Annotated in this window: 54 protein-coding genes, 1 tRNA gene and 1 pseudogene (2 of these 56 running past the window's edge); 31 read left to right on the top strand and 25 right to left on the bottom strand. The window is 62.4% G+C overall.

Features of this window, described 5'->3' with window-relative positions:
- From SZ63_RS09340 to SZ63_RS09330, 3 genes are all read left to right on the top strand, one after another.
- On the top strand, positions 1-677 hold the 3' portion of the coding sequence (locus SZ63_RS09340) for an ATP-grasp domain-containing protein (RefSeq protein WP_048184538.1). 397 nt of this gene lie to the left of the window's left edge; the window shows 677 of its 1074 coding nt (coding positions 398-1074); the start codon falls outside the window, past its left edge; the stop codon is at positions 675-677.
- A gap of 114 nt (positions 678-791) precedes the next feature.
- Positions 792-1313 (top strand): transcription factor, encoded by a 522-nt coding sequence (locus SZ63_RS09335; RefSeq protein WP_048184537.1) that lies wholly within the window; start codon positions 792-794, stop codon positions 1311-1313.
- Positions 1306-1791 carry an HDIG domain-containing metalloprotein gene (locus tag SZ63_RS09330; RefSeq protein ID WP_048184535.1) on the top strand — a complete coding sequence of 162 codons (486 nt, stop codon included), beginning with the start codon at positions 1306-1308 and terminating at the stop codon, positions 1789-1791. The genes SZ63_RS09335 and SZ63_RS09330 overlap by 8 nt, the downstream gene beginning before the upstream one ends.
- Here the strand turns inward: SZ63_RS09330 and SZ63_RS09325 are convergent.
- Positions 1784-2287, bottom strand: coding sequence for a regulator of amino acid metabolism, contains ACT domain protein (locus tag SZ63_RS09325; RefSeq protein ID WP_048184532.1), 504 nt, complete (start codon positions 2285-2287; stop codon positions 1784-1786). The two genes, SZ63_RS09330 and SZ63_RS09325, sit on opposite strands and share 8 nt — an antisense overlap.
- A 180-nt stretch (positions 2288-2467) precedes the next feature.
- On the opposite strand from SZ63_RS09325, the gene SZ63_RS09320 reads away from it, so the two are divergent.
- The 5 genes and pseudogenes from SZ63_RS09320 to SZ63_RS09305 all read left to right on the top strand — a co-directional run bounded on the left by SZ63_RS09320 (position 2468) and on the right by SZ63_RS09305 (position 6842).
- A tRNA-Leu gene (locus SZ63_RS09320) sits at positions 2468-2552 on the top strand.
- A gap of 6 nt (positions 2553-2558) precedes the next feature.
- Positions 2559-2780: pseudogene (locus SZ63_RS12770) on the top strand (IS1595 family transposase); the annotation flags it as partial.
- 73 nt (positions 2781-2853) lie between these two features.
- Positions 2854-3600: an SAM-dependent methyltransferase gene (locus SZ63_RS09315; protein ID WP_048184530.1), complete on the top strand. Its 747-nt coding sequence runs from the start codon at positions 2854-2856 to the stop codon at positions 3598-3600.
- A gap of 545 nt (positions 3601-4145) precedes the next feature.
- A complete protein-coding gene (locus SZ63_RS12470) occupies positions 4146-6158 on the top strand; it encodes a PAS domain S-box protein (RefSeq protein ID WP_082122733.1) in 2013 nt (670 codons plus the stop codon).
- Between the two features lie 153 nt (positions 6159-6311).
- Positions 6312-6842: a hypothetical protein gene (locus SZ63_RS09305; RefSeq protein WP_048184527.1), complete on the top strand. Its 531-nt coding sequence runs from the start codon at positions 6312-6314 to the stop codon at positions 6840-6842.
- A 36-nt stretch (positions 6843-6878) separates the two neighbouring features.
- Here SZ63_RS09305 and SZ63_RS09300 read toward each other — a convergent pair whose 3' ends face one another.
- The 3 genes from SZ63_RS09300 to SZ63_RS09290 form a co-directional block, all read right to left on the bottom strand.
- Positions 6879-8192 (bottom strand): alpha/beta hydrolase family protein, encoded by a 1314-nt coding sequence (locus tag SZ63_RS09300; RefSeq protein ID WP_241481306.1) that lies wholly within the window; start codon positions 8190-8192, stop codon positions 6879-6881.
- A 222-nt stretch (positions 8193-8414) separates the two neighbouring features.
- Entirely contained in the window at positions 8415-12461 is a 4047-nt protein-coding gene (locus SZ63_RS09295) for a HEAT repeat domain-containing protein (RefSeq protein ID WP_241481305.1), read from the bottom strand.
- Positions 12462-13013: 552 nt separating this feature from the next.
- Positions 13014-13619, bottom strand: a complete 606-nt coding sequence (locus tag SZ63_RS09290) for a helix-turn-helix domain-containing protein (protein WP_048184521.1) — start codon at positions 13617-13619, stop codon at positions 13014-13016.
- Between the two features lie 294 nt (positions 13620-13913).
- Between SZ63_RS09290 and SZ63_RS09285 the strand changes: the two genes are divergently transcribed.
- From SZ63_RS09285 to SZ63_RS09275, 3 genes are read left to right on the top strand one after another with little or no spacing between them, the layout of a single operon-like run.
- The gene (locus tag SZ63_RS09285; protein ID WP_241481304.1) at positions 13914-14441 is read left to right on the top strand and encodes a hypothetical protein; all 528 of its coding nucleotides are present in this window, start codon (positions 13914-13916) and stop codon (positions 14439-14441) included.
- Complete coding sequence (locus tag SZ63_RS09280; RefSeq protein WP_048184517.1) at positions 14438-15445, top strand: PIN domain-containing protein; 1008 nt, start codon at positions 14438-14440, stop codon at positions 15443-15445. The genes SZ63_RS09285 and SZ63_RS09280 overlap by 4 nt, the downstream gene beginning before the upstream one ends.
- Positions 15409-16104, top strand: a complete 696-nt coding sequence (locus tag SZ63_RS09275; protein ID WP_048184514.1) for an HAD family hydrolase — start codon at positions 15409-15411, stop codon at positions 16102-16104. The genes SZ63_RS09280 and SZ63_RS09275 overlap by 37 nt, the downstream gene beginning before the upstream one ends.
- Here the strand turns inward: SZ63_RS09275 and SZ63_RS09270 are convergent, their stop codons facing one another.
- Positions 16105-16962, bottom strand: a complete 858-nt coding sequence (locus tag SZ63_RS09270) for a methanogenesis marker 8 protein (protein ID WP_048184513.1) — start codon at positions 16960-16962, stop codon at positions 16105-16107.
- 126 nt (positions 16963-17088) lie between these two features.
- Here SZ63_RS09270 and SZ63_RS13075 point away from each other — a divergent pair, with 126 nt between their 5' ends.
- Positions 17089-17247, top strand: coding sequence for a hypothetical protein (locus SZ63_RS13075; RefSeq protein ID WP_169746320.1), 159 nt, complete (start codon positions 17089-17091; stop codon positions 17245-17247).
- Positions 17248-17256: 9 nt separating this feature from the next.
- On the top strand, positions 17257-18006 hold the full coding sequence (locus SZ63_RS09265) for a heparan-alpha-glucosaminide N-acetyltransferase (protein ID WP_048184510.1): 750 nt from the start codon (positions 17257-17259) through the stop codon (positions 18004-18006).
- Between the two features lie 147 nt (positions 18007-18153).
- On the opposite strand, the gene ade is transcribed toward SZ63_RS09265, so the two are convergent.
- Together ade and SZ63_RS09255 are read right to left on the bottom strand one after the other, a co-directional pair.
- Positions 18154-19812 (bottom strand): adenine deaminase, encoded by a 1659-nt coding sequence (gene ade, locus SZ63_RS09260; protein WP_048184508.1) that lies wholly within the window; start codon positions 19810-19812, stop codon positions 18154-18156.
- Entirely contained in the window at positions 19809-20261 is a 453-nt protein-coding gene (locus SZ63_RS09255; protein ID WP_048184506.1) for a hypothetical protein, read from the bottom strand. The genes ade and SZ63_RS09255 overlap by 4 nt, the downstream gene beginning before the upstream one ends.
- A 310-nt stretch (positions 20262-20571) precedes the next feature.
- On the opposite strand from SZ63_RS09255, the gene SZ63_RS09245 reads away from it, so the two are divergent.
- The 5 genes from SZ63_RS09245 (at position 20572) to SZ63_RS09225 (ending at position 26532) form a co-directional block, all read left to right on the top strand.
- Positions 20572-21252 (top strand): M48 family metalloprotease, encoded by a 681-nt coding sequence (locus SZ63_RS09245; protein WP_241481302.1) that lies wholly within the window; start codon positions 20572-20574, stop codon positions 21250-21252.
- 217 nt (positions 21253-21469) lie between these two features.
- On the top strand, positions 21470-22339 hold the full coding sequence (locus SZ63_RS09240) for a ParA family protein (protein ID WP_082122732.1): 870 nt from the start codon (positions 21470-21472) through the stop codon (positions 22337-22339).
- Between the two features lie 70 nt (positions 22340-22409).
- The gene (locus SZ63_RS09235; protein WP_241481301.1) at positions 22410-25205 is read left to right on the top strand and encodes a methyl-accepting chemotaxis protein; all 2796 of its coding nucleotides are present in this window, start codon (positions 22410-22412) and stop codon (positions 25203-25205) included.
- A 10-nt stretch (positions 25206-25215) separates the two neighbouring features.
- Positions 25216-25695, top strand: a complete 480-nt coding sequence (locus tag SZ63_RS09230; RefSeq protein ID WP_048184704.1) for a chemotaxis protein CheW — start codon at positions 25216-25218, stop codon at positions 25693-25695.
- Positions 25696-25737: 42 nt separating this feature from the next.
- Positions 25738-26532: a CheR family methyltransferase gene (locus SZ63_RS09225; RefSeq protein WP_048184500.1), complete on the top strand. Its 795-nt coding sequence runs from the start codon at positions 25738-25740 to the stop codon at positions 26530-26532.
- Positions 26533-26535: 3 nt separating this feature from the next.
- Here the strand turns inward: SZ63_RS09225 and SZ63_RS09220 are convergent, their stop codons facing one another.
- The gene (locus tag SZ63_RS09220; RefSeq protein WP_048184498.1) at positions 26536-26793 is read right to left on the bottom strand and encodes a hypothetical protein; all 258 of its coding nucleotides are present in this window, start codon (positions 26791-26793) and stop codon (positions 26536-26538) included.
- Positions 26794-26975: 182 nt separating this feature from the next.
- Between SZ63_RS09220 and SZ63_RS09215 the strand changes: the two genes are divergently transcribed.
- The gene (locus SZ63_RS09215) at positions 26976-27575 is read left to right on the top strand and encodes a hypothetical protein (RefSeq protein WP_048184496.1); all 600 of its coding nucleotides are present in this window, start codon (positions 26976-26978) and stop codon (positions 27573-27575) included.
- Positions 27576-27617: 42 nt separating this feature from the next.
- Here SZ63_RS09215 and SZ63_RS09210 read toward each other — a convergent pair whose 3' ends face one another.
- From SZ63_RS09210 to SZ63_RS09165, 10 genes are all read right to left on the bottom strand, one after another.
- The gene (locus tag SZ63_RS09210; protein WP_048184493.1) at positions 27618-27803 is read right to left on the bottom strand and encodes a hypothetical protein; all 186 of its coding nucleotides are present in this window, start codon (positions 27801-27803) and stop codon (positions 27618-27620) included.
- Between the two features lie 29 nt (positions 27804-27832).
- Entirely contained in the window at positions 27833-28084 is a 252-nt protein-coding gene (locus SZ63_RS09205) for a DUF7123 family protein (protein WP_048184491.1), read from the bottom strand.
- A gap of 288 nt (positions 28085-28372) precedes the next feature.
- Entirely contained in the window at positions 28373-28972 is a 600-nt protein-coding gene (locus SZ63_RS09200; protein ID WP_048184489.1) for a hypothetical protein, read from the bottom strand.
- Positions 28973-29236: 264 nt separating this feature from the next.
- The gene (locus SZ63_RS09195; protein WP_048184487.1) at positions 29237-31072 is read right to left on the bottom strand and encodes a DHH family phosphoesterase; all 1836 of its coding nucleotides are present in this window, start codon (positions 31070-31072) and stop codon (positions 29237-29239) included.
- Between the two features lie 14 nt (positions 31073-31086).
- Entirely contained in the window at positions 31087-32289 is a 1203-nt protein-coding gene (locus SZ63_RS09190) for a potassium channel family protein (protein WP_048184484.1), read from the bottom strand.
- 31 nt (positions 32290-32320) lie between these two features.
- Positions 32321-33517 carry a magnesium transporter gene (locus SZ63_RS09185; protein ID WP_048184482.1) on the bottom strand — a complete coding sequence of 399 codons (1197 nt, stop codon included), beginning with the start codon at positions 33515-33517 and terminating at the stop codon, positions 32321-32323.
- A 21-nt stretch (positions 33518-33538) separates the two neighbouring features.
- Positions 33539-34492 (bottom strand): ribonuclease Z, encoded by a 954-nt coding sequence (rnz, locus tag SZ63_RS09180; protein ID WP_082122731.1) that lies wholly within the window; start codon positions 34490-34492, stop codon positions 33539-33541.
- Complete coding sequence (locus SZ63_RS09175; RefSeq protein WP_048184480.1) at positions 34480-35253, bottom strand: sugar phosphate isomerase/epimerase family protein; 774 nt, start codon at positions 35251-35253, stop codon at positions 34480-34482. The genes rnz and SZ63_RS09175 overlap by 13 nt, the downstream gene beginning before the upstream one ends.
- A complete protein-coding gene (locus tag SZ63_RS09170; RefSeq protein WP_048184479.1) occupies positions 35250-35801 on the bottom strand; it encodes a dephospho-CoA kinase in 552 nt (183 codons plus the stop codon). The genes SZ63_RS09175 and SZ63_RS09170 overlap by 4 nt, the downstream gene beginning before the upstream one ends.
- Before the next feature lie 146 nt (positions 35802-35947).
- A complete protein-coding gene (locus SZ63_RS09165) occupies positions 35948-36646 on the bottom strand; it encodes an anaerobic ribonucleoside-triphosphate reductase activating protein (RefSeq protein WP_048184477.1) in 699 nt (232 codons plus the stop codon).
- Between the two features lie 175 nt (positions 36647-36821).
- Between SZ63_RS09165 and thiC the strand changes: the two genes are divergently transcribed.
- The 8 genes from thiC (at position 36822) to SZ63_RS09125 (ending at position 45188) form a co-directional block, all read left to right on the top strand.
- Positions 36822-38096, top strand: coding sequence for a phosphomethylpyrimidine synthase ThiC (gene thiC / locus SZ63_RS09160; protein ID WP_048184474.1), 1275 nt, complete (start codon positions 36822-36824; stop codon positions 38094-38096).
- A gap of 562 nt (positions 38097-38658) precedes the next feature.
- On the top strand, positions 38659-39075 hold the full coding sequence (locus SZ63_RS09155; RefSeq protein ID WP_048184472.1) for a carboxymuconolactone decarboxylase family protein: 417 nt from the start codon (positions 38659-38661) through the stop codon (positions 39073-39075).
- A 59-nt stretch (positions 39076-39134) separates the two neighbouring features.
- A complete protein-coding gene (locus tag SZ63_RS09150) occupies positions 39135-39710 on the top strand; it encodes a 5-formyltetrahydrofolate cyclo-ligase (RefSeq protein ID WP_048184470.1) in 576 nt (191 codons plus the stop codon).
- A 63-nt stretch (positions 39711-39773) separates the two neighbouring features.
- On the top strand, positions 39774-42197 hold the full coding sequence (locus SZ63_RS09145) for a CDC48 family AAA ATPase (RefSeq protein WP_048184468.1): 2424 nt from the start codon (positions 39774-39776) through the stop codon (positions 42195-42197).
- 81 nt (positions 42198-42278) lie between these two features.
- On the top strand, positions 42279-42731 hold the full coding sequence (locus SZ63_RS09140; RefSeq protein ID WP_048184699.1) for an Hsp20/alpha crystallin family protein: 453 nt from the start codon (positions 42279-42281) through the stop codon (positions 42729-42731).
- A gap of 449 nt (positions 42732-43180) precedes the next feature.
- Positions 43181-44278, top strand: a complete 1098-nt coding sequence (gene fbp, locus SZ63_RS09135; RefSeq protein ID WP_048184466.1) for a fructose-1,6-bisphosphate aldolase/phosphatase — start codon at positions 43181-43183, stop codon at positions 44276-44278.
- Between the two features lie 326 nt (positions 44279-44604).
- Positions 44605-44841 carry an LSM domain-containing protein gene (locus SZ63_RS09130; protein WP_048184464.1) on the top strand — a complete coding sequence of 79 codons (237 nt, stop codon included), beginning with the start codon at positions 44605-44607 and terminating at the stop codon, positions 44839-44841.
- A 5-nt stretch (positions 44842-44846) separates the two neighbouring features.
- Positions 44847-45188, top strand: coding sequence for a helix-turn-helix transcriptional regulator (locus tag SZ63_RS09125; protein WP_048111906.1), 342 nt, complete (start codon positions 44847-44849; stop codon positions 45186-45188).
- A gap of 87 nt (positions 45189-45275) precedes the next feature.
- Here the strand turns inward: SZ63_RS09125 and SZ63_RS09120 are convergent, their stop codons facing one another.
- Genes SZ63_RS09120 through SZ63_RS09105 form a run of 4 tightly spaced genes read right to left on the bottom strand, consistent with a single transcriptional unit; the run spans position 45276 to position 48505 of the window.
- A complete protein-coding gene (locus SZ63_RS09120) occupies positions 45276-45695 on the bottom strand; it encodes a hypothetical protein (RefSeq protein ID WP_241481300.1) in 420 nt (139 codons plus the stop codon).
- Entirely contained in the window at positions 45685-46308 is a 624-nt protein-coding gene (locus tag SZ63_RS09115) for an ArsR/SmtB family transcription factor (RefSeq protein ID WP_048184462.1), read from the bottom strand. The genes SZ63_RS09120 and SZ63_RS09115 overlap by 11 nt, the downstream gene beginning before the upstream one ends.
- Before the next feature lie 37 nt (positions 46309-46345).
- Positions 46346-47812 (bottom strand): IMP dehydrogenase, encoded by a 1467-nt coding sequence (guaB, locus tag SZ63_RS09110; protein WP_048184460.1) that lies wholly within the window; start codon positions 47810-47812, stop codon positions 46346-46348.
- 3 nt (positions 47813-47815) lie between these two features.
- Complete coding sequence (locus tag SZ63_RS09105; protein ID WP_048184458.1) at positions 47816-48505, bottom strand: (5-formylfuran-3-yl)methyl phosphate synthase; 690 nt, start codon at positions 48503-48505, stop codon at positions 47816-47818.
- A gap of 44 nt (positions 48506-48549) precedes the next feature.
- Here SZ63_RS09105 and SZ63_RS09100 point away from each other — a divergent pair, with 44 nt between their 5' ends.
- Together SZ63_RS09100 and tmk are read left to right on the top strand one after the other, a co-directional pair.
- Positions 48550-49230: a HisA/HisF-related TIM barrel protein gene (locus SZ63_RS09100; RefSeq protein WP_048184456.1), complete on the top strand. Its 681-nt coding sequence runs from the start codon at positions 48550-48552 to the stop codon at positions 49228-49230.
- Positions 49224-49841: a dTMP kinase gene (gene tmk, locus SZ63_RS09095; RefSeq protein ID WP_048184694.1), complete on the top strand. Its 618-nt coding sequence runs from the start codon at positions 49224-49226 to the stop codon at positions 49839-49841. The genes SZ63_RS09100 and tmk overlap by 7 nt, the downstream gene beginning before the upstream one ends.
- Here the strand turns inward: tmk and SZ63_RS09090 are convergent.
- Positions 49798-52389, bottom strand: a complete 2592-nt coding sequence (locus SZ63_RS09090; protein WP_048184454.1) for a valine--tRNA ligase — start codon at positions 52387-52389, stop codon at positions 49798-49800. The genes tmk and SZ63_RS09090 overlap by 44 nt on opposite strands.
- Positions 52390-52539: 150 nt before the next feature.
- On the opposite strand from SZ63_RS09090, the gene SZ63_RS09085 reads away from it, so the two are divergent.
- Positions 52540-53736, top strand: a complete 1197-nt coding sequence (locus tag SZ63_RS09085) for a DUF92 domain-containing protein (RefSeq protein ID WP_048184452.1) — start codon at positions 52540-52542, stop codon at positions 53734-53736.
- Positions 53737-54633: 897 nt separating this feature from the next.
- Here SZ63_RS09085 and SZ63_RS09080 read toward each other — a convergent pair.
- Together SZ63_RS09080 and SZ63_RS09075 are read right to left on the bottom strand one after the other, a co-directional pair.
- Positions 54634-55461 carry a DUF7847 domain-containing protein gene (locus SZ63_RS09080; RefSeq protein WP_048184450.1) on the bottom strand — a complete coding sequence of 276 codons (828 nt, stop codon included), beginning with the start codon at positions 55459-55461 and terminating at the stop codon, positions 54634-54636.
- 2 nt (positions 55462-55463) lie between these two features.
- Entirely contained in the window at positions 55464-56054 is a 591-nt protein-coding gene (locus tag SZ63_RS09075; protein ID WP_048184448.1) for a pyruvate kinase alpha/beta domain-containing protein, read from the bottom strand.
- Positions 56055-56206: 152 nt separating this feature from the next.
- Here SZ63_RS09075 and SZ63_RS09070 point away from each other — a divergent pair, with 152 nt between their 5' ends.
- Positions 56207-56782, top strand: partial view of a redox-regulated ATPase YchF gene (locus SZ63_RS09070; protein WP_048184446.1) — the 5' portion only. It continues 594 nt past the right edge of the window; 576 of the gene's 1170 nt are visible here — the first part of the coding sequence; the start codon lies at positions 56207-56209; the stop codon falls past the right edge of the window.

The raw sequence follows: 56782 nt of genomic DNA, 5'->3' as shown, positions 1-56782 counted from the left end.
GGAGGAACGCGATCGTGAGAGCGGAGGAGGAACTCCGCCGGTGGGAGGAGGCGTGGCCGGAGATCCCCTACATCGCGCAGGCCCTCGTCGACGGCATCGCATCGAGCGTCTCCTGCGTCGCGGACGGCCGGCGTGCGCGGGCGATCGCGGTCAACCGGCAGATCCTCCGGGGCGGGGGAGAATCCGCGCACGGGTTCGCCGGATCGGTCACCCCGTTCTCCCATCCCCTTGCCGGGGAGATGATCGCGGCGGCGGAGCGGATTGCCGCTGCAAGCGGGTGCGTGGGATCGGTCGGGATCGATTTCATGGCGGGGGAGAAACCCTGGGCGATCGAGATCAATCCCCGGTTCCAGGCCACCCTGGATACCGTCGAGATGGCGACCCGGAAGAGCGTCTTTGCCATGCATATGAACGCCTGCCGCGGGGTGATCCCGGCGGCGGTGCCCGCGCCGCGGCAGGTCGCGGTCAGGCGGATCCTCTTTGCCGATCGGGATATGCGGCTCGATGCCGACCTCTCGAGCCTTGCGCCCCGCGTCGCCGATATCCCGTGGCCCGGAACCGAGTTCGAGGAGGGACACGCCGTCGTGAGCGTCTACGGCTGCGGCGAGACGGAAGAGGAGGCGTATGCCGACCTCGAGAGGAACACCGCGGCCGTCCGAAGGCTGATCGGGAGATGAGCCCGCCCCCTCATGACGGGAAAAGTGAATTAAAGATTAAGAACAGAGTATGGTAGACATCGATGCGGCATATATACTCTTATACGTTTATCCAATTACAGGAGAGATTTGAGCATGGTATCCGTCACTGAACTGTTGGACGATCCGGCAATCAACGCCTATATCCTGCGCATGATCGGGGAGGAGGGAATCGAACTTCTCAGACGGTTCCCCGAAGGAGGAGAACACAGTGACGAGGAACTTGCCGAGATGACCGGGGTCAACCTCAACACCGTCCGCCACACCCTTTACACCCTCTACGAGCGGCGCCTGGCCGAGTACCGGCGACTGAAGAACACCGAGACCGGCTGGCTCACCTACCTCTGGCACCTCCGCCTCGACCGCGTCCACGACGTGCTCGAAGAGCAGGTCCGGGACGTGCTCGAACACCTCGACGCCCGGCTTGCCTACGAGGAGAAGAACGACTTTTACATGTGCAGGAACTGCAGCGTCATCTACACCTTCACGGACGCGGCGAACTGGAACTTCGAGTGTCCGAACTGCGAGGAGATGCTCGAACACTTCGACAACGAACTCATCGCCGCCGCTCTCAGGAAGAGAATCGACAGGATCAAGGAGAGCCTCGGGAGTGCGTGAAGAGGACTGCATCGATCATCTCAGGCGGGCGGGGTGTTCCGACGGGGTCATCGCACACTGCCGGGCGGTGCGCGACCTTGCGCTCGCCTACGCGTCCGATCCCCTTATAAATCGCGACCTGGTCGAGACCGGCGCCCTCCTCCACGATATCGGGCGGGGGGTGACGCACGACCTCTGCCACGCCGAAGCGGGCGGCGAGATATGCCGGTCGTTCGATCTCGACGAGGGCATCGCCGCCATCGTCGAGCGGCACATCGGGGCCGGGCTGACGGCCGACGAGTGTTCGCTCCTCAACCTTGTCCCGCGCGACTGCATGCCCCGCACGCTCGAAGAGAAGATCGTCGCCCACGCGGACAACCTGGTGAAGGGAACCCGCGTCATCACGCTCGAAGAGCGGCTGCACCATGCAATCGCCCTCCCGCGTCGGCAGAGGAAGCGGATCCGCAGGCTCGCGCAGGAGATGGAACTCTTCAGATAACCAGCCGTTTTACCTGCGGGAGAGCCCGCATCTCTTCGTAGACCGACGCCGGGATCCGCGGTTCGTCGACGATCATCACGAGTCTGGGTTCCTCCGCGAGGTAAGGGTCGGTGACGAAGATCTGGCGGATGGAGAGGTTGTGCTCGACCAGGACTTCGACCGCCGCGCCGACGATCCCTTTCTGCTGCGCGTCCTTCGGGTAGAGCGTGATGACCGAGAGGCCGAGGGCCTCGGCGACCCGGGTCAGATCGGGCGCGGCCCGCATCCGGAGAAAGACCTCGCGCAGTTCGGGATTCTCGAGGATGCGGCGGGCGGTGGCGTCGACGACTCTCCGGTCGGTCTCGATCGCCCTGCCGATGTGCGTCGCGGGGATCTCGATCCCATTGCAGACGATGCGCCCCTCTTCGTTGATGCCGAACCCGTTCTCCAGCAGGAACCGGACTACCCTGCCCTGGGACGGCGAATCGGCAAACTCCCGTGAGATGTCAGCCCACATGCGGGATCGTTGGAACCGGGCGCATAAATACGCATCGAAGGCGGTTCCGGGCCGCTGGGGTACAGGTATAGCCGGAGGGATCTGCCCGGAGAACGGCTCCCCGTCCCGCGCCCGCGGGAGCCCGGGTTCCGGCAGAGCAAGATATTTCTGGTTGCAGTGCATTGTATAGAGAAGAACAGGGCGAGGGTTGCCAAGCCAGGTCAAAGGCGCCAGGTTGAGGGCCTGGTCTCGTAGGAGTTCGTGAGTTCGAATCTCACCCCTCGCATTTACTTCTTGTTTTCACCATCAGCGGCTTGATCATAACACACTTTGCCAAGGGTAAGAATCATAGCAATGTATTGAAAATTTTTGGAATCAGGCCAGAAGAGTGCTGAGGAAATATAATGAAATCCACACGGATTCTTTCCCACTGGGTTTGAAAGAGTGTGAGTTCAGATTTAATTACGGAACACCAAAGCAACAACTCGAAGTGTTGTGGCTGTGGTGTGATATTGAAAAATCCTTAACTATTACAGTCATTAAGGGTATATTCCAGTTATTACACAACTTAGAAAAGGAGTTTGTAAATGGACATCCCACGTATCTTCAACATTACCGAAAGTGCTCACCGCATCCATAACCCGTTAACACCGGAAAATCTCGCCACTCTCGGCGCAGCGTTGCGCCTGGAACCGGGGGCTCGTGTGCTCGACCTCGGCAGCGGTTCGGGCGAGATGCTGTGCACCTGGGCACGCGATTACGGAATCATCGGCGTCGGCATCGACATGAGCCAGTTGTTCACCGAGCAAGCGAAACTCCGCGCTGAAGAACTCGGAGTCGCCGATCGGGTCGAGTTCATCCACGGCGACGCTGCCGGCTACGTCGCCGACGAAAAGGTCGATGTGGCAGCCTGTCTCGGTGCCACGTGGATCGGTGGGGGAGTCGCCGGCACCATCGAGCTTCTGGCAAAGAGTCTCCGCTCCGAAGGAATTATCCTCATCGGCGAGCCCTACTGGCGGCAGTTACCACCGACGGAAGACGTTGCCAGGGAATGCTTTGCCAATTCTATCTCCGACTTTCTCATGCTTCCAGAACTTCTCGCGTCTTTCGGCGACCTCGACTACGACGTTGTGGAAATGGTTCTGGCTAACCAGGACGGCTGGGATAGGTACGAAGCGGCCAAGTGGCTCACCATGCGCCGATGGCTCGAAGCGAATCCCGACGACGACTTCGCGAAAGATGTCAGAGACAAACTGACTCTGGAACCAAAACGCTACGCCGCGTATACGCGTGAATACCTTGGATGGGGTGCGTTCGCGCTGATGCCGCGGTGATGTGAGGCAGCTATGTGACCATACTTATGATGATGAGGGGCGCTACACTACTCAACCCCCTCCCATTACTCATCATAGCAAGCACCCACACCCCTCCTGCAATCGTGTATGACCACCCTATCGGTTACTCTTCCTTAACCTCTACAGGACAGACTCACCAAAGACCGCACGGGCGATCACCATACCCCCGCGCATGCCCCGGGTCAAGAAGTGTCAACACCACTAGACCATACACCCCCGTGATGACCTATCAAATTTTTTCGTGTTATCTATAACCCCGCATCCAATTCTTGGGTTATACTCCTCCTGCTTTCAAGTTCTCCCATTATTCCAGCCGTTCCCGCACCAGGTCTATTGTAACGGGAGCCACAGTTCCCGCCGTATCGAGATTCCTCCGGCGCACAAAAAGGGCGAACCGGCTGCCCGGATGGGGCGGCAGACAGACAATTATATACTTCCCGTGACGTTATCCCCGTGGAGAACCCTGCACGAGGGTCTCCCGTTTATTCGGCCGATGGCGATCCTGCCGGACGGAGCTGGGCCGTATGCATACCACTGAGCCGGAAACGGAGGTACGAGCCGAGATACTGCAGATACTGGATGCCATGGAGGATGCCGTCATCCTCGCCGATTCCTACATGAACGTCCGCACCGTCACCCCTTCCATGGAGCGTCTCGCCGGAATCTCCGCCGACGACGCCCGCGGTGCAGATGCGACCCGCATCGTCGCCGATCGAATCCTCCCGGAAGCGAACGGGGACCAGAGGGAGCGGATCCTCTCGCTGCTGCAGAACCGCGCCGAGTCCGGGGGAATCACGGTCGGGGTATCCTCGGCCGCCGGGGAGCGGCGGTACGTCTTCTCCTCAAGGCGGGTGAAGGAGACCGGGGACTGGATCGTCCGCTTTCGCGACGTCACCCGCCGGGAGGCCGCCGAAGAAGAGGTGCGGCGGACATCAGGGGATCTGGCCTTCCTCTCCCGGGTGGCGACGGAACTTGCCTCGATGCCGGACGAGGCCGACGTCTTCTCCGCAATCGGCGCCCGCCTCCACGAACTCGCGCCCGGTTCCGTCGTCATCGTGAGCGCCGCCGACATCCGGGCGGGCACTCTGAGCCCGCGGGCGTTCTTCGGCATCGAGCCGTTCCTGCCGGAGATCACAGAGGCCTTCGGGGAGGATCTCACCCGGATTTCGCTCGAAATCCCCTCAAGTATCCGGGCAATCATGGCCCGCGGCGAGATCGAGGAGGTGAAGGGAGGGCTGCAGGAGATCGCCCTCGGGCAGATCTCGCAGGAGATCTCCCGTAAATTCGAGGACATTGCCGATCTCGGGGCGATGTACTGCATCCCGTTCACCTGGAAAGGCGAAATCTTCGGGTCGGCCGTGATCCTCACCCGGCAGGAGGGCGGAGAAGTCAATTTCCGGGCCATCAAGATTTTCCAGAGCCTTGCCTCGATCGCCCTCCAGCGGCACCGGGCGGAAGCCGAACTGCGCGGGAGCGAGAAGACGTTCCGGGCCCTCATCGAGAAGGGCTCCGAATTCATCCTCGTCATCGACGATCAGTTAACGATCCGGTTTGCGAGCCCGCCTATCGAGCAGATAGACGGTTTTCCGCCCGAAACGCTGATTGGGAGGCATGCGTTCGACATGATCCAGCCCGAGGATCTGCCGCGGGTGAAGGAGGTCGTATCGACCCTGGCAGAGAAGCCGGGAGGGAGCGCACAGTTCGAGGTCCGCTTCAGGGGCCCGCGCGGCACGCACGTGATCGAGGCAATCGTGACCAACCTCCTGGGCGACCCCCATATCAGGGGCTTTGTCGTAAACGCATGGGACATCACGGAGCGTAAACGTGCACAGGAGGCCCTCCAGCGCCACACGGAAGACCTTCTCCGGCTCCAAAGTGAACTGGAGGTCTCAAACCGGGAGGCTAACCTCTACCTTGACATCCTCACTCACGATATAAGAAACACAGAGAACGTCTCGAACCTCTACATCGAACTGCTTGCCGATACGCTGGATGGCGAGATTGGCAGGTACGTGGAAAACCTTCAGCGGAGCATTCAGAAAAGTATCGAGATTCTGGGCACCGTCTCCACCATCCGCCGGATTCATCAGGCACCTCCCGAACTCAAACCGATGGATCTCGATGCGGTAGTCGGTGGGGTGATCGAGAATTTTCCGGACAGTGCCATCCACTATATCGGGGCTCACTACCAGGTCAGGGCAGACGACCTCCTCTCCGTGACCTTCAACAACCTCATCGGCAATGCCGTCAAGCACGGCGGTCCCGGTGTCGCGATTACCGTCCGGGTGGAAGAACAGGGAGACGAGGTGCTGGTGACGGTCGAGGATACGGGCCCGGGTGTGCCGGACGCTGAAAAGAACGAGATCTTCCGTCGGTATGAAAAAAAGAAGCGGGGCGTCGGCGAGGGGCTCGGGCTCTATCTCGTGCAGATCCTCGTCGAGCGCTACGGCGGCAGGGTCTGGGTCGAGGATCGGGTGCCGGGCACCACGGGAGCGGGCGCTGCGTTCCGGTTCACGCTCAAGAAGGTCGGGAAATGATCGGAGAGTGAGTTCCCGCCGGAACCGGAGCGTCCCGGTTGTAAGATGCGATCCCGGCGATTCTTCGGCAGGTATTTCACCATTGCGATGAGTAATATCGAATAACGAGCATGTTCGCACACCAACCGCCCGGCATCCGGAGAGACGCCCGCCATGGCATGTAGGTGCTGCCAGTGCGGCAGCTGCTGCAGCAGCATGAGAAACGTCCACACGATTATCGAAGAGCGCGGCAACTACACCTTTGTCGTGTACAACGCCTACAGCGGGGACGTGAAGGAGGTGCGGGTCGACCCGGACAAGATCGCCCTCTTCGAGGATGAGAGCAGCATCGCGGAACTGCCGGACGCATGCCCCTTTCTGAGATTCGAAACCGCCCGGGATTCTCCTGCTCCGTCCCATGGGAACATCGCACTCGACGGAAAGACGGGAAAGGCATGGTGTACGGTCCACCTGACGCGCCCCGAAATATGTCGCGATTACTGCTGCTGGCGGTTTCTCATCCTCGATGCACAGGGCAAAAGGGCCGGGCGGGTGATGTACCAAACAACGTTCCTCCCGGACACCGAGGAACTCAGACGGCTCTGGGAACGGGTGCAGCCGACGCTGAACGGCCTCTCCGGCACGGAATGGGATGACGCCCTCATCGATATTCTCACGGCGGCCGGATACCGTGTTCGCCGGTAGCGGCCGTGAGACGCAAAAAAAGGAGGGTCGATATCCCTATTCTTCCCCGGGACGGGAGCCCGTCATCCCCATCGTATCGTCGAGCCAGTCGAACTTGGCACCGAACGATTGCGCGAACGCTCCAAGCTGGCAGTGCGACCCGGCCCCGTAATCGTCGGAGAAGACCATAAGTTCCCGCTCGCAGGTGAGGTGGTCGTAGAGCGCCGTTGCCTGCGCCCCGTCCGGGTCGAAGTGATCGGCCGCACCGGCACAGACCAGCGTGGGGCACCGTATCTCTTCGGCAACCCCGACGAGTGAAAATTCCGTCCATTTCGCCCAGAACCGTGCCGGCGAACCGGCATTGAAGACGAACATCCCGTTCTCGTTCAGCCAGCGGGTGCCGGTATCGCGTGCCATGACCTCGCGGATGGCATCGTTGAACTCGATCGGATCCGTCTGCAGCCACTCCTGCAGCTCAATCTCCGTCAGGTTCGCGCCCCCGCCTTCCCGCAGGTTCGCGAGGAGTGTCTGTCCTACATCGTAGGTGCCTCCGTCCGCGATCAGCGCCGCGATCCGGGGCTCGTATGCGGCACCCCGGGGAGCGAGGTAGCCCCCGAGCGAGATCCCCCAGAGCGCAATCCGGTTTTCGTCGACGTCGGGCCGGCTCACCGCATAGTCCACGACGGGCCCGATAACGTTCTCCCAATCGTAGCGGAACGGGATATGCCGGACCCGTATCATTTCGCCCTGGCCCGGCCCCTCGAATGTCAGGACGTTGTATCCGCGCCTGATCCCCTCCATTGCGTACGGATGGAGTTCCTCCTGGCAGCCGTCGAAACCGGTCTGAATAATGAGGAGCGGCCGGAGTTTGCCGGAGTCGTCGACCATGTAGAAGTAACCCGGCAGCGTGGTATTCTCGTACGGGATGGCGACGATCTCGTACGGGACGACATCGAGTGCGAGCGCATCGCGGAATGATTCCCGGCTCTTCCCCCACGTCTCCACGATGCGGGGATCGGCGGGATTGCCGTGCAGGAAGAACTCGGCCGTGCGGTAGTACGTTGCGGCCCGGTAGTATGCCTCCATCGCGGTGACCCTGTGCCCGGCCGCGAGACTCCCGTCGCCCGCCGCCCTGAAGTTGTCCGCGGTCCTGTTCCATTCGCTGTACCAGCTCTCGAAGTCCCCTTCCCGGATCCGGGACGCAGTGGCCAGGCACTCGCCGATATCGGCCTCGCCCGAATACGAGGCGCCGAGTGTCCGCTGGAGCTCGAAAGCAAACTCCCGGTCCGTAAACACGAGCGCCGGGCAGTCGGGGGCAGGTGCGGCATCCGGGGTGGCGGGAGGCGATGCCGGGGATTGCTGACCGATCATGGTACAGCCTGCAGAAATAACGGAAAGAACTGTGATAGAAAGAACGATCATGATAATTGTGGTTCTGTTGGGGTTCACGGTGGATCATGGGAAGATCTCATGAGCGGAGAGATAATGGTTGCGAAACAGCGTGATATCGCCTAGGAGGAAGCGACGTCTTTCACAACCGACCCGCTGATAACCTGTAAAAACCGAAATCGCGGGCAAAGAGCCCGAACCGGCCTACAGACCGCCGGTCTCCTTTCCCGCCCGTGCCCGGATCCGCTCCACCGCATTCTCGGCGGCTTTCCGGGCATACCAGTCCTCGTCGTCGAAGATGCGCTCGAGGGCCCCGATTGCCCGCGCATCCCCGATCTCGGCGAGCACGTCCGCCGCACGTTTCCGGACATCGCCGTCCGGGTCGCCAAGTGCGGCTACGACCGGCTCCATCGCCGGGGCCCCCGTGGCGACGATTGCCGTTGCGGCCTCCCGGCGGACGCTGTAGTAGTCGTCGTGGAGGAGGTTCATGAGCCCCGGAACCGCACGCGGGTCGCCGATCTCCCCGAGGACTTTCGCCGCCCGCCGCCGGATGCTGTCGTCGCGGTCGTCGAGCACCGCGAGCAGCGGTTCGACCGCGACCGGTCCTACCCGGGCGAGATCGCCCCACCGCTCCTTTGCAATCAGGTAGACGACCGCCTCCTCTCCCGTTGCGGGCGACCATTCCAGGCGGTCGAGAGCATCCGCGACCCCGGCACGGACGCGGAAATGCTCGTCGGTGAGGGCACCGGGGAGCAGACGGCACGCCGGCTCGCCGATCAGGACGAGCGCCGCCACCGCGCTCTTCCGGGACGCATCGTTCCCGTCCCTGAGGACGCGCAGAAGCGGCCTGACCGCCGGCTCGCCCATCATGCCGAGCGCCCGTACCACGACGCGCCCCAGGCGCCAGTCGTCCTGCAGGAGCGCATCGGTCAGCGGTTCGATGGCCGCCGGGTTCCCGATCTTGCCGAGCGTCGCGGCCGCTCCCATCCGGATTGCCGGAGGGGCGGCGCGAAGAGCCCGGACAAGCGGTTCGACGGCCGGATCGCCGATACCGACGAGAGCCCGCGCCGCCCCCAGGCGGATCTGCCAGTCACGGTCCTGGAGCGCGTCGATGAGCGGGATGACCGCCGGTTCGCCGATCATCTTGAGCGCTTCGACCGCCTTTCTCTGCGTGCCGTCCTGCTCGGTCCGGAGTTCGTAAATCAGCTTCGCGACTGCAGACCCCCCGATCATGCCGAGCGCGCGTGCCGCACCCACCTGGATAGCGCTGTCGGGATCGTTGAGCGTCCGGATCAACGGCTCGACCGCACCGGGCCCGATCCCGGCAACGGAAGCCCACTGCTCCTTCGCGATCAGATACCAGACGGTCTCGCTTTCGGTCTGCGGCTCCCATCCGGCTCTGCCGAGGACCTCGGCCGCACCCAGCCGGACCAGATAGCGTTCATCGTTGAGAGCCTGCGTAAGAAGATCGACGACCGGGTCCCCGAATCGGGTGAGGGCATCGATCGCCCCGAGCCGGAGGGTATCGTCGGGGTGCCCCAGCGCCCCGATGAGCGGAGCCGCAGCCGCTTCCCCGAGACCGGCGAGCACATCTCCCGCCCGCTGCCGGATCAGGGCATCGTCGTTTCCGAGCGCCTCGACCAGCGCCTCGAAGGAAGCCTCCCCCATCGCCTCGAGAATCCCGGCTGCCGTCTGCCCGATCTCGGGATGCCCGAGAACCGGGACGAGCGCGCCGGCTGCAGGCCTCCCGATCCTGACCAGGACCCCGGCGGCCGTTTTGCGGAGCCGAACCTTGTCCAGGGCCTGGATCAGCGGTTCCACCGCCGGTTCCCCGATCGCGACAAGCGTCTCTTCCGCCGGTTCGCGGAGCGCCTTTCTGCCGAGCAACCGGATCAGGGAAGGGACCGCAGGGGCGGCGATGCCGACCAGCGCCTCCATCGCCGCGGCCTGCACCGCCTCATCGAGGTCGCCGAGCCGTGCCACCAGGAGATCGACGGCGGGAGCACCGAGCTCCACGACCTCCGGCCATCGCTGCAGCGCGATCAGGTAAACGATCTCCTCCTCTGTCCCCTCTTCGGGAGCCCACTCGAGTTTCTCGAGAACTCTTGCGGCTCCCATCCGGATCGACGAGTTCTCGCCGCCGAGTGCCCCGGCAAGCGGTTCGACGGCCGGATCGCCGATCCCGGTGAGAGCAGCCGTCGCTCCTGCCTGCCCGTCGCCCTCCTCGCCGAGGAGGGGGATGAGAGCGTCTACCGCGGGCGCACCGATGCCGATCAGGGCGTCGACGGCCTTCCGGTGAAGACGATCCTCGCCGGTCCTGACGAGTTCGACGATGGCCGGAACCGCTTCGGGCGTCCCGAGCCGGCCCAGAACTTCGACGGCGTTCTCCCGGGCGGCCCCGCCCCCATTTTCGAGGATCTCGAGGACGGGCGCCACGGCCGGTTCTCCGATGGCAACGAGCGCATCCGCCGCCACCGGGGCGACGGCCTCGTCGGCGAGGGCATCCACGAGCGGTCCCACCCCCGCCGGTTCGCCGATCTCGCCGAGCGTCGCCGCAGCCTCGCAGCGTATACGGTCGTCGTCGCCGTTGAGCGTCCGGATCAGCGGCTCGACGGCCGACGAGCCCATCCGGGCAAGTTCCATCCACTCCTCCCGGGCAATCAGGTACCAGGCCCGTTCAGCGTCGCTCCAGGGTTCCCAGTTCATCCTGGCGAGAATTATGGCCACCCGGGATCGGATACGGGACTGCCCGGACGTCAGCGACTGGATCAGGGCCGGCACCGCCGGCTCGCCGAGCGCCCCGAGAACGTTCCGAAGCGTCTCCTCTACCTCCCCGTCCGTGGAGTCCAGGGCGCGGATGCACGCCTCCGCCGCCGGTTCGCCGATCTTCACCAGGGCCGCCGCCGCCGTTCCGCGGAGGGAGGGGACGGAGAGCAGCCCGATGAGCGGCTCGACCGCAGGAGAACCGATCTCCGTGAGCGCCATGGCCGCCAGAGGGCGGATCTCATCGTCCGCTTCGTGCAGAAACTCGACCAGGGGATCGATCGCGGCTCCGCCGATCTCCCCGAGAGTCCGGGCGGCGTTCCACCACACCTCCCTGTCGGGGGACTTCAGGATGCGGACGAGGGGCTCGACCGCAGTTTCACCGTAATCCGCGACATCGAGCCACGCTTCGTCGGCGACGAGGTAGCGTATCGCGCCGGCGTCGTCGGGAGACTTCCATCCGAGTTCCCGGAGGACGGAGGCCGCCGATCTTCTGATGCTCCGCTCAGGCGCACCGAGAGCCTCGATAAGGGAGGGGATTGCCTCGTCGCCGATCTCCCGGAGCGCGTAACGGGCACCGAACTGCACCTCGCCGTCATCGCCGGCAAGCGCCGCGATGAGAGGGGACACGGCGGGACTCCCGATGCGCACGAGCGTGGCTGCCGCCCCGATCTGCGCCGTAGCGTCCCCGAGCGCAGCAATCAGCGCGGGGATCGAATCTTCGCCGATCAGGGCGAGGGCTTCGGCGACGCACCATCGCCGCCGGTCGCCCGCAAGAGCAAGGGCCCGGACCAGGGGCTCTACGGCGTCGGCCCCGCGCTCTGCGATGGCACCGACGGCACGCCCGCGAACCTCGGCATCGTCACTGCCGAGGTCGTCGATGAGCGACTCTATCGGGCGTTCATCGCTCCCGGCGGCCACGGGCGCCGGTTCTTCCTCCGCTAAATCGAGCTCGAATTCGAGCTCGTCGATCCCGGACCGGGAAGCATCGTCGTCGAACTCGAGAATCTGCATGAGTTCCTCGTCGCTGAGGGCGCCGGGGTACGGGGCAGGCAGGTCGTCGGAAGAGAGGGACGGGGTTTTGTCCGGGAGAGAAAAGTCAGGGAAGACTTCGTCGGTCTTTGCTCCCTCCGCCGGGGCAGGGACGTCGATCTTGTCAGGGGAGGCGATAACTCCGGGACTGTCCGCGAGAAACTCCGCCGGGGAAGGGGGGGTAGCCGCCCCGTCCGGCGAAACGAGATCATCGAACCGCCGGAGGGCATCGGGGACATTATCAAGCCTCTCAAAGACGCTCGTCCTGTCGTCGGCCGGGGCATGCCCGCCCGGGGGTGCCTCGACGGACATACCGGCGTCCGGGGGTTCGGGGTCGTCCTCACCATCGCTCTCTTCGGCATCCCTCTTTATCCAGTGCCTGATAAGCGAAGAACCGTTCGGCCCGAAGAGCCCGGGCAGAGCCACGATAGGGCATACGGATTCAACCGCCGGCATACCCGGCACTCCCGCACCGGGCAGGAGGAGAAGAAGGCAGATGATCCAAAAGATTGCGCAGATAAGGGTACGTAACGTCTGAGATGGTGAACGGTCGTCAACGGGCCAGGGCACGCGTCTTTCCGCGGATACCGGCAACACCACCACTACATCGCGGATTCCGGCTGCCGCATCGGCGGATTGGCTGTCCGGGACTGCTCGTCGGGCCTCGATGCACATAATGACTACTCTACGTCTAAAAATTAAATATGTTTGTTTCTCGTGCCGCAGAAATAAAAAAAACTTTTATATATCACCTGTTTCAGGAACAAATATTAGCTCCCCGGGCCCCGGGGTCCCCGGGCAGCGCCCGTATCGCACCGGTGAGGCGCACCGGGCCGGGGGTCACGGGTGCGGTGCCGCAAGGATCGTATAAGCCTGCCGGGGGCCCTGTATCGTTGGCGTGATCGGTCAACCGCTATGTTGCTGCATGGCCGGGAACCATCCGGAGAAGTTCGGCTCTGCCGTCGAACGAACCACCATCGGCACCTGAATGCAACCCCGAACAGCCGATCAGAACCCTTCGTTCATGATCCGGTTGAGTTCCGAGCGCTTGATCCGCCAGGTGCCTCCGCACTTGACCGCCGGAATTCGCTCCTCCCGGATGAACTCACGGATACGGCCGGGGGTGAAGTTCAGGGTCGAGGCAACGTCGTCGACGGTGAGCATTGCGTCGCCTGCGCTACGACGATGTCCGCACCCGATCGTCTCCCAGTTCTCGTCCGGCAGCATGATGGTGATGACCGGTTCGCCGTCGTCCCCGGGGGAGACCGCGGCCTTGAACTTCAGTGTGGGAACAAGGCCGTTCTGGTAGAGGCTGACCTGAAACTCGAACTCCCCCTCGGTCGTCGTGCAGGCTTTGTCCCTGAACGCATGAAGGGTGTCCCAGAGGTTCTCCGTAACGGTCTCCTGCGGGATGTTCGGGAACGGAACCATGCTCTGTGCGGCCCGTGCCGAGACCGCGAGGGGGAACGTGATGCCCAGATCCCTCCCCATCCGGGTGATCTCTATCAGATCCCCGTCATCGATGGCGTCCTGACGTGTCTTCCCCTGCTGCTCCGGGTCGGCCAGCCCCCAGATGTCTTCCGGTGTCCGCAATCGCACTCTTCGTATCTCCATGGGTCATATCTCTCCGGGTAATTTCGCGCTCTACTATACCACTATGGGGGTATCGATCATAAAATATTTGCCAAATATTTCGCGGTATTTTCCAATTTATTCGGCGTTAAAGGCGTATTCAGGGAGCCCCGGGAGCAAAATGCCGCCACGATCAGGCAAGAACCCTGACACAGTTCCCGGGGAAGCGAATACAGAGCCAATTATCCAAAAATTACGGAGGATACGGCCCCTGAGTACCTGCCATGAACTCCGATCCCGGGAGAGCGGCCCCGACAAAGCCTATATAGCATCAGGGTGAGTCTTGAAGCAGTGATCGACCCCGTGACACCCGCCTCCGGCGACGCCTACATAGCACTTCTCGGACGCTCGACATGGGCGCTCGTCAACGCTTACCACGCAGTCCTGCACCAGAAGGGGCTGCGCCCCGAACGGGTCATTATCGTCACCGAAGAGCCTTACGCGCAGGAAGCATCGATCGCGGCCGAAGCGGTTGGAACCGTCTCTGAGGGATACGGGTTCACACCCGCGATCGGGACGGAGATCCTGCCGGAAGCCGACTTCGTACGGGCCGGGCAGACGATCCGGTCGCTTGCCGGGGACCTCATCCGGCAGGGATTCGATGTGGCGATCGACATCACCTCGGGCAGGAAGGTCACGGTCGCCGGGGCGCTGATCGCGGTCTCGGTCGCGGGGCTCGATATCCGGCACATCTATTATCTCGCCATGAAGAACACCGATGACGTTGCAAAACCCTACATGATGATCCCGCATCAGATCCAGCAGATCCGGGATATCATGGAGGATGCGGGGGCGAGAGGATGAACGATACGGTCGTCAGGGAGGGCGAACTGCAGGTTCTCATCAACAGTCTCGACGAGATCCGCGTCACGTACCCGCTCTACGAGGGAGATATCCTGGTCGCACGTCCGAAAGGAGCCGGGTTTTCGCTCGAACTGCCCGCATCCCGCGAGACCTTCCGGGACTGGCTCGCCGGATACGAGCCGGTCTCCGCGGAACTTCCCTCCTACGCCGATCTCCAGGAGTGCATGTTCGCAAGCGGGATTGCCCGCTATGTGAACCAGGCCGCCTTTGATGCGATGCTCGCATCCTACGGGCAGCTCAAGAAAGCCGTCTTCTTCGGCCTGGATACGAACCTCTTCTACCACGGGTTTGCATCGAACAACCCCGGGATCGATCACGCCTCCTACCTGATCGTCGATACCGTCCGGGACGAGATCGCGTATGCCATCAACCGCAAGTACCCGGCAAAGGCGATCGGGGAGATGACGGCACTGGCGCCCGACTGCCGGGAACAAATCGCCCAGCTCGAGAACAAACGAATGAAGCGGTCGAGGAAAGCGGCGTACCTCGCGCTGAAGGAGTACCGCACCATCCGCGACCGGGCGACGGAGATCGCCGCGCCGGGGCCGCATACGCATCTCTCCGAGGAGAACGACCGCAATATCGTCCGGGCGCTCCGGAAGTTCGAGGATGAGCGGTATGCCCTCCCGGTTCTCCTGACCGCCGACATCTACATGGCCGACCTCTGCATGGCCGAGGGGCTCGAGTACTTCTACTTCGACCGCCCATATATATTGGAGGCAACAGCCTGCACGGCGCAGGCGTTCCGGCGGCTGCTCTTCAACATCGCCGCCGTCTTCGGGTTCGTGCAGTGCAACGGCATCACGATCTTCGGGGAGTACGGCGGGAAGGGCAACGACCTCGACGAACTGAAGGTCCGTTTCCGGGACGACGAGGCGTACCGTGCATTCATGAGGGAACTCAAGATATGCAGAAACCTGACGGCACTCGGCATAACGCGGTAGAGGCGGTCCTCTGCGACATGGACAACACCCTCTTTGACTTTGTGCGAGCGAAGCGGGAGGCGTGCCGGTGCGTGGTCGACCACCTCGGAGCCGGCGACCCCGAAGCGCTCTTCTCGCAGTTCCTCCGGGGAATTCACGGGTTCGAGGATCACGAGAACATACGCGACTACATGAACGATCTCGGGGTGTATGAGGAGAGGACGTTTCAGGTCTGCTGCCGCACCTACGAAGACGTGAAACTCGGCCTGGTGGAGGCGTACCCGGGCGTCGAGGAGACGCTCCGGCGCCTCGGGGACGCCGGGATCTCTCTCGCGGTCGTGACCGACGCGGAGTCGCCCCAGGCACGCCGGCGACTCGAGAAGACCGGGCTCATCGATTACTTCGAGACCGTGGTGACCCCGGAGATCTCGGGCAGACGGAAACCGGAGCCCGACTCCCTCCTCTGCGCTCTCCGGCGGCTCGATGCGGCTCCGGCGCGGGCGATGATGGTGGGCGACAGTCTGGTCCGCGACATCGCTCCCGGGAGACATCTCGGGATGGTGACCGCGTTCGCCGCCTACGGCGACTGGCGCGACGGCAGCGTGCCGGACATAAAGGCCGACATCGTTCTGGCCGAGTTTGCCGAACTCGCGGGCCACGTCGGCATTACGGGCAGGTAATCAGCGGAGCGGCGAGGGCGACTGCGAGCCCGGCACCGGAAGGCGCGCTCCGTGGACGATGACCTGCTGATCGGTCTCCGCGACTTTGCCGAGAATGATTCCTTTTCCTGCGGCCGTCATTGCAAAGACCGGAATCGACGTCCCCGCCTGGAGGAGCGCGGTCTTCGCCGCCTCATCACGGATGTGCCGCGAGGCGCAGGCGGTGAGGAGATCGGCCGAGCGGGCCATCAGGGCGGCGTCCTCCCGCGAGAACCCGGTCGTGTGGACGGCGACGATCACGGCACCGGGGAAACGCTCCCGGATGGCCGCCGCTTCGGCGGCAATTGCGGTGGTCACGGCTATCCGGCGATGACCGAGTTCTGCCGCCAGGGCGACGCCGGCGGCCTGGTCGATCGCGGCGGTTGCCGGATCGAGGACGGCGCCTCCGTTCTCCTCGATCCGCGCGATAACCTCGCGGATAGGGCTCGTCTTCACGAGCCCCGACATCCGGCCGCCGATCCCCTGGATGAGGGCGGGGTTCGTCGCAACAAGCGTCCCCGCCCCGTCGGAGACGATCACCGCGGCGTCGAGATCTCCCCGGCGGACGGCGCTGCTCAGGAGTTCCGAGGCCCCGAAGATGACGAAGTCCGGCCCGGCAAGGACCTCGCGCTCCGGCGTGCACATCCCGAACGATCGAATCCGTTCCTCGATATTCTTCCGTATCTCCTCCGTCGTCATCTCCTTGACCGGGAAGGCGAACCGGCGTGCCAGCGGGCAGTCCCCAATCTGCGGCGTCCCGACCTCGACCACCCCGCCGTTCCGGATCACGACCCGGCACCTGCCGGCGGCCTCTATGATATGCTCGTCACGGTCGCTCATGAAAGAAGTAGAACGGGCAGGGGAATAATGGTGCCTCCCCCCCGGGTAAATGCTTATCAGATAGCGTTCCATGAAACTGTAGGCAATTCATGATACGCTTACAGCAGCAAGGCGGGGTGAGAGAACGTGGGCAGGATCTGTAGCCCGTTCGTCGTGATCGAGTGCAGCCGGCAGTGCGGCTTCTCCCGGCTCTACAACGAGCCCACCGGGGAGCAGAGCCGGGAGATAACCGATACGAAGACCTGCCCTGCCTGCGGCGCCCCCGTCCGGCGAAGGCTCTTCTGACGGAGCATCATGCCGGGAGAGCGTTACTGGGAGATCGACCTCGCCCGGGGCATCGCCGTCGTGACGATGATCCTCTTCCATTCGGCCTTCGACCTCGACTTCTTCGGCGTCCTGCCGCTCGACGTCTCCGGCGGGTTCCTCAGGATGCTCGCCTACCTGACCGCATCGACGTTCATCTTCCTCGTCGGGCTCTCCTTCACCATCAGTTACGCCCGGGCAGCACGACGGCTTGATAGACGCGGCCTCGCGCTCAAGTACGTCCGGCGCGGCCTCACCATATTCGGCTACGGCCTCGTCATCACCGCCGTCACCTGGCTCTTTCTACCGAACGTCTACATCGTCTTCGGCATCCTGCACTTCATCGGGCTTGCGATCCTGCTTGCGCCGCTCTTCGCCCGGCTTGATACGGAAAAACTTCTCATCGCGAGCATCGCCTGCCTCATCGCGGGCTACGCGGCAAGCCTCGTCACGGGCCCGTGGCCGCTCCTCTGGCTCGGCATCCGGCCGGAATCTTTTTCGAGTCTCGATTACGTCCCGCTCCTCCCCTGGTTCGGCCTCGTCCTGGTCGGGATGGCAGTCGGCCGCCTCTTCTACCCCGACGGAAAACGGAGTTGCCCGCTCACGGTTGCGGAACCGGCGTTTGCCCGGCCGCTCGAGTTCCTGGGCCGACACTCGCTCTTCATCTACTTCCTGCATCAGCCGGCGGTCCTGCTCCTGATCGCGGTGCTGGCGCCGGGGGCGGTGACGGGGTTTTGGTGATGTTATCAACTCACGCGAAGCCGCGAAGTGCGCGAAGAGAACTGTTCGCAACCACACCACCTTCGCGGCTTCGCGGCTTCGCGTGAAATCCCATCAACCGGAAACACAACCAAAAAAAGTCAGGGGAGAGCACCCCTGCACGTCCTCTCACTCCTCAAACAGCGGCACGTCCGCAAACGCCCCGACGTCGAAGACCCCGCGCTCCGTGACCCGGATCTCGGGGATGACCGTCAGGGCGAGGAACGAGAGGTACATGAAGGGATTTGCAATCGCGCCGAGCCGCCGGGCATGCTCCTCGAGGGCCGCAAGCCGCCGCACGACCTCGTCGTAGGGGAGGGCCGACATCAGTCCGGCGCACTCGAGCGGGAGCGCAGTTACGTCGCGCCCGGAGACCACCGCGAGGCCCCCGCCGAGCCGGACCACCTCGGCGACGGCGCGGACGATATCGGCGTCGCCGGCTCCGACCGCGACGATGTTGTGGGAGTCGTGGGAGACCGACCCGGCGATCGCCCCTTCCTGCAGGTGAAAGCCGTGCACGAGCCCGACGCCGGAGCCGGTAGCCCGGTAGCGGTCGGTGACGACCGCCTTGAGGATGTCGCGGTCGAGATCCGGGATCCCGGCGGCGTCTACGGAGCAGCGCATCTCCCGGGTCGTGATCTGACCGGGCACGATCCCGATCACCCGCGCCTCCCCCCGCCCGGCTAACCGGATATCGCCGGGTTCCGGCACGCGGACGTGCATGGGAGACGCCGGGCAGGCAGGGGGCAGGTAGCCGGCGTCGATGACCTCGGCGCCGCGCTTGAACGTCCGGAGGACGCGGAAGCGGTCGGGATCGTCGACGACGCAGAAGTCGGCAAGCCTGCCCGGTGCGAGAACGCCCCGGTCGTGGAGCCCGAACCTTCCGGCGGCGGAGAGCGTGGCCATACGGAGCGCCTGCTCGACCTCGAGGCCGCACGCGACCGCCTTTCTGATGCAGTCGTCGATATGCCCCTCCCCGGCGAGCATGTCGGCGTGCCGGTCGTCGGTGGCGAAGCAGCACCGCGGCGCCGTGCAGGCGTCGACGAGCGGAAGGAGGTCGCGGAGGTTCTTCTCCGTCGAGCCCTCCCGGATCATGACGTACATCCCCCGGAGGAGTTTCTCCCGCGCCTCGGAAAGCTCCGTACACTCGTGGTCGCTCTGGACGCCGGCATAGATGTAGGCGTTCAGGTCCTTTCCCGAGAGGAACGGCGCATGGCCGTCGATGACCTCGAAGAGATCCATCTTCGCCCGGAGATCCTCGTCGCCGAAGAGGACGCCGGGGACGTTCATCACCTCGGCGAGCCCGACGACCCCCTCCCTGCCCCGGAACCGGGCGAGGTCTGCGGCCGTGAGCACGGCGCCGCCCTTATCGAAGGGCGTTGCCGGGACGCAGGAGGGGAGCATGACCAGGACGTCGAGCGGCGTCCGCGCCCCTTCGGCAAGCATGTAGTCGATCCCCGGCGCCCCGCAGACGTTTGCTATCTCGTGGGGGTCGGCGATCACCGTCGTCGTGCCGTGCGCGAGGACGAGCCGGGCATACTCCGCCGGCGCGAGGAGCGAACTCTCGATATGGACGTGGGCGTCGATCAGGCCGGGCACCACGTAAGCGCCCGAGAGGTCATGCTCGCGCTTCCCCTCGTACTCCCCGATGCCGACGATGCGGCCGTCCTTCACCGCGAAGTCCGTGCGCTCCCAGGAGCACGCGAAGGGATTGAAGACCTCCGCTCCGGAGAAGACGGCATCCGCGGGTTCGAGCCCCCGCGCCGCCGCGAGTCCCGCCGGGGTCAGGCTGTTACCTCCAGGTCGCGGATGACCGATGCTCTCCGCTCGCTGCCGACGAAGATGGTCAGAAAGGCCTTGTATGAGCCGGGCTGCAGGTCTGCCCGGATCGTGTATTCGTTCTCCCCCGTAACAAGGTCGATATACCGCGCTTCGGAGAAGGCCTCGTGCTGTTCAAGCCCGACCACCTCCATGATCGTAATCTGGAGCACGGCGTTCTCGACGGGCTCGCCGGGGTTCTCCACATGGACCCGCATGGCGTCGCCGCTGTAGGTCACCTCCCCAAACGACGTGGAGAGGCAGCCGGCAGCCCCGGCGAGGCCGGCAAGGGCCAGTATCAGAAGAATCGCATATGTTCTGGACATTCGCTCGGAGAACCGGGGAGCCGTACGCCGTGCGGGCGCAAGCACGGCCGTATGGCCCCTCCCGTTCTCCAGATTCACCTCCACTCTATTCATTCAGAATTTTGGCTGCTATTATTAAAATATTGTGAAAAAACGGAGATTGCAAATGTTTCGGATTCCGGGCTCGATACCGGAGGGCGCGGTCCGGGAACTGCCCGGGTTCCTGGAGGGCGTGCAGGCGCACGTCCGGGTTCGTTCTCCGCAGGTGACCGGAGAGGGAGGGCTGTGCCGGATCGGACGGCGCATCGCCGGGAGGAACTTCCATCCACGTATCATTGGAGATAAAATCGGGAAATTTCCGCAATGAAGGCAATTCGTCCCGGAGCAATATTTAATATATAACCATAATTATAATTCCACCATAATGAGTGAGGCCGACCGCAATTCCCGCCTGTACCGGATATTCCGGGAACTTCAGGAGAAGGGGTTGATTGACCGCAGGAGGAGGCTGGTGAGATGCCCCTTCACCGTCTCCCTGCGGGGATGCCCCGCACTCAACTGCATCCGCTACCGGCATTCATTCTACGAGAGAAACCTTGCGTGGGCAAGCGACGACGCGCTCCGGTTCGTGCTGCTCCACGAAGAGGGGCACGTACGGAAGGGCTCATCTCTCCTCTCAGCCCTTCCGGCCCTCCCGGTTCTCCTCTGCCTCGTCTTCCTCGGGCACCCGCCCCTGCAGGCCGGAGACCTTCCGGGTGCAAAGCCGGCCTTCATCGCCCTCCTCCTCCTGACCGCCTTCTTCGCCTACCGGACGTACTACCACCGTATGTGCGATGAAGAATTCGTAGCCGACCGTTACGCTGCCGATGCGATGAGATGCTGCTACCGGGTCAGGGATCCCGGAGATCTCCTCCAGAACCTTCTTCCCGGCCTGCTGGCAGGGGCGTCGTCCCCCCGCCGTAAAAGTGTAATCCCCGGGATGCTTCGTTCCGAGCCCGACTACCGGCCGTCGATCTCCGAGCGCGTGCAGAGGCTCCGGGCCGCAATCGATCCCGGAGACAGGAAACCCGCTGTACTCCCCACCGACGGCGATATCTCACGTTAAAATCTGCCGCCCCGCCAGGCGCCGAATCTCCCGGCAGCGACTGGCTTGTACGGCGCTCATTTTCCGCCTCCGAATCCCCCGAGATACAATGGCAAAAAAACCTTCAATTCATCTTCTTTGACGAAAGAATATTTCAAAAAACGCGAGACGCTCGGAATATACATAGCATAATAAAAGTAGATTTAATAATACCTATTTCAAATAGAGGTATTGAGGGGTGCTGGACATTACGATTATAGCGTTCGCCCACCATAAGGGCGGTACGGGAAAGACGACATCGTGCCTTAACGTTGCAGGGTACCTCCAGAAAGATGGGAAGAGTGTTCTGGTCGTAGACTGCGACCCGCAGGCCAATGCCACCACGGGTCTCGGGGTCAACCCCGAAACCCTCGAACTGAGCATGTATGACGTCTTCATGAGTGTCTTTGAAGGCTTTTCCGATGCCGGGATCACCGATGTGATCGTCTCCACGGCATCGGGCATCGATCTCGCTCCGGCAACTCTGGACCTCGTGGGGGTTGAACCCTATCTCTACGGTATCGAGAACCGGGCGGGGCTGCTCAAGGAGGCGCTCGCGCAGGTGAAGGACGCCTACGATTTCATCCTGATCGACACGCCACCGAGCATGGGGCAGTTCGTCATCAACGGCCTCGTCGCAGCGGATCACACCGTCGTCACCCTCGATGCCGGTACTTTCGCCCTGAAAGGCATGGAAGCCCTGTCTGCGGTCTTCGGCGACATCAGGGAGATGCTCGGAGAAGACGTCGGCGCAGATTTCGCCATTCTCACCCGCTGGAAAGGATCGGGTGACCCGGCGGCCGGAACAGGCGGGCTTGCGCTTTTCCTGAAACGGATCTTCCTGCCCGCCTCCTCCGCGGAAGAGGAGAAGGAGAGAGAGCGGCTGAAGGCGTTCGAATCCGAGGTAAGAAAAGCGTTCAAGCAGGTATTCACGGTCCCGTATTCTCCTGCAATCTATGAGACGCAGCAAAAGGGGCTCCCTATCTCCCATTACGCGCCCGAGAGCGATGCCGGCAGGGAATACCGGGCGATAGCGACTGCGCTCACCGAACGGGACAAAAAAACATGATGAGGATGTGTAATCGATGATCGATAAACCAGGAAGGAAAGCATTATTTACCGGGCCGATTGTGCCGGGCATGACAGGACAGACGCAGGAACAGGGAGCGGTGGTACTCCCCGGGGCGATCGAGGCCGCACTCCACGCGGCGCTTGAAGGCGACGACTCCGTGCAGATCGACCTCACCGGCATTCCGGAGAGTTACCGGCCGCTGGCCACCTCGATCAACGCGCTGCTCGAGAAGAAACAGGAGGAGAAGCAGCGCTTCAAGCACCGGCTGGAAGAGGCCAGGATGCTTCTGAAGGGATCCGATACGATCATCCAGCAGAATCCGATGCCCATCCTGGTCGTCAATCCGGACTTCAAAGTAACCATGGCAAACACGGCCTACGCCGAGATGAGCGGGATCCCGATGGATCAGGTGCTCGGCAGGAGCCTGAAAGACTTCAGGATATCGTCCCAGAAGGGTTCCGGCCTCCGACAGGCAATCCAGGAGAAGAAGCGCGTCTATGCGGAAGTCGTCGTCGAACTCCCCTCGGGCACCCGTACGCTCGAGCAGTACGGCATCCCGCTGCTCGACAACGAGAACGCGGTCGAGAGCATCCTCATGGTCTACAACGACCTCACCGAAAAACGGCAGGAGGAGGAGGAGATCCAGAGGATGCAGCATCGCATCGACACGATGATCAAACTGAATCCGCTTGCCATCGCGCTCCTCCGCCCCGACAAGAGCCGGATCGACATCAACGACGAGTATGCCCGGATGTGGCGCGGCACCCGCGAAGAGACGCTTGCGAAGAAACTCTACGACTACGACATCACCGTCATCGGCGGCGACCACTTCTACGCCTGCTACGAGACGAAGAAACTCGCCCGGACGGACGTCATGGTCAAGTGGCCCGACGGCGTCAGGAAATACCTCACTCTGAATGCCATCCCCATCCTCGACGAGAACGGCGAGATCGAGATGGCCTTCTACGTCTGGAACGACTGGACCGACCTCCAGAATGAGAAAGAAGAGGCCGAGAGTCTCAAGCACAGCGTCGACACGATGATCAAGCAGAACCCGCTTGCCATCGCAACCCTCCGCGCGGACAAGAGCCGGATCGACATCAACGACGAGTACGCCCGGATGTGGCGCGGCACCCGCGAAGAGACCCTCGCGAAGAAACTCTACGACTACGACATCACCGTCATCGGCGGCGACCACTTCTACGCCTGCTACGAGACGAAGAAACCCGCCCGGACGGACGCAATGGTCCAGTGGCCCGACGGCGTCAAAAAATACCTCACCTTAAACGCCATCCCCATCCTCGACGAGAACGGCGAGATCGAGATGGCCTTCTACGTCTGGAACGACTGGACCGACCTCAAGGCGAAGGAGGAGGAGGTCAAGGATACCGAGCACCGGGTCGACGCGATGATCAAGCAGAACCCGCTCGCCATCGCAACCCTCCGCGCGGACAAGAGCCGGATCGACATCAACGACGAGTATGCCCGGATGTGGCGGGGCACCCGCGAAGAGACGCTTGCAAAGAAACTCTACGACTACGACATCACCATCCTTGAGGGCGACCACTTCTACGCCTGCTACGAGACGAAGAAACTCGCCCGGACGGACGTCATGGTCAAGTGGCCCGACGGCGTCAGGAAATACCTCACCCTGAATGCCATCCCCATCCTTGACCGGAACGGCGAGATCGAGATGGCTTTCTACGTCTGGAACGACTGGACCGAGCAGCGGGAGAGGGAGGACCAGATCCGCGAACTGATGGAGACCGCGAAGCGGGAGAGCGAGAGGCTTGGAGAGAGCGCCAGAGGACTCGGGAGCGCGCTTGCCGCCATGGCGAAGGGCGACCTGACGGCGTTCGTGGAAACAGCGACTGACGACCCGCTCCACGAGGTCAAGAACGATTACAACGCCTCGCTGACCGCAATCCGCGCGCTCCTTGCCGACGTGACGAAAGCCGCCCATCAGGTGGACATGACGACGAAGGAGGTCAGCAAGAGCACCGACGAGATCATCCGGGCGACGGAGCAGGTCGCTGTCTCGACGCAGCAGTCGTCCGAGGACGCACGCCGCCAGCTCGAGAAGATCGAGGAGATCGGGATGGATATCAACGACCTCTCGGCATCCATCGAGGAGATTGCAAGCACGTCGCAGTCGGTCATGGAGCAGGCCTCGAAGGCCTCCAAGGAAGGAAACGACGCGGCAACGCTCGGAGAGGTCGCGACGAAGAAGATGCAGCTCGTCGAGGAGATCTCCAAGCAGACCGTGGGGGAGATCAGCACCCTCAACAACCAGATGCGGGAGATCAACAACATCGTCAAGTTGATTGCCGACATCGCGAACCAGACCAACCTCCTCGCGCTGAACGCCGCAATCGAGGCCGCCCGGGCCGGAGAACACGGCCGCGGGTTCGCCGTGGTTGCCGGCGAGATCAGGAACCTTGCCGGAGAGTCCAAGCGGGCAAGCCAGGATATCGAGGATCTGATCCGGACGATCCAGGCAAGCACCGAAAAGACCACCGACTCGATGCAGGCATCTCACCAGGAGATCCAGGCCGGCCTCGAGAGTGTCGACAAAGTCATCGTGGGCTTAAACCGGATCGTCGACAGCGTGGAAGTGGTCACCCGCGGCATCAGTGAGATCACCAAGGCCACCGAAGACCAGGCGGGCTCCACCAACAACGTCATGCAGAAGATGGACGAGTCCACCCACATGACCAAGGAGAGTCTGGACCGCACGGAGGACATGGCGGCACTCGCCGAAGAGGTCAGCGCATCGACCGAGGAGGTCGGAAGCGCATCCCATGAACTGGCAAGCATGGCCGAACAGCTCAAGAAGGTAATGATGCAGTTCAAACTGAACTAGGGAGGAGATGATGGCAGCATCCGTAGACGTGGTGGAGTTCCAGCTCGGGGAGGAGCACTACGCACTGGATATCCAGATAGCACGAGAGATCGTGGAGATGATGCCGATCACTCCCCTTCCCCGTGCTCCCGAATACCTTACAGGCATCATCAACCTGCGAGGCGAGATCACGAACATCATCGACCTCCGTAACCTCCTCGGGCTTCCTGAATCCGATGAGGCCGAGAACCGAAAGATTGTCGTGCTGATGCCGGACGTGACGAACGGATCGAACGTAGGGATCATCGTCGACGACGTTCACAGCGTCGTATCGGTCCGGAACGACCAGATCGAACGCATCAGTGACGGTATTACATCGTCTATCAGCAGTTATGTCAAGGCAATCATCAAAATAGGGGACGAAGAGGACGAGAAGGCAAAGACCCTCATCATCTGGCTCGACGTCCAGAAAGTCATCGGCGATCTCGGCAGCGATCTCGGAAACCACTAGATCGCTTCCGTAAACCAGCACCCGGCATGAGTAGACTGTTCCATGGATGAATTCGCATCGCTCCAGAGAAGCATCGAGAAACTGGTTCGGATCAAGTGCTCGAACTACAAGGAAGATTACATCAAACGGCGTATCCTCTCCCGGATGCGCCTGACAAACACCACAGATTTTGAGGCGTATCACAGGTACCTCCTCGCGAATCCGCAGGAACTCGATCTGCTCAGGAACGCCCTCACCATCAACGTCACAAAATTTTTCCGCGACCCGGAGGTCTTCGAAGTGATACGCCGGGAGATACTGCCTGATCTCGCCCGCCGCAGAGAATCAATCCGGATCTGGTGCGCCGGCTGCGCCACGGGTGAAGAACCCTACTCACTCGCCATCCTCGCGCACGAATTGATGACTCTCCATAAAAACGTCACCGTAACGATATACGCGACCGATATCGATACCGTGGTGCTGCAGAAAGCCATCGCCGGAGTTTACGACAGAAAGGCGCTTGAGAACGTCGACGAGAAGAGACTCCGCAAGCACTTCATCAGCCACGACGACGGCACGTTCGAGGTTCGCCCCCATATCAAAAGCCTGGTTAAATTCCGGGAGCACGACCTGATGTCGGGCGCCCCCATCGCCCGGTACCTCGACGCCGTCACCTGCCGTAACGTCACCATCTACTTTACCGAGAAGCAGAAGAACGACCTTACGCATCTCTTTTACTCTGCACTTGCCGTCGACGGCTACTACGTCATGGGCAAGACCGAGTACCTGGCAAGAGAGGTGGAGCACCTCTTTGTGCCGTACAACAGCATGCAGAAGATTCTGCGCAGGGCCGCCTGAGCATCACCAGAGGTACCCGGATTCCACGTCCGTCTCGGTCTCCTCGAACTGCGACATCCGGTGCATGAAGGCCTTCCTGGCCTTGTGACGCTTCAACTCAGAGAAGAGCAGGTAGAAATTTACGCCGACGACGACGATGATGAGCGTCAGGCTGATCCAGAGCTGGCTGCCGCTCTGGGTTGTGATGAAGGTCGCCGCAAGGAGCACCACGAACGAAATCAGATAAAATATCACCCACGTGCGCACCTCAGTGATTTCCATGCTCTCACAGAAGCGTAGTCACGGCTCCATATTAACGGTTCCGTTTTAGAATCTCAATCATCAGAGGGGTTATGAAAAAACCGGGTCAATCCAACCCCCGAAAGGCGTCCCTCGTCGATCTCCGGGCGAGGGCGCGAGGTCAAACCCGAAGAACTTTTTACTCTATACATCCTTTTAAAACTGTGGATAAAGGCGACGTCTTCAGCATTCTTGCCGCCCTGATCATCGTCTCCGTGCTGGCACTGGCCTTTCGGCCGCCCGTAGCGGATGCAGGGCCGGAGATCCCGAAAAACCCCGCCCCGACGCTTCCTGTTACCGTACCCCCTACAGAGACCCCGGCCGCGTCGATCGAACTCGCCAGGCTCTCCTACGCGACCAGATTCTGGGAATACCCCTGCTGCCACCTCCCCGGCAACCTCACACTCTACGGAGGTTCCGACCCGCCATGGAAGGGTAATCAGAGGATCATTCCGTTCGCGTATATCGAGGAGGGGCGAGGCGGCATCACCGAGGCCTTCCACGTGCCGTACGCGGTATGGAGACTTAACTGCAGTGTCTCCTCGACGATAAGGCCCGAGGCGGCGCATTTCAGGATGGCACTCGTGGAACTCGAGAGCGGGACCATCGTAGAGGGAGCCGACCTGCACTACCCGGGCAGCATCGTCAAAAACGTCGAGAGGGGAGGAAAGGACTTTTACCTCATCGTCAGTGTGGATGAAGTGGATTCATACCGCATCACCCTGGAGACGCTCCCCGAATACTTCGTTACCCCTCTCGGATAAAACCCGGAACACGCCCGGCGATGCGGTTGCAGTTGTGACGCTTCAGATCTTTTCGACGGTCACCCTGACCCGGTCTCCGGCCCGCACGCCGTGCCCCTTGGGGACATCGATGTTGAACCAGAGCACCTCCGGGTTTTCGTGGTTCTTGTCCTGGGACATGAGACAATCCTTGTGGTCATTGATATTGGCCACAAACTCGACGGCTGCTTCGAACTCAATGATCTTCATGCCGTAAAATAGAGTGTCACAGGATAAAATTATGATGCACGGGAGGTGACGCGCCACGTCGTGCTGTTGGAGTAACTCCAGCGCCTGATATCCAGCTCATCGCAGATCTCGGAGAGGATAGCAAGGTTAATGCCGACCTCTTTTGCGGAAAGGCCAAGATCGGTTGCGATATACTTGGATTTAAAGTAAGATTTCCCGGCTCGCAGCCCGGATTTGAGGTGATACAGGATCTTCCGCTGGGTGTCGCTATATTTCTCTTTGATACGGTCTTTTGTCGACATCGACTGATTCCCTCGTGAGCAAGTGCTTTTTGTCAAGATCAATATTTATACCTACCCATTTGCGATCGTAGAATCTTAAGAGGAGTATACAAATCATTGTATATTATTGGGCATCGTCGTTTCGATCGGTCGGGCGAGGAGCACGATCTCCAGCCCGGGCGGTATAGACGGCCGCCGTGAGCGCAGGTACGGAGGGAGAGGGGCGGGTCGCACCCGATGTCCTCCCCATAGCAGGCCGGCATGGAGATCGGCCGCATGCTCCGGCTGCCGTTCTCCCCCCCTCTGCCATCACTTCCTGTTTCGTCCGATCACAACGAGGAGTCCTGCAACTGCAACGGCCAGAACGACACCGGCGATCGAGAGGGGGGCGGCCTGTGTCGCACTCCCGTTGACCTGTGCCGCCTGGATCGGCGTGAACGTCGGCAGGTCGGCCGTGGACGTCTCTGCCGGCGTCGCCTCATCCGTCTCGACTACGACCGGAGGGGCGCTCTCGTTGGTCGTATTGCCGCTCGGCCCGGCCAAGGTCTCTTCAAGGGTCTCGTTCTCTACCGTCCCGGCCAGGGTCTCTTCAGGGGTCTCGTTCTCTACCGTCCCAGCCAGGGTCTCTTCAGGGGTCTCGTTCTCCATCGCCCCGTCCAGAGTATCCTCGGGTAGTTCGTCCTCGATCGTCTCGTCCAGAGTTGCTTCAGGAGTCTCGTCGTCGGGGGTCTCTACCGCAGTCTCCTCCGTCAGAGTCTCCTCGGGAGTCTCGCCGGGTGTCGGCGCGAGTGTCCAGGTCAGGGGTTCCATGCCTGCCGTGCTCTGCGCCGCTGCGGGGAACACAACGCCCGCTGCCGCCACAAACAGCACGACCAGGAGTGCTCTCAACACCCATAGGTTTCCGGTCATGAGAACCTCCGTTGGGAATAAACCTATTTTTATATTTCGGTCATTGTCAAAATCGCATCAGCGGTTAAATGCCCGGTGCGCCCCACAACACAGCGGCATCATGCACCGTTGCATAGCGCGATTACCTGATAAGAGAACGAAGCGACAGTGCAGCACCGGCGCCCGAAGACCCCGTACGCGGCCGATACCGGACGGGACTCCGGAAGAGGTCGAACAAGCCGCGGCAGCAGCCCGACCGGAGCGCCGTCGAGAAAGAAGTAGCGATCAGATTGGCGCTTCACCAATCTTCTTGATCAGGCTGTCGACGACCACGTCGCGCATCCCTTCCACGAACTTGATGCTCCCGACGACAAGGTGGCCGCCGCCGCTCACGCCGCCGCCGACGATCTCGCCATGCAGTTCGCGCACCATCCGGGGTATGTTCATCATGACGCCCCGGGAACGCAGGACGGCAAAGTCCGGCCCGAACCCGATCGTGACGACCGGCTCTCCCGGGTGCTCCCTGACCAGCCGGTCGTGCACCTCGCCGGAGGTCTTGCCCGGCGGCGGGAACGTGAACCGGTGAGCGAAAAGTTCCACATCGAGCATGAAGAGGTGAGCACCGTTTTCGAGCATCCGGCTCTCGACGTGCGGCATAATGGCCTCGAGCTGCTCCTCGATCGCCCGGTTCGCCTCTTCGACCAGCAGGTGAACGAACCGGTCGTGGCGTTCGGGCTCGCCGGAGAGGTTCAGGATGTCCTTGACGATCTCTCTCCCGTCGCTGAACCGGAGCCAGAACTGCTCGTAGTCGAGCGCGAGCGCGATGTCGCGGCAGTCGTCCTCCGAGTACTCGGGCGCCGCGACCGCAAGGTAGCGGGCACGTTCCGGCGCCTCGCTCCGGTCGCCGACCCCCGCGATTGCCGGCAGGTGCCGGATCTGGTTCTCGACCGCGGGGTTGACCATGCGGGCGACCTCCGTGCCCAGCATCCCGGCCGTGATCCCGTAGTCGCCGCCCACGTGGTAGGGGTTGACGTGCCCGATCAGGTAATCGTCCACGATCTCGTCGGGGTGGTGGTGGTCGACGACCATCACCGGCAGGCCGAAGATCCGGGTCACCTTCAGCGACGGCATATCCTCCTCGGTCGACCCGTTGTCCATCAGGAGGATCATCGGCATCTTCTGCCCGTAGCGGACGTTGTCCTTGAGGGCGAAGTCGAGATCCCGCGTGATGTCCTCGATCTCGTAGAACGGAGCCTTGGATGGGGATCGTTTGAAGAGGAAGTACTCCGCGTCGAAATCCCCGGCGCTCTCCCGGATCAGCGCAGTCACCGCCTGCTCGACGGCAACGGCGGCGCATATACCGTCCGCATCCGCGTGGTGCCGGAGGATGATCGGCCGCGCGGTCAGGACGGCCTTTCTGATCTCCTTTGCCACGTTGCGCATCTGCGGCCGGAGGGCTTCGAGAACCTCGCTCTCCACCAGGAACGGGAGATCTGGGGGCTCCGCACGCTCATCGAGCGCCGCGTCGATCCGCTCCCTGACCCGTGCCGCATCCTCCGGCTCCATCACCATCATGGACGAGGCCTCGATCTGGAGCTGGTTGTTGCGCTGCATCACCTCGCCCGTGAGGGCGACGATATCCCCGAGTTCCACCTCGGGATACGCGCGGACGCCCGCCTCGACGAACGCTGCGGCGTTCGCGGTGCCCGATTCGTCAACGACCGTGAAGATCGTCGGCCCCGACGTCTGCTTGATCTGGGCAATCTCGCCCTCGACCAGCACGGTCCTGCCGATCTTCTTCCCGATATCGGCAATAAGCACGGTCGTCGTCGTCCGGGTCACGTTCTCCGTCTGGTAGACAGTCGGCGTGACCTCCTCGAGGTCGATGTTGCCGTTGCTCCGGATCTGGAGGACGTGAACGATGATCGGGTCGCGCTCGGTATGCTGCACCTTCACGTTGCTCTTATGAACGAGCCCTTTGACGCGGTCGTTTAACTGAACAAAAACGCCGAACGGGGCAAATCCCTGCACCCGTCCGAGGTAAGTCTTTCCTTCCTCCACCTCGTCGAGACTGCAGTTCGCACCGAGGCGGTAAACAATTGTATCTTCCGTATCTCCCATAGTAATTCTCCCGGTTATTCTTCGGACACCTCGACGGTGTGCCCGGCAAGTTCGTAGAGCCTGCACTCACCGTCCCGTCTGCCCTTTGCTATGATGGTATCGCCGCTCTCCAGCCTGACGCTCTTTCCCGGGCGGTAGACCCACCGGTCGCCGTGCTTGATGGCGAGCACGATCATCCCCGTAACCGTCGCAAGCGACATCTCCTTGAGCGTTCTCCCTACAAGCGGCGACGACGGCGTCACGGTCATCCGCGTGATGATCTCGTCCGACTCCCGGACGATCTTCTTGAAGATCGGCGGGATCTCGATGTCGCGCAGCAGGACGTCGACGATCGAATGGGCCGAATCGCTGATCGCCTGCGCAAACGAAGACATATACAACAGGCCGCGAAGATAGCGCACGTCTTCGATCTTCCGTGCCGCTTCAAGGATCCAGAGATCCAGGTCGTAGCGCATATCATCAAGCGTGCTGTCGAGAGCGACCACCTCGTGCGCCACCTCCATATTGTTGAAGAGGAGGGAGGTATACGCCAGCCCGACGGAGAGCTCCGAGAGGTTCTTCATCTCGATGATCAGCTGAACCGCCCGGTCGAGATCGTCGACCTCGCCCGCGGGCGAGACCTCGACCCGGGGGCGCTCACCCGACCCCGCCATCACGGAGAGGATCCCCTCTCCGGCCTCCGGTCCCCGCGCGATCAGGATATCCTCATTCTCCACCCGGGTATTCTTGTCGGGATCGTAGATCCAGCCCTTTCCGCGCCGGATGGCGATCACCTGCATGCCTGTCGTGCTCTGGACCTTGAGATCGCCGAGCGTGCGGCCGGCAACCTCGCTTCCCTGGCTGACGATGACGCGAGTGACGATCTCCTCGGCCTCCGGGAAGACACGCTTGAGCTTTGCGGGGAACCGAATGTCTTTTAAGATGAGTTTTGCTATATCCGAGGCCGAGTTCGCGATTCTCTCCGCAGCCTCGGCCACCTGGAGCATCCCGCTCATCGCCTCGGCCTCTTCGATCCTTCTCGCGCCGAGGACGCTCTGAATCCTGGCCTGATAGACCAGATTGTTCATGCTCTCCTCGAGGTTGATCACCTCGAGCGCTATCTCTTTGCTATCGAAGAGGATCGCTGAATAAGAAAGATCGACCATCAGCTCCGAGACGTCTTTCATCTCTATGAGGACGTCTTTGAAGCTGATCGGCTGATATTCATGTTCCATCATGGTTTGTTAACCGTCGTTCTCCATTCTTTCACTACAACAGCAGGCCTATCGCCGTCACGAGCGCGGCTGCACCGATCAGGTCGATCAGGCTTGTGATGACGGGGATTCCGAAGTTGTCGGGATCGAGACCGTACCGGAATGAAAGGCTCGCGGTGACGTATGCCACGCCGTTCACCAGTGTCATGACGACCAGACCCGCCGCAAGGCTGATAATGGCCAGCATCCCGAGACCCGGGCTGTTCAGCCCCATGAGCACCGCCGCACCATGCGCGATGAGCGCCAGCAGTGGAAGCAGTATCAACGTATAGAGATAGGAAATAATAAAATGATGCACGACGCCGCGCCCGGGGAGGAACGAAGGGTTGAGCTCGCCGGTGTGCATCCCCGTCGAGAGGCGCGACCCGAGAATACCGCCGATCGACCCGAGGCAGCCCGTGAACGGCGGTATCAGAATGAGGAAGACTGCGATCGTCACCAGTGCGTCGAGGTTGAGGGAGTAGGTCAGGCCCGCCAGCGTGCCGAGGACGCTGAGCGGGATGAGCAGAAAGAGATTCTCCCGGACGATCGGCCCGATTCCCTCCGGCCGGTCCCGGGTGTAGATGACGGCGGCGACCGCGACCGCGACCGTGATGGCCCCGAGGATCAGGCGCATCGCAGGAGAGAGGAGCATGACGAACGTCGCCGAGAGCACGAGGATCGGAAGCGTGATGATGTCTCCCGAGGTCGTGACGGTCGGTGCGCCGATCATGTCGAGGTCGAGACCGTAGCGGTAGCTTGCAAGGGCGATGAGCAGGGTGATCGCCGTCACCACGGCCCCCGCGATGATGCCGGTGACGACCGAGATCAGCACGAGATCGGTGATGCCTATCACGGGACTGCCGAAGATGCGGCTCGCCGCGTAGGAGAAGATACCGATGACGAGCGCGATAAGAATGGTTATCACGAACGAAGCGCGGATGTTGTCGCCGAGAACGCTTCCTTCCTCGAAGTCGATGGAGAACTCCCCGAGGTGCATCGCCGAAGAGAGGCGGGAGGCGAAGACACCGGCTATGCTCCCCCGGATGTGGATGATCGACGGCAGGAGCACTAACAGGCCGGGGATCAGCGCGAGGACTTCACGTACCGAACCGAGATAGATCCCCGCAACGCTCGAGATGACGGCACTGGCGAGCAGGGCGCCGAGACCGGTAAGTATCAGGCGGCTCCGGCTGGATAGGCCCTGCTCCATCACAATCACCGTCCATCTCGATCAACTCCTGTACGGAATCTCCAGCACGGCCAGATCGGCCGGCAGAATCACGTCTCTCTCATACTGTCGCTTTGCATCGCGTATATGGTTTGCTGTGCTTGCATAACGGGAGCTTATGTGCATCAGGGCGAGCATACGGGCGCCCAGCGCCGTTGCGGCCTCCCCCGCCTCCCCGGCGGTCGAGTGCAGGACGTCGCGGGCGCGATCGCACTCCTGATCGTCGAAGGTGGCGTCGTGGATCAGGAGATCGGCATCCCGGATCATCGCCGCTATCCCTGGCTGGTCCTGGAGCGGGCGGGTGTCGCCGGTATAGGCGATCTTCCTGCCCGGGCGCGGCTCTCCCATCACGTCGGCGGGCCGGACGGCGGTCTCGACGCCGTCGCGGACGACACGGACCTCCTCCCCGCGCTGCAGCCGCCCGAAGAGCGGGCCCGGCGGGACGCCGAGTTCGATCGCCCGCTCGCGGTTGAACCTGCCCGGCCGCTCGTCCTCCTCCAGCACGTAGCCGAGCCCGGGGATGCCGTGGAGCGTCGCGAACGCCCGGACGGTGTAGCCGTTGAAGGGCACGACCGAACCGTGCTCGAGTGCGTGGGCGGTGACGGGGAAACCCCGGGTGTGGCGGCTGATCTTCTGCACGAGATCGACGAATTCGCCGACCCAGGACGGGCCGTAGATCGGGAGCGGCTCGGTCCGTCCCATGAACGCGAGCGTCTCGACGAGCCCGAAGACGCCGAGGAAGTGATCGGCGTGCCAGTGGGTGATGAAGACGGCGTTCACGGTAAACCCGGTCCGGGCGCGCATCATCTGCTGCTGGGCGCCCTCCCCGCAGTCGAAGAGCAGGGTATCGGAGCCCCGCCGGATCAGGATGCAGGACGGGTTCCTCTGCGGGGAGGGGAGCGCCCCTGCTGTCCCGAGGAAGTGGACGTGGAGAGTCTCGCCGGCTATACGAACCACTTCCTGAATGCTGCGAGGCTCCGTTTCGCCTCCTCAAGGTTCCGGCCTTCAATGACGGCCGGGCCGGAGTAGTCGCGGGCGATGACCCGCCCGACCTTCTCCCACGGAATGGTTCCGTCGCCGAGCGCCAGGTGCTCGTCCGACTGCCCGTGGTTGTCGTGGATGTGCAGGTGATCGACCTCGGTGACGTGTGCAAGGAAGGCATCCACGAGGCCGTTGGTGTTGGCGTGCCCGACGTCCAGCGTGATCCCGATCCCCGCGATCCCTTCGGTGAGTCCGAGGATCTCCTCGGGGTAGCGGCAGAGGAAGTCCTTGATGCTGATCATGTTCTCGACGCACGCGAGGACGCCGTGATCCTCCGCGCACTTCCCGATCTCGACGAGCGCGGTCTTCTGCATCTCCCAGACCTTCTCGGGGACGAGCTTGCCCACCGGGGAGACGAAACCCGGGTGAACGGTCACCCGGTCGGTCAGTTCGGCCGCGTGCTGGATGCAGCAGCAGGTCTGGCGGATCGACTCGCGCCAGATCGGGTAGTTCAAGGACGCGAGGTTTAAGTCGCTGTAGGGCGCGTGCACGGTCGCGAGAAGGCCGGTGCTCTCGAGATTCTCCCGGACGGCAGCGAAGTTCTCGGGGTTGTCCAGACGGTACTTCCCGTCGGCGACGATCTCCCATCCGGCATACCCGATCTCTTCGAGCCCGTAGACCCAGTCGCGTGACTCCCAGATCTTCGACGAGGCTGAAAAATACGGGACAAGACTCATTCTTCTCTACCTCCCAGCCGGCAGAGCAGGGTGCGAACCTCTGCGGCGAACTCTTCGAGCGATCCTTCGTTCATGACCCGGCAGTCAGCCTGTTCCAGGGCACGGCCGAGCCCCCACCCGAGTTCCCGCTCGTCGCGGGCCCGCAGTTCGTCGGGGGTGAGGGAGTCGTCCGACCTGCCCCGGTTCGCGAGCCTCCGGTATCGTGTCTCGAACGATGAAACGATCCCGATGAGCGTGAAGTCGGGGAAGTGCTCCTTGAACGCTGCTACCTCGTAGTCGCCCCGGATGCCGTCCACGAGCGCCACCGGGGAGCCCGTCGCCTCGATGAGGGGGACGGTGATCCGGGCGATGGCGTCCATGCCGAGGTCCGCGCGCAACTTCCCGGCGACCGCGCCAAAGTTCGCGTCGGTCGGGGGAAGCCCGGCTTCCTTCACCCGTTCCCGTATCGCGTCTCCCATGACCACGACCGGTATCCCGAGGTCCCGGGCTATCCGTGACGCCTCTCCCTTCCCGCTTGCCGGCATACCAACGATTCCAATAACCTTCATCCGGTTCCTCCTATATTCAGAACAGCGGGCCGTGCCGGCAAGAGACCGGCTGCAGGGTCCCGGCGGTGCAGGTTGCGGCGGCCGCCGCAAATGTCTGCATAAACGTGCGTTCCCGTCGATATTATGCTTAACGTCACCGGAAAGGGTCAGGCCTTTGGGCCGTAGACGACCTCGCCGTCCTCCCGGGTCCGTATATGGACCCTGCGGCCGAGCGGCGCCGCTGCCGCCTCGAGTTCCTGCCGGGTCAGGGGCACAAAGCCCGGGGCCACGCCCTGCTGGAGCACGAGGTCGAGTCCGCGGGTATCCTGTGCGATGGCCGGGAGGTCTTCCTCGCGGCCCCGGAAGAGGGTGACCACGGCCAGGCAGGTCTCGAGGCTGCCGTCGGCCTTCGCCCGTTTGCAGAGAGCAAGCGACCGCTTCACCGCGTCGGCGGCGGTGAGTTCCAGGAGGTCGTCGTAGCGCTCCCACGTGGTCTTGATATCGAGCGAGATCATGTCGACAAGGTGCTTCGCAAGAAGGTCCTCGATCACCCGGGGGAAGATGCCGTTCGTGTGCAGGCCCACAGAGAACCCCATTTTGCGGGCGGCGGCAGCGAGGTGGGCGAGTGCCGGCCCCTGCAGGGTCGGCTCCCCGCCGGAGAAGACCACGGCGCCCGCAACCGTGCGGGATTCCCGGATCATCGCGACGATCTCGTCTGCGTCGCGCAGGTCCTCGCCGTCCTGGATGGCGATGTTGTGGCAGTAGAAGCAGCGCGCGGGGCACCCCCGGAGAAAGACGGTGCAGGCAGCCCTTCCCCGCCAGTCGACGGTGCTGATCGGGACAAAACCTCCGAAATTGACGTACAAATGATCACCAGGCGATAAAGAGGTGCTCCGTTATTTCTTGTAAGCCTTGGCTTTCCGGCTATGAAAAAAGATCTGAATAAGGTAAAGTCAAGTTTACTTGTTGAGAGATCAAGCCTGATTTAACCTGGATCCCAAAAACAAGTCTTTATCAACTCTTTTCTGCAAATATAGGGCAATGAGTCTCATAGAAGACGCCCGGCGCGGCGTCGTCACCGAAGAGATGCGGATCGTCGCGGCAGCGGAGGGGGTCACCGAGGATTTCGTCCGGCGCGGCGTGGCCGACGGTCACATCGTCATTCCGGTCTCCCCCTACCGGAAGGTGAAGATCTGCGGTATCGGCGAAGGGCTTCGCACGAAGGTCAACGCGAGTATCGGAACGTCGTCGGATATCGTCGATGTCGATATGGAGATCGAGAAGGCCCGGCAGGCCGAACTTGCCGGTGCCGACACGCTGATGGAACTCTCTACCGGCGGTGATTTCATGGAGATCCGGCGGCGGGTCGTCGGGGCGACCACGCTCTCGGTCGGGTCGGTGCCGCTCTACCAGGCGTTCATCGAGGCCGCCCGGAAGCACGGGGCGGTCGTCCACATGGAGGAGGACGACCTCTTCCGGATCACGGCGGAGCAGGCGAAGGCCGGCACCAACTTCATGGCGATTCACACCGGGATCAACTACGAGACGATGAAGCGCCTCCAGAACCAGGGGCGGCACGGCGGGCTGGTTTCCCGGGGCGGGGCGTTCATGACCGCATGGATGATCCACAACGAGAAGGAGAACCCGCTTTATTCGGAGTTCGACTACCTCCTCGAGATCTTGAAAGAGCACGAGGTCACGCTCTCGTTCGGCAACGGTATGCGGGCGGGCGCGGTCCACGACGCGACCGACCGTGCCCAGGTCCAGGAACTGCTCATCAACGCGGAGCTTGCCGACAAGGCGCATGCACAAGGCGTGCAGACGATCATCGAGGGGCCGGGGCACATCCCGATCGACGAGATCGAGACGAACGTCGTCCTGCAAAAGCGCGTCACGAACCGGAGACCGTTCTACATGCTCGGCCCGCTCGTCACCGATATCGCGCCCGGCTACGACGACCGGGTGGCCGCCATCGGTGCCGCGCTCTCCTCCTCCTACGGCGCGGACTTCATCTGCTACGTGACGCCGGCCGAGCACCTGGCGCTCCCCACCCCCGAGGAGGTCTACGAGGGCGTCATGAGTTCGAGGATCGCCGCCCACGTCGGGGATATGATCAAGCTCAAAAAGCGCGACGCCGACCTCGAGATGGGCCACGCCCGCCGCGACCTCGACTGGGAGCGGCAGTTCGCGGTCGCGATGAACCCCGAACGCGCCCGGAAGATCCGGGACGAACGGATGCCGGCGGACGCCGACGCCTGCACGATGTGCGGGGACTACTGTGCGCTGAAGATTGTTGGAAGGCATTTTAACTTCTGAGTGAGAACGGCGGGGGAGCGGGGTTGCTCCCCCTGGTTCTCTTTTTTAGGTTTTTCGGGTAGCGGAGGGTGTTCATGTCCGCAAGCGAAGCAGACCCGAGATATCCCCAACAAGCCAGATACACCGGCCTCTACCCCGTAAAACTCTACTAACAGTTGTATAGCCCCGTCAACGGCTTCCGTGGGGGTATCGCCATGACTGCCCCCGCCCCCAGGGGGGCGGGGGAGGAGGCCGAAGGCCGGGAGGGGTGGGGGTTACAGGCGTAATGTCCGTTTGGAGACAGGGGAGGGGGGATTCTCCCCCCGACGCACCTCCGGTGCTCATGCTCCGGCCGTCTCGCCCGTCGCACTCCCCGTCAAGCCCCACAGCGAAACCCTTCGGGTTTCTCGAACTCCGCTCCTACGGAGCGTCGTTCCCCCAGGGGCGATACCCCCACGGTCCAGCGTACCGGGCAGTTGCACACCAATCCCATGCATCCATCCATCGAATCGCTACCCTCGCCGCACCAAAAAACCGCACCATTATCCTCGCTCTCGCCCACACTCCCATACGAGGAAGGTCCATGAAACCTGAAAACGAACAGATTGTCAAAAGTTTTCTCGCCCACGCCGACGACCTCGGCGACGATATCGTAGAAGACGTCGAGGAGATGCTCGGCGTTGTCCCGTTCATCTTTCCCATCCTCCGCGACCGCCCGGAGGCCTTCGCGCTCTCAACCCTCGCCGACTACCGGATCTCCCGGCCCGACTCCCTCGACATGAAGACCGCGGAGCTGGTCGCCGTCGCTGCCGCCGCAAGTGCGGGGGCGGACAGCTGCCTGAAGGTCCACATCGGGGCCGCCCTGAAGGAAGGCGCGTCCCGCGACGAGATCCTCGACACCCTCCTCATCGCCGCGATGATAGGAAAGACCCGTATCCTTGCATCCGCCCTCCGCCGGTTCCGGGAGGTCTGCGGGGACGGCCGGGAGGCGGGGGAGTAAGCCCCCCCTGCCTTTCGGCATGCATGTTTTATGGTCTGATTGAGCCAAACTCTCTTACAATGAGCCAGACAAAGGCAACCCTTCGCCTGCGGGCAAAGGAGGCCCGGGCACTCCTCTCCCCCCAGGAGATCGCCGCGTACAGTGCAACCATCGAAGAAAAACTTCTTGGCCTCCTCGACGGCTTTACGACCGTTATGATCTACGTCTCGAAAACCCCGGAGGCCGAGACCATGGGCCTGATCGCTGCCCTGAACCGCCGGGGCGTGCAGGTCGTCGTGCCCATCATCGAGCGGGATACCTGCAGCCTCCGCCTCTCCTACCTCCCCGACCCCTCGGTCCTCGTCCCGAGCACGTTTAACGTTCCTGAACCGATCGGCCACGAACTCCCGGCCCGGCCCGGGGACGTCGAGGCCGTCGTCATACCGATGCTCGCCTTCGACGCCGAAGGGAACCGGCTCGGCTACGGCGCGGGGTATTACGACCGCTTCCTCCACCGATACCCCAACCCGAAGAAGATCGGCATTGCGTTCTCCTGCCAGCAGGCAGAGCGCATTCCTGCCGATGAAAACGACGTGAAGATGGATTACGTCATTACGGAAAAGGAGATCATCCGGTATAACGGAAGGGGCGTTTAGGGAAAAATATAAATAGTAGACTGCACTTACCTATGGTAAACCCTACAGGAGGAGATTGTTCATATGGCTAACACCGAATCCGTTGAGGTAACCATCAAGGAGGCGGCTCACGAAGACGCCGGCCGGGGAATTGCCAGACTGAGCATCGACACCATGAAGGCGCTCGGCCTCGTCAGCGGCGACGTCGTCGAAGTCGAGGGGCGCCACAAGGCGGCGACGCTCGTCTGGCCCGGCTTCCCCCAGGACACCGGCAAGGCGATCCTGCGCATCGACGGCAATACCCGGAGCAACGTCGGGTCGGGGATCGACGACAAAGTCCGGATCAGAAAGACCGAGGCAGGATACGCGAAGAAGGTAACCATCCAGCCGACCCAGCCCATCCGGCTGGTGGGCGGCGAGCAGTACCTGGGGAGGATCCTCCGCGGCCGGCCCGTCACCGAGGGGCAGCTCATCCGGGTCAACATCCTCGGCAACCCGCTCACGTTCGCGGTCGCAAAGGTGGCGCCGAAGGGCATCGCCATCGTCACCGACAGCACCGAGATCGAGCTGAAGGAGACCCCGTATGAGCCCAAGGAAGGGAAGCGCGAGATGGCGGGCGACGTCCACTACGAGGACATCGGCGGACTCGACCGCGAACTGCAGCTCGTCCGGGAGATGATCGAACTCCCGCTCCGGCACCCCGAGCTCTTCGAACGCCTGGGCGTCGAGCCCCCGAAGGGCGTCCTGCTCTACGGCCCGCCCGGAACAGGAAAGACCCTGATCGCAAAAGCGGTGGCGAACGAGGTGGACGCGCACTTCGTCACGCTCTCGGGCCCCGAGATCATGAGCAAGTACTACGGTGAGTCCGAGGAGCGCCTGCGGGAGGTCTTTGAGGAGGCGCAGGAGAACGCGCCCTCGATCATCTTCATCGACGAGATCGATTCGATCGCGCCCAAGCGCGAAGAGGTGAAAGGCGAGGTCGAGCGCCGGATCGTCGCGCAGTTGCTCGCCCTGATGGACGGGTTGAAGACCCGGGGCCAGGTCGTGGTGATCGCCGCGACGAACCTCCCGGACATGATCGACCCTGCTCTGCGGCGCGGCGGCCGGTTCGACCGCGAGATCGAGATCGGCATCCCCGACACCAAGGGGAGACAGCAGATCTTCCACATCCACACGCGCGGCATGCCGCTCGCCGAGGACGTGAACCTTGAGGATTACGCCCGTTCGACACACGGCTTCGTCGGCGCCGACATCGCGCTGCTCGCAAAAGAGGCGGCGATGCACGCGCTCCGCCGGATCATCCCGCAGATCAAGATCGAAGAGGAGATCCCCGCCGAGATCATCGAACAGCTCCGCGTCACGAACGAGGACTTCGTCGAAGCGCACAAGCACGTCGAGCCGAGCGCGATGCGGGAGGTGCTCGTAGAGATCCCGGATGTCAAATGGGAGGACGTCGGCGGGCTCGAAGACGTAAAGGGAGAACTTGCGGAGGCCGTTGAGTGGCCGCTCAAATATCCGGAGATATTCGCGTCGCTCGACACCGAACCCCCCCGCGGCATCCTGCTATTCGGCCCCCCCGGAACGGGCAAGACACTCCTTGCAAAGGCGGTCGCAAACGAGAGTGAAAGCAATTTCATCTCCATAAAAGGCCCGGAACTCCTGTCAAAATGGGTCGGAGAGTCAGAACGTGGAGTTCGGCAGGTATTCCGGAAAGCGAGGCAAGCAGCACCGTCGATTATCTTTTTCGACGAGATTGATGCACTTATGCCTAAACGCGGATCTTATATAGGATCATCGCACGTAACTGAAAGTGTGGTAAGTCAGATCCTGACAGAGCTCGACGGCCTCGAAGAGCTCAACAATGTCGTGGTTCTCGGCGCTACCAACCGCCCGGACATGTTGGACGAGGCGCTGCTTCGTCCCGGCAGATTGGACCGGATCATCTACGTCCCGCCGCCCGACCGGGAAGGCAGGAAGAAGATCTTCGAAGTGTACCTGAAGAACAGGGAGATCCTTGCAAACGACGTGGACATCGACGAACTGGTCGACAGAACCGAGGGCTACGTCGGCGCCGACATCGAGGCGCTGGTCCGCGAGGCAAAGACTTCCGCCATGCGCGAGTTCATCGCCGCAATGGGAGGGAAGACCGAAGAGGAACGGCGTCAGGCGATCGGCAACGTGAGGATCACGAAGAACCACTTCGAGGACGCCCTCACCCGCGTGAGAGGCACGCTCGATATCGACCGGCTGGAGGAGAACGAACGCCACTCCTGGCAGATCCTCTACAACCAGGAGCAGCGGTCGGCACTCGAAGACGCCGTCTCGACAATCAACCGTGCCGGGATGCGGGAGACCGGGAAGGTCGAGCAGGAAGTCAAGGATCTCACGCAGGCCCTCAAAGATGCGGTCTATCGGAGAAAGAAAGACTTCGGCGAGATCAAGCGTCTCACAAAGGAGTTGAAGGCCAAAATGGAACGCCCGCTGCCCCAGACGGGCATGGCGTTCTGACGGGAGCGCCCCCTGCCCGTGAGGCGCTCCCTCCGGGGGCATCCGGCCCCCGCCAACAGGGATAGAAACAACGTGATGCACATGAGTGACAGCCCAGCAGACATCTTCGAGCAACTCAACGAACTGATGAAACGCCTCATGGAGCAGGGGCTCAAAGAGCAGGGAGATCAGAACAGGCCGTTTGCCTACGGATTCAAGATCGTCCTTCACGACGCCGGAAAGGCCGAGATCCCGGCAGCGGAAGCGGCTCCCGTAGCAGAGCCGAAAGAACCCTCCTCCGAGGGGACCATCGAGCCGATAGCAGAGATGTATACGACCGATGACGACGTGACGGTGGCGATCGATCTCCCGGGCGCCGAGAAGGAGAACATTCACCTGTCACTCATCAACGGGACGCTGACGATCATTGCCGGCGGCAATCAGCTGACTTCGGTGGAGATACCGGCCGTGGACGCCGACTCCATGCAGTCGAGGTACAAGCACGGCGTCCTGGAAGTCAAATTCTCGCGGGGCAAGTCGATCAGGATCGACTGATACGTCGGAGCGCCTGCCGGCCCGGCTCCCCGGCAGCGCCGCAATACTTTTCGCCGACAGCGGCATCCGCACGTGAAGGAGCCGGCAGGTTGCCCTCCGCTACCCGTATTCATCTCGCTTCGCCCCATTTCACGGCGCCGTTCCGTCAAACCCTCCCCGGGAGGACGCGCGAGCGCCACCGTGGCTGCCTTGCGTAATTTTCAGAAATTCCGTCCATTACAATGGCCCGATTGTCAGGAAAACAGCGAGAAACGACATAAAGAGCAAACAGCAACATAATAGCGCCGGCATCCTCTTCGGGCGCATCCGCCGCGAAGGATCGCCGGGAAGGACGGACCCCGAGACAGATTGCCGCAGCCAACCTTTTTTCAAGGCAACAACACCTACATATACAGTAATACCTATCTACTAGTCGTAAGGGCTACGCCCGTCCAGGTAGTGGTGATTATATGGTTAAGACCACCGTGTCCGTAATTAAAGCAGATATAGGCAGTTTCCCGGGGCACTCCCGAACCCACCCGAAGATCCTCGAGGTGGCCGCCCGGAGACTCAAGGAAGCGGAAGGAAGCATCCTCATCGACTCGTACGTCACCCACTGCGGCGACGATCTCGAGCTGATCATGACGCACACCAAAGGGGAGGACAACGAAGAGATCCACAAGCTGGCGTGGGACATCTTCATGGAGGGCGCCGAACTCGCCAAGGAGATGAAACTCTACGGCGCCGGCCAGGACCTGCTCGGAGATGCGTTCAGCGGCAACGTCAAGGGGATGGGACCCGGTGTCGCCGAGATGGAGTTCGAAGAGCGGGGCTCCGATCCGGTCCTGATCTTCATGGCCGACAAGACCGAGCCGGGGGCGTGGAACTACTTCCTCTACAAGATGTTCGCCGACCCCTTCAGCACGTCCGGCCTCGTCATCGACCCGTCGCTGCACGAGGGATTCACCTTCGAGGTTCACGACGTCATAGAGAAGCGCAAGATCCTCTTCAACACGCCAGAAGAGTCCTACAGTCTCCTTGCCTATATCGGAGCGCCGAGCCGCTACGTCATCAAGTACGTCTGGAAGAGGGACGGCACGATCGGGGCGTCCACCAGCACCCAGCGGCTGAACCTGATGGCCGGGCGGTACGTCGGTAAAGACGACCCGGTCATGATTGTTCGGGCACAGAGCGGATTCCCGGCGGTAGGCGAGGTCATCGACCCCTTCAGGACGCCCATCCTTGTGGCCGGCTGGATGCGGGGCTCGCACCACGGACCGTTCATGCCCGTCGGCGTCTGCGACGCAAACTGCACCCAGTTCGACGGACCGCCCCGGGTCATCTGCCTCGGGTTCCAGGTCTGCAACGGGAAGCTGATCGGCCCTGCAGACATGTTCGACGACCCGGCGTTCAACCGCGTCCGCGACCAGTGCTGCGAGCTCTCCAGCGCGCTCCGGGCTCACGGGCCGTTCGAACCGCACCGCCTCTCGCTCGAGGAGATGGAGTACACCACCCTCCCGGGCGTCGAGAAGAAGTTCAAGGACCGCTGGGAAAACCTTCCCGAGTAAACTTTTTTTTATTGCCAGCGGTTGCCCGCGGCGGTTCACCGGTTTTCCGTTGTTCGTAGATGTTCCGGCCGCACCCGATGATGCCTTTCGGTACCCGGTCGCCAGCCGGCAGCGTCACCTAACGGGGCCGCACCTCCCATCGACCGCCGGAGGCGGTCGGTAGTCGGTAACGCCACCTAACGGGGCCGCACCTCCTACCGACCGCCAAAGGCGGTTGGTAGTCGGTAACGCCACCTAACGGGGCCGCACCTCCTACCGACCGCCAAAGGCGGTTGGTAGTCGGTAATAGGAAAACTTAATGCATGAACATAACCATATAAGAACAGATGGTGAATGGTATCGTACTCCCTGTAAAGAAGGTTTTTTCGCTCGTAGACTCTAAAATCACCGTTGAGATCAAGGATGACGGCAGGAAACTCCAGGGACGGCTCGTGGCGGTGGATGAACACCTGAATCTGCATATGGACGAGACCACCGAGTATACCGGGGAACAGCGGGGCCGCACCCTCGGGACCGTCGTCATCCGCGGCAACAATATCCTGACCATTGCGCCCCTGCTCTGATAGCCATGTCTGACCAGGAGGAAGAAGCACTCAAGGTTATCCAGTCCCATCGTCAGGGGGTTCTCCAGAGCGAACTCTGGAAACTTCTCGATATCGACAGCAGGAAGTGCTCGAGGATCGTGAAGCGGCTGCTTGATGCCGGGTTGATCGAACGCATCGAGTTCCGTAGCGACGGCATCAAGACCTATCTTCTGCGCGCGAAGAAACGCGCAATCGATCCCTGCATCATCCTTGCAGGAGGAGAGGTTCTCCCGTGCATCGGCTGCGATCAGGAGTGCACCCCGGAAGAGTGCGCACTCCTTCTCGACTGGATGTACCAGCTTGCTCTTGAAGAGTATCAGGAGTAACGCATCTTTTTTTCAGACATCTCCAAGCGGTTTCAGCCGGAAGGCTATTCCGAGGGCCAGAACCCGCTGTAAAAGAGTGAAGACGGTTCAGGACCGGGCGACCTCGCCCGGTGCGCTCTTCTTCCGGCAGACGGCATCGATCACGCCGTGCTGCACGTTGTAGAAACTGTGCAGTATATCGATCTCGCAGTCGAGATCGATGACCGTCTCCTCGTCACCCCCGGTGCAGAGGGTCACGGAGTCTTCCTGAAACGTGACGTATGGGGCACCGTCCGCCCGGGCATCCGCCACCGCGGTGATATAGATGCAGTCGTCCCCTTCGACCACCTCGACATCGGACTCTCCATCCTCGTCTTCGGCGAAATCGGGATAGGGAGCCCCCTCGGGCAGTCCGCCGATGATGGTGAACCCGATGATCTTCGGGTCGTGGGCGGGCATCTCGCTTAAGATCTTCTCCATCAGCCGCGCGATGTCTCGAAACATTTCGTCGTATGGGTTATTCGCCATGTGTACCACGTATCCGGTATCGGTCGTTGATTCGCTCGACAACCCCCGTGTGCATGAGGTTGCTCAGTCTCTGTTTCAGCTCATCCGTGGACAGGCTGCTCACTTCCTCGAGTTCCGCGAGGCGCAGGTCGGCATGGGAGAGCGCGAGGATGATCTCCAGGTCCCCGTCGTCGGTGACGAAACTCCCCCGCATGCGCATGACCTCGGCGAACCTCGATTCGATCTCCCGCTCCAGTTGTTCGAGGTTATCCAGCAGTTCGTCGCGAGCCCGAACCATCCTCCGGAATGCCTCGAGGTTTCTTGCAAATCGTGTTCTCTGGTTCTCTTCAACGGAGGGAAGCGTAACCCCGTCCTGCTTCTGCAGGTTTACGATGACATTGATGTCATGCGAGAGATAGTAATACTTTCGCCTGCGTTCGTCCTGGAAGGATACGAGGAGCTGTTCGCGCTCCATCAACTGCAGGTGCTCTATCACCGCTTTCGGACTGAGCACCAGGCGCTCGGAGATCTCAGTCACAAAACACGGTTTCTGTCTCAGCAGTTGTATTATTCGCCGCCGGTTCCGGTTTCCCAGGATATCGAGGAGACGGGAAACCTCACTGCCCTCGAGCATGTTTACTAAATGTTAGTGATTCCGACATAAAAAAGTATCACTCGAAGAGGCGGTAGTTCGGCGCCTCGTCGGTGATCATGATGTTGTGCGGGTGGCTCTCGCCATACCCCGCAGGCGTGATCCTGAGGAATCTGCCGTTCCTCTTCAGATCCGCTATCGTCTTTGAACCCGTGTAACCCATGGCGGACTTCAGGCCGCCGACAAGCTGGTAGATGACGTCCGAGACCCGCCCGACGTAGGGCGTGACCCCCTCGACGCCTTCGGGAACGAACTTGGTTCTCCCGAACTCCTTCTTCTGGAAGTAGCGGTCGCTCGACTCGCCGCTGCTCATGACGCCGAGCGATCCCATCCCACGGTACTGCTTGTAGCGCCGGCCCTTGATCGTCGTGACCCTCCCCGGCGCCTCGTCCGTGCCGGCAAAGAGGCTGCCCGCCATGATACAGTCCGCGCCCGCGGCAACCGCCTTCGCAATGTCCCCCGAGTAGCGGATGCCGCCGTCGGCGATCACCGGCACGCCGGCTCCGTGCGCCACCTCGGCGACGTTCGCGATCGCGGAGACCTGCGGCACGCCCACGCCCGCGACGATCCTTGTTGTACAGATGGAGCCCGGCCCGATGCCCACCTTCAGCCCGTCGACGGTTCCGGCGAGGGCCGAGGCCGCCTGCTTCGTCGCGATGTTCCCGGCCACCACGTCGACGGCGACGCTCGCCTTGATCTCCCCGACCGCCTTGACGACGTTCATGTTGTGGCCGTGGGCGCAGTCCACCACCAGGGCGTCGGCGCCCGCCTCGACGAGCATCATCGCCCGGTTGAAGTCGAAGGGGCCCACCGCGGCGGCGACCCGGAGTTTCCCGTTCGCATCGCGGTTCGCGCGGGGATACTGCCGCTTCTCGAGGATGTCCCGCATCGTGATGATGCCGACCAGACATCCTTCCCCGTCCACGACCGGGAGGCGCTCGACCTTGTTCGCATACATCGTCTCGAGCGCGTTCTCCGCCGTGATATCTTCGGTGGCCGTGATCAGCTTCTTCGTCATGTAGCCGGTGATCTTCGCCTCGCCGCGTTTCGGGAGGATCGCCCTGATGTCCCTGCGGCTGACGATGCCGATCACCTTATCGTTCTCGATGACGGGCACGCCGCCGATACCGTACTGCCGCATGACACGCTCCACGTCGGTGACCGTGGCCTCGGGGCCGACCGCCACGACCTCGCGCTCGATCAGGTCCTCGGCCTGCTTGACAACCCTGACCTCGGCGACCTCGCGATCGGGGGTCATGTTCCGGTGAATAACGCCGATGCCGCCCTCCCGGGCCATGGTTATCGCCATCACCGACTCGGTCACCGTATCCATGGCGGCGCTCACGAGAGGGATAGTCAGGGGAATATTGCGCGAGAACCGCGACCTGACATCGGCCTCGTCGGGCTCGACCCATGATTCGGCGGGCTCAAGCAGCACGTCGTCGAACGTAAACGTTGTTTCCATCTGCATCTTCTCGATGTACATACATCACCTGAGCATCATCATTGCTTTCTCCACCAGTTCTGCCCGGACCGCCGTCGACCGATCGCCCCCACAGACCATCCCCCGGACACCGATGATCTCGGGGTCGATCCGCTTTAAGGCATCGAGGTCCTCGAACTTCAGCGAACCGGCAAGAGCCGTCTGCAACCCGAGTTCCCGATTCCGCTCGGTGAACCGGGCCAGTGCCTCCTCATCCATGAACTCAAAGAGACTCTTCCCATCTTTAATACCGGTGTCGATCATGGCGATGTCGGCCCCGGCGTCCGCGACCAGAGAACTGATCGCGAACGGCGAGATCGTGCCCATCCTCGCAAAATCGGCATAGGCTGCGATGACCACATATTTCTCGGGAAACTCACGTTTCACCGCCGTGGTCACCGCCTCGATGACCTCGCGGGCGCGGTCGTCCCCGTCGAACATCAGGCCGACTTTGATATAATCGGCACCAGCGTGCGCGGCGCCGTATGCAGAAAGAGCTGCGGTTCCCGGTTTATACTCATTGTCCCCGATTGCAGCGCTGACAGGCTTCTTGCCGGCGATCTCCTTGATTCCCCGGATGATCCAGGGAAAATTCGCGCCCAGCGACCCCTCCGAGGGTTTCTTCACGTCGATGATGTCAGCGGAAAGCGAGCTTCTTGCCTCCTCAATGCTGCTTGGACTGACGAGTAATTGCATAGAAATTAATGATCCTTCACCCTAATAGTGATTACGTTGAGGACATGGAACTGATTCTTGCAGTCGATCTGGCAGGCGGCCTTGTGGTGCACGGGAAGTCCGGAGACCGCGCGGGCTACCGGCCGCTGACCTGGGGGATCGCGCCCTCGGCCGAACCGGAAGCCTACCTATCCGCTCTCGCGCCCCGGTACCTCTACATCGCCGACCTCGAGAGCCTCCAGGGCAGGACGCCGCAGGACGACCTCGTCCGGCGTTGCGCCGCCATGGTCGAGCGGTGCTACCTGGATCGGGGCATTCGATCGCCCGCCGAATGCGCCGCGGTCGAGGGAGTGACGCCGGTCGTCGGCACCGAGACGGCCGCGACGGCGATCGAGGGCCTCGCGGAATACCGGAGAGGCTATCTCAGCATCGACGTCAAAGGCGGCAGGGTGCTCCCCTGGGGCATCCCGCCGGCAGAGATGCTCCGCCGTGCGGCGGCACTCTCGTTCGAGGGGTGCATCCTCCTCAATATCGGCGCCGTGGGAACGGAACGGGGCCTCGTCCGTGAAGACCTTGAGGAGATGCGGGCGTCCTACCCCGGCCGCCTCCTCTACGGGGGCGGGGTCGCCGGGACCGACGACATCCGTCTTCTTGCCGACGCCGGGTTCGACGGGGCGATCATCGCGACCGCCGTTCACCGCGGCTCGGTGCCGCTCGAATGGCTCCGGAGGGGACGCCCGTGCTGATCACCATCGAAGGAATCGACGGGAGCGGGAAGAGCACGCTCCTTGCCCGTCTCCGCGAACTGCTCGCCGACCTCGATCCCCTCTTCACCCGCGAGCCCGGCGCCACCTGGGTCGGCGAATCGGTGCGGCGGGCGATTGCCGAGCGGATGGATCCGATCACCGAGGCGCTCCTCTTCTGCGCCGACCACGCCGCGCATATCGATACGGTGATCCGGCCCGCTCTCGGCGAAGAACGGCTCGTCATATCAGACCGCTACGCCGACTCGCGATTCGCCTACCAGCCGGTCGTCCTCGACGGCGTCCTCCCCGACCCGCTCCAGTGGCTCCGCCGGATCCACGAGGGGTGGTCGATCCGGCCCGACCTGACGTTCCTCCTGGTCCTGCCGATAGAGGATGCCGTCAAAAGGCTCGACCCTGAGAAAAAGAGAGAATACTTCGAAAATGCCGCGATCCTCGAGCGGGTACAGGAGAACTACCTGAACCTTGCAGCCGCCGACCCGTCGCGGTTCGTCGTCGTCGATGCGCTGCTCGAAAAAGAAGAAGTTGCCCGGTTCATCGCGGGCGAAATCAGGGCTGGTGCCCGATCGTCACGACGACGTCCCCGAGCGTGAGGACGTCCACCTCTTCTCCCGCCACCCGGTAGGCGACCTTCGGCGTGAAGGAGCCAGGGGGCACCGGGATCTCCTCGCCGTCGGCCGTGACGGCCGCAGGCGGGTTCTTGAGCAGTTCCGGCGGGAGCGCCTCCACGGCCTGCATGAACCCCCGCGCCTGCTTCCTGAGCGTCGGCCCGATCACCGCCATGTTGAAGTCCACGCCGCTCACGACCTCCTCGAGCCGGGGCGTGCCGGTGCTCCAGTAGGCGTCGGCATTGAGGGCACGCCCGGCGTCACCGGCGTCGTCGACCGGTTCCGGCGCATAGATCATGACGTGGCCGAGCGGGGCGTTCAGCGCCATGCCCTTGTCGTGCTTGTAGCGCCGGAGTTCGGCGACCGTCTTCACCAGGAGATCGCCGTGGCGCCGTGCCTCGTCGTCGGCGTACGAAAAGTCCGGCCAGACCTCCTTGTGCACGCTTCCCCCGGCGAGGTTATGGTAGCACTCCTCCGCGAAGTGGGGGATGATCGGAGCGAGCAGGCGGCAGAGGATATCCATGGTCGTCCGGAGCGCGTTGCAGGCACTGGCCCTGCTGCTGTCATCCGCATACAGCCGGCCTTTTGCGATCTCGATGTAGTCGTCGGCGAGCGTGTTCCAGGCGAACTCCCGGATCGCCTTGAGCGCCCGGTCGAACTGGTAGCCCTCCATCGCGGCGGTGACCTCCGCCACGGTCTCGGAGAGCCGGACGAGCAGCCACCGGTCGGTGAGTTCCGTCACCGGTGCATCAGGATCGGCTCCTTTCTCCAGGTGCCCCATGACGAACCGGAAGATATTCCAGAGTTTGGTCTGGAACCGGGACGCCGCGACGACGTCGTTCCAGTTGAACATGATGTCCGAACCGGTCGCGGCACCCCCGGCACCCCACTGCCGGAGCGCGTCCGCGCCGTACTGCCCGACGATCTCTTCGGGGGAGATGATGTTGCTCCGGCTCTTGCTCATCTTGAACCCATCTTCCCCGAGCACCATACCGTTCACCAGGATCTCGTCCCAGGGATGGCCGCCGGCCAGCGCCTTCGCCCGGAGGATGGTGTAAAACGCCCACGTCCGTATGATATCGTGTCCCTGGGGGCGGATCTGCGCCGGGAAGAGCGGGGGTTTGCCGGCCCCGTCCCACCCGGTGACGTGGAGCACCGATATCGAGGAATCCATCCAGGTGTCGAGCACGTCCTTCTCGCCGGTGAAATCTGATGCGCCGCACTTCGGGCAGGGGGTCTTGGGCTTATCGACCGTCGGGTCGATAGGGAGGTCTTCCTCGGCCGGGAGAACCATCTCGCCGCAGGCGGTGCAGAACCAGACCGGGATCGGGGTCGCGAAGATCCGCTGCCGGGAGATGCACCAGTCCCATTCCATGGAGTTCGCCCAGTTCTCCATCCGGGTGAACATGTGCTCCGGCGTCCAGGAGATCTTCCGCGCCGAATCCAGGATCTCGTCCTGGTGGACCCGGACGAACCACTGTCGCTCCGAGAGGATCTCGATCGGGGTCTTGCACCGCCAGCAGGTCCCGACCCGCTGCTCGAGTTCCTCCTGCCGCTTCAGGATCCCGGCCTTCTCCATATCTGCGAGGATCGCCTTCCTGCAGTCCTCGGACGACATCCCCGTATAGGGAGCCGCGGTTGCGGTCATGACGCCCTGCCGGTCGACAGCCTTGCGGAGATCCAGGCCGTGCTGTTTCCACCAGTAGACATCCGTCTTGTCGCCGAACGTACAGATCATCACCGCGCCGCTGCCGAACTCCGGGTCGACCGCGACGTCCTCGATGATCGGAACATTGTGGCCGAAGATCGGGACGGAGAGCCTCTTCCCCTTCATCCCGCGGTAGCGCTCGTCTTCGGGGTGGACGGCCACGGCAACGCAGGCCGCGAGCAGTTCCGGCCGGGTGGTGGCGATCTCGACGCCGTCGAAGTCGAAGTAGTTGAGTTTGGTGGTGCGGGGCGCGTAGTTGACCTCGGCGAACGCGATGGCCGTCTCGCACCGGGTGCAGAAGTTCACCGGATGCTCGCTCTGGTAGATGTCGCCGGCTTTGAGCATCTGCAGGAACGACGCCTGGGTCTTTTTGTAGTAGTCCGGGAGCATGGTGATGTATTCGTGGCTCCAGTCGGTCGAGAACCCGAGCCGCCGCATGGTCGCCCGCATCTTCTCGATGTTGCCGAGCGTGAGGTCGCGGCACATCTCCCGGAACTTCTCCCGCGGTACGTCGTTCTTGGTGATCCCGTAGGTCTCCTCGACCTTCACCTCGGTGGGGAGGCCGTGGCAGTCCCACCCCTGCGGGAACATGACGTTGTAGCCGCGCATACGCTTGTACCGCGCGATGAAGTCGATATAGCACCAGTTTAAAGCGTTTCCGATATGGAAGTTGCCGGTGGGGTAGGGCGGCGGCGTGTCGATGATGAAACGGGGTTTTTTCGAGGCGGGGTCGAAATAGTTGTCCTCGTCCCGCCAGGTACTCTGCCAGCGCCTCTCCACGTCTTCGATATCATAGTTTTTGGGTAGTTGATGTGACGGCGACATTTTCAGCGTATAATCTCTCTCTTCCCAGTGAAATATATTGTTGGGGCGTTCCCCGGCCCGGGCATCCCGGAACGTCCACCGCGAAAAACCGCGAAGGCGGCAGGTGTTCAACCCTAAAGGCTTTGTCCCTGCACCTCCAATCACATATGAATGACAAAGCCGCAGGGGCTGGTTCTGGCATCGGTGCTCACCCTCGTCTTCATAGGCCTTGCCCCCCTGCTCCAGCCGGCGTGGCTGCTCACGCTCTTCCTCGTTCCGTTCTCGCTCGTCCTCTCCCTCATCAAAGAGACACGCTACGTATCGCTCTCGATCGTCGTGCTTGCCGTGCTTTACGGGCTCGGCTGGCTCTCGACGTTCGTCTTCACCTGCACGCTCGGCATCGTCGTGATCGGCGAGGTGGCGTTCCGGCTCACCGGAGATCGACATGCGGCGTATCTCCATCACCTGGTTGCCGCAATCGCCGTATCGGCTGCCGTGATGCTCTACCTCCAGTACACCGCGCCGCTCGTCGCCGTGATGGGCGTGGTCGTCGCGGTGCTCCTCCGGGCGGCCCTGCGGGGCCGGGACGATGCTCTGATGATCGAGGCGCTCGGCGTCGCGATGACCATGTTCCTCTTCGAGGAACTCAACTTCGAGGTAGACCTGACCCTTCTCGTCGCCGCGGCCGTAATAGCGTTCGGGTTCGGCTACACCTCCTACCGTGTCCGGGTGGCCGATATCAGCGGCCTCTTCTCGGGCGCCATGATCGGGATCATCCTCATCGTCTTCGCGGACGTCCGGTGGTTCCTGATCATGCTCACCTTCTTCATCATCGGTGCCGGGGCTACCCGCTACCGCTACGGCGATAAGGAGCAGCTCGGCGTCGCCCAGGAGCACGGGGGCGTGCGCGGATACTTCAACGTCTTCGCAAACGGCCTGGTGGCGACCGCCGCCGCCATCCTCTACGGCCTGACCGGCCAGCCGGCTTTTGTGGCGCTCTTCATGGGCAGCGTCGCCTCGGCGGCCGCCGATACCGCCGCAAGCGAGATCGGGGTCACGGGGAAGGCGCCGTACCTGATCACGACGCTCAAGCCGGTGCCGCGGGGGACGAACGGCGGGGTGACCCTGCGGGGCGAGGTCGCGGCCGTCATCGCATCCGTCCTCGTCGCCGCCGTCGCATGGGCGATGGGCGTCGCCGACCCCTGGATGGTCGTCGTCACGGTCGCGGCCGGGTTCATCGGCACCAATGTCGACAGTCTGGTGGGCGCAACGCTCGAGAACAGCGGCAGGATCGGGAACTCGGGCACGAACCTGGTCGCTACGTTCTCGGGCGGGATCTCGGGGATGCTGATCTATATGCTCGGGTGAGGGGGCGCGGGGGCTCCGGTGCGGTTTTTTGATTTATGGATGTTATAGTCCGGGTCAACCGGTCCGGTGCGGGCTCGCGAAGTTGTGATAACCACCTTGTGACCACACGACCTGCCAGATGTTGTCTGGCATTATGGTTCTTACACCTGTGCACGGATTTCGAGGGGATATCGCCATTGGGGGAACGACGCTCCGAAGAACGACTGTCCGCAGGACAGGAGTTCGAGAAGACCGAAGGTCTTCGAGGAGCGGAGTTCGAGCACCGAAGGTGCGAGGTGGGGCCGACGGGGAGTGCGATGCTCTGAAGGAGCAGAGCTCGAGCACCCGAAGGGTGCGGAGTGCGAGCGAAGCGAGCTTGAGCACCGGAGGTGCGAGGTGCGATGTTCCGACAGGAACGGAGCACGAGAAGGCCGAAGGCCTTTGAGGGGGGAGCATCCCCCCTCCCCTGTCCCTACCTGATACGAGGATGCCTGTAACCCCCACTCGAAGACCTCCGGTCTTCTCAAACTCCGGACGCTCTGTCCATCGCACCCCGCCCGGCCTTCGGCCTCCTCCCCCGCACCTTCGCACCTGCGGTGCTCGAACTCCGTTCCTGATGGAACATCGTTCTTCGGTGCTCATGCTCCGGCCCATGGCCCGTCGCACCCCGCTCCAGGGGGCGGGGGCAGTGCGTGGCGATAGGCGATGCCCCTACGGGACATCGCTGGAGAAAGCCTATGATCTTGAACTTACGATGACAGAACGTCCGGAGCACAAGCACCGGAGGTGCGGGGTGCGCAGTCCACCGGAAAGCTGTGCATGGGTGCAGTCCCAGTGGGCAGGAAAAATGCAGAAGATGCCGGATGTCAAAAACCCGGAACTAGAGAAAAAAGAGGGATATAGTCCCATCCAGCCAGTTCAGTACTTATACCACCGCCCCTTCTCGTCGTACTCCCCCTGCTGCACCTGCGGAGTTCCTGCATGATTCCTGAAGAAACTCGCCTTGTAGGCGTAGAGGAAGACCGAGAAGAGCACGATCACGACTGCATAGACGATTGCGGTGATCCATATCCCCTCCGTCCCGATGAGCGCGAGGAGATCCTCCGGCATCACCGCCTGGAGTTCCTCGGGACTCATGCTGACGAGCGGTTCGAGTTTGTCCAGGAGCAGGGCGGTCCAGGCAAAGAGGGCCGCGAACCCGAGCGCTGCGAAGACAGCGATGTTTACCAGGTAGAAGACGAGAACGCTGCCGAGGTTGTTCATGACGAACTCGATGCTCCGCCGGATCGACTCAAAGACGCCCGTCTCTTCAAAGACCGCCACGGTGTCGTAGAAGAACGTGAAGAAGGCGATCGAGAGGATGACCCCGAAGAGGAGCGCCGCCATGTTCGCGGCGGCTCCGGCGCCGAGAAGCGCGAGCGGTATCATGAGCAGAACGATGGTCAGGATGACCGCGAAGAAGATGACCAGGGCCGGCAGGAGTATCCGGAAGTAGTAGGTCTTGCCCGACCGCACGAACTCACTGAAGGAGAAGTTCTCCGCACGGATCGTGCCGTAGACGCCGCCGGCCAAGAACGGCGTCAGGAGCACCTGCAGGAGTGCCAGAGGCTCCGTGTAGAACGCCCCACCGTAGACGGGGATGACGAGGTTGAGGACCGCGAGAGCACCCATGACGAGGCCGATCGACCAGAGGACGGGGTGTTTTCGGAGGAGTCCGGCGGCACCGGTGACCGATTCGAGCGTCATGCTCACCGGTTCCTCGGCATGGCGACGATCTCGCGCACCTGCAGGTCGAAGAACGTTGCGGTATGCGCGGGACGGATGACGCAGACGGTATCGGCGCCGGTTGCGGTGCCCCCGACCGCGATCACCTCTTCATCGACGCCGACCGCTCCCTGGTCCGCCGCGATGAGGACGCACTCCACCGCGACCTTCAGGCCGATCGCGACCGTCCGCCGCAGCGCCTCGGCGATTGCTTCCGTGCGGGAACTCCCGCCGAGTCTCGATGAGCGGGATATCGCGCGCTCGAGCCCGGAGAGCGCGTGCGTTCCGGTGACGATCTTCGCCCCTTCCGCCCGGAGGGTCCCGGCCACCTCCGGCGAGAACTCCCACTCGCCGGGCTTTGAGAACCCGACCGCATGGGTGACGACGATCAATTCGAGGTCGGTTCCCGCCATAGCGTCCCGGAAGGCAAGCGCCGTCCGGCCGCTGCTGCTCGCGACAACGATCTTTTTGACGCCGAGTTCCCGCGCCCGCTCGACGGCGAACCGGGCGGCGTCGCGAGTGTTCTCTACGCCCGGCGCATCGAAGTAGTAGGTATTCCGGGTTACGAAGCCCATGCAGTCATGTTGTCGTTGCTCCTAATTGAATCTCCCGTACCGATGATTGGGGCTGCAACGGCACGGCCTGGGTCGCTACGGCGGGGAAAGAAGGTGATAAATGGTGGATAGCCCAACACTACTCTCAACCTAACGGTGCGGTAGGAGTTCTCATGATCACACTGGCCATTGCAGGAAAACCAAACTGTGGGAAATCGACGTTTTTCAGGGCGGCGACCCTTGCCCAGGCAGAGATTGCCAATTACCCGTTCACGACCATCGACGCAAACCACGGCGTCGCGTACGTCCGGACAGCCTGCCCGTGCCAGGAGACGCACGTCCCGTGCGAGAACTGCCGGGACGGGGTCAGGTTCATCCCGGTCGGGCTGATCGACGTTGCGGGCCTCGTCCCCGAGGCACACCTCGGGCGGGGACTCGGCAACCAGTTCCTCGACAATCTCCGGCAGGCGGACGCCATCCTCCAGATCGTCGATGCCAGCGGGTCGACGGACGCAGAAGGGAACCCGATCGATATCGGCTCGCGCGACCCGGTGAAGGATATCGAGTTCCTCCAGTACGAGATGTCGATGTGGATGTACGGCATCCTCTCGCGGAACTGGGCGAAACTCGTGCGGCAGGCCCAGGCGAAGGACTTCTCTCTCGCGGCGGCGATCGCCGAGGTCTTCGCCGGCCTCGGGATCACCTACGAGCACGTCCGCGACGCTACCGGGGCGGTCGGGATCGAGCTC

The organism is Methanoculleus sediminis, from assembly GCF_001017125.1.
GTDB classification, from domain to species: Archaea; Halobacteriota; Methanomicrobia; order Methanomicrobiales; family Methanoculleaceae; genus Methanoculleus; species Methanoculleus sediminis.
This window is presented reverse-complemented; position numbering and strand designations above follow the sequence as displayed.

Bases quoted from the DNA above. Each gene is read 5' to 3' on its own strand.
- SZ63_RS09225 (WP_048184500.1), top strand. From the start codon at position 25,738: ATGGATGAATTCGCATCGCTCCAGAGAAGCATCGAGAAACTGGTTCGG.
- SZ63_RS09155 (WP_048184472.1), top strand. From the start codon at position 38,659: ATGAAACCTGAAAACGAACAGATTGTCAAAAGTTTTCTCGCCCACGCC.
- SZ63_RS09170 (WP_048184479.1), bottom strand. From the start codon at position 35,801: ATGAAGGTTATTGGAATCGTTGGTATGCCGGCAAGCGGGAAGGGAGAG.
- SZ63_RS09265 (WP_048184510.1), top strand. From the start codon at position 17,257: ATGCCGGGAGAGCGTTACTGGGAGATCGACCTCGCCCGGGGCATCGCC.
- thiC (WP_048184474.1), top strand. From the start codon at position 36,822: ATGAGTCTCATAGAAGACGCCCGGCGCGGCGTCGTCACCGAAGAGATG.
- SZ63_RS09190 (WP_048184484.1), bottom strand. From the start codon at position 32,289: ATGATGGAACATGAATATCAGCCGATCAGCTTCAAAGACGTCCTCATA.
- SZ63_RS09270 (WP_048184513.1), bottom strand. From the start codon at position 16,962: ATGAGCGACCGTGACGAGCATATCATAGAGGCCGCCGGCAGGTGCCGG.
- SZ63_RS09100 (WP_048184456.1), top strand. From the start codon at position 48,550: ATGGAACTGATTCTTGCAGTCGATCTGGCAGGCGGCCTTGTGGTGCAC.
- SZ63_RS09245 (WP_241481302.1), top strand. From the start codon at position 20,572: ATGAGTGAGGCCGACCGCAATTCCCGCCTGTACCGGATATTCCGGGAA.
- SZ63_RS09185 (WP_048184482.1), bottom strand. From the start codon at position 33,517: ATGGAGCAGGGCCTATCCAGCCGGAGCCGCCTGATACTTACCGGTCTC.
- SZ63_RS09305 (WP_048184527.1), top strand. From the start codon at position 6,312: ATGGCATGTAGGTGCTGCCAGTGCGGCAGCTGCTGCAGCAGCATGAGA.
- SZ63_RS09325 (WP_048184532.1), bottom strand. From the start codon at position 2,287: ATGTGGGCTGACATCTCACGGGAGTTTGCCGATTCGCCGTCCCAGGGC.
- SZ63_RS09230 (WP_048184704.1), top strand. From the start codon at position 25,216: ATGGCAGCATCCGTAGACGTGGTGGAGTTCCAGCTCGGGGAGGAGCAC.
- SZ63_RS09145 (WP_048184468.1), top strand. From the start codon at position 39,774: ATGGCTAACACCGAATCCGTTGAGGTAACCATCAAGGAGGCGGCTCAC.
- SZ63_RS09140 (WP_048184699.1), top strand. From the start codon at position 42,279: ATGAGTGACAGCCCAGCAGACATCTTCGAGCAACTCAACGAACTGATG.
- SZ63_RS09275 (WP_048184514.1), top strand. From the start codon at position 15,409: ATGCAGAAACCTGACGGCACTCGGCATAACGCGGTAGAGGCGGTCCTC.
- SZ63_RS09300 (WP_241481306.1), bottom strand. From the start codon at position 8,192: ATGATCGGTCAGCAATCCCCGGCATCGCCTCCCGCCACCCCGGATGCC.
- SZ63_RS09295 (WP_241481305.1), bottom strand. From the start codon at position 12,461: ATGCCGGCGGTTGAATCCGTATGCCCTATCGTGGCTCTGCCCGGGCTC.
- SZ63_RS09115 (WP_048184462.1), bottom strand. From the start codon at position 46,308: ATGCTCGAGGGCAGTGAGGTTTCCCGTCTCCTCGATATCCTGGGAAAC.
- SZ63_RS09205 (WP_048184491.1), bottom strand. From the start codon at position 28,084: ATGTCGACAAAAGACCGTATCAAAGAGAAATATAGCGACACCCAGCGG.
- SZ63_RS09290 (WP_048184521.1), bottom strand. From the start codon at position 13,619: ATGGAGATACGAAGAGTGCGATTGCGGACACCGGAAGACATCTGGGGG.
- SZ63_RS12470 (WP_082122733.1), top strand. From the start codon at position 4,146: ATGCATACCACTGAGCCGGAAACGGAGGTACGAGCCGAGATACTGCAG.
- fbp (WP_048184466.1), top strand. From the start codon at position 43,181: ATGGTTAAGACCACCGTGTCCGTAATTAAAGCAGATATAGGCAGTTTC.
- SZ63_RS09220 (WP_048184498.1), bottom strand. From the start codon at position 26,793: ATGGAAATCACTGAGGTGCGCACGTGGGTGATATTTTATCTGATTTCG.
- SZ63_RS09150 (WP_048184470.1), top strand. From the start codon at position 39,135: ATGAGCCAGACAAAGGCAACCCTTCGCCTGCGGGCAAAGGAGGCCCGG.
- SZ63_RS09075 (WP_048184448.1), bottom strand. From the start codon at position 56,054: ATGGGCTTCGTAACCCGGAATACCTACTACTTCGATGCGCCGGGCGTA.
- SZ63_RS09235 (WP_241481301.1), top strand. From the start codon at position 22,410: ATGACAGGACAGACGCAGGAACAGGGAGCGGTGGTACTCCCCGGGGCG.
- SZ63_RS09105 (WP_048184458.1), bottom strand. From the start codon at position 48,505: ATGCAATTACTCGTCAGTCCAAGCAGCATTGAGGAGGCAAGAAGCTCG.
- SZ63_RS09280 (WP_048184517.1), top strand. From the start codon at position 14,438: ATGAACGATACGGTCGTCAGGGAGGGCGAACTGCAGGTTCTCATCAAC.
- SZ63_RS09080 (WP_048184450.1), bottom strand. From the start codon at position 55,461: ATGACGCTCGAATCGGTCACCGGTGCCGCCGGACTCCTCCGAAAACAC.
- SZ63_RS09130 (WP_048184464.1), top strand. From the start codon at position 44,605: ATGGTGAATGGTATCGTACTCCCTGTAAAGAAGGTTTTTTCGCTCGTA.
- SZ63_RS09175 (WP_048184480.1), bottom strand. From the start codon at position 35,253: ATGAGTCTTGTCCCGTATTTTTCAGCCTCGTCGAAGATCTGGGAGTCA.
- SZ63_RS09315 (WP_048184530.1), top strand. From the start codon at position 2,854: ATGGACATCCCACGTATCTTCAACATTACCGAAAGTGCTCACCGCATC.
- SZ63_RS09090 (WP_048184454.1), bottom strand. From the start codon at position 52,389: ATGTCGCCGTCACATCAACTACCCAAAAACTATGATATCGAAGACGTG.
- SZ63_RS09125 (WP_048111906.1), top strand. From the start codon at position 44,847: ATGTCTGACCAGGAGGAAGAAGCACTCAAGGTTATCCAGTCCCATCGT.
- SZ63_RS09210 (WP_048184493.1), bottom strand. From the start codon at position 27,803: ATGAAGATCATTGAGTTCGAAGCAGCCGTCGAGTTTGTGGCCAATATC.
- SZ63_RS09195 (WP_048184487.1), bottom strand. From the start codon at position 31,072: ATGGGAGATACGGAAGATACAATTGTTTACCGCCTCGGTGCGAACTGC.
- SZ63_RS09200 (WP_048184489.1), bottom strand. From the start codon at position 28,972: ATGACCGGAAACCTATGGGTGTTGAGAGCACTCCTGGTCGTGCTGTTT.
- SZ63_RS09085 (WP_048184452.1), top strand. From the start codon at position 52,540: ATGACAAAGCCGCAGGGGCTGGTTCTGGCATCGGTGCTCACCCTCGTC.
- SZ63_RS09335 (WP_048184537.1), top strand. From the start codon at position 792: ATGGTATCCGTCACTGAACTGTTGGACGATCCGGCAATCAACGCCTAT.
- SZ63_RS09120 (WP_241481300.1), bottom strand. From the start codon at position 45,695: ATGGCGAATAACCCATACGACGAAATGTTTCGAGACATCGCGCGGCTG.
- SZ63_RS09255 (WP_048184506.1), bottom strand. From the start codon at position 20,261: ATGAATAGAGTGGAGGTGAATCTGGAGAACGGGAGGGGCCATACGGCC.
- guaB (WP_048184460.1), bottom strand. From the start codon at position 47,812: ATGTACATCGAGAAGATGCAGATGGAAACAACGTTTACGTTCGACGAC.